General features: G+C 66.5%; 52 protein-coding genes and 1 pseudogene (1 of these 53 only partly in view). 24 read left to right on the forward strand and 29 right to left on the reverse strand.

What is annotated here, in order from left to right; genetic code table 11:
* Positions 1-257: pseudogene (locus RIT73_RS03210) on the forward strand (xanthine dehydrogenase family protein molybdopterin-binding subunit); the annotation flags it as partial.
* On the forward strand, positions 254-877 hold the full coding sequence (locus RIT73_RS03215; RefSeq protein WP_309130611.1) for a nucleotidyltransferase family protein: 624 nt from the start codon (positions 254-256) through the stop codon (positions 875-877). The pseudogene RIT73_RS03210 and the gene RIT73_RS03215, both read left to right, overlap by 4 nt.
* A gap of 25 nt (positions 878-902) precedes the next feature.
* Here RIT73_RS03215 and RIT73_RS03220 read toward each other — a convergent pair whose 3' ends face one another.
* On the reverse strand, positions 903-2,102 hold the full coding sequence (locus RIT73_RS03220) for an XdhC family protein (protein ID WP_309130612.1): 1,200 nt from the start codon (positions 2,100-2,102) through the stop codon (positions 903-905).
* Between the two features lie 138 nt (positions 2,103-2,240).
* Between RIT73_RS03220 and RIT73_RS03225 the strand changes: the two genes are divergently transcribed.
* The 3 genes from RIT73_RS03225 (at position 2,241) to RIT73_RS03235 (ending at position 4,566) form a co-directional block, all read left to right on the forward strand.
* Positions 2,241-3,614 (forward strand): OFA family MFS transporter, encoded by a 1,374-nt coding sequence (locus tag RIT73_RS03225; protein WP_309130613.1) that lies wholly within the window; start codon positions 2,241-2,243, stop codon positions 3,612-3,614.
* Between the two features lie 13 nt (positions 3,615-3,627).
* Entirely contained in the window at positions 3,628-3,801 is a 174-nt protein-coding gene (locus RIT73_RS03230; protein ID WP_309130614.1) for a hypothetical protein, read from the forward strand.
* Positions 3,802-3,891: 90 nt separating this feature from the next.
* A complete protein-coding gene (locus RIT73_RS03235; protein WP_309130615.1) occupies positions 3,892-4,566 on the forward strand; it encodes a TVP38/TMEM64 family protein in 675 nt (224 codons plus the stop codon).
* A 107-nt stretch (positions 4,567-4,673) separates the two neighbouring features.
* Here RIT73_RS03235 and RIT73_RS03240 read toward each other — a convergent pair whose 3' ends face one another.
* The gene (locus tag RIT73_RS03240; RefSeq protein ID WP_309130616.1) at positions 4,674-6,209 is read right to left on the reverse strand and encodes an altronate dehydratase family protein; all 1,536 of its coding nucleotides are present in this window, start codon (positions 6,207-6,209) and stop codon (positions 4,674-4,676) included.
* A 142-nt stretch (positions 6,210-6,351) separates the two neighbouring features.
* On the opposite strand from RIT73_RS03240, the gene RIT73_RS03245 reads away from it, so the two are divergent.
* From RIT73_RS03245 to RIT73_RS03255, 3 genes are all read left to right on the forward strand, one after another.
* Positions 6,352-7,110, forward strand: a complete 759-nt coding sequence (locus tag RIT73_RS03245; protein ID WP_309130617.1) for an IclR family transcriptional regulator — start codon at positions 6,352-6,354, stop codon at positions 7,108-7,110.
* 322 nt (positions 7,111-7,432) lie between these two features.
* Positions 7,433-8,404: a dihydrodipicolinate synthase family protein gene (locus RIT73_RS03250; protein ID WP_309130618.1), complete on the forward strand. Its 972-nt coding sequence runs from the start codon at positions 7,433-7,435 to the stop codon at positions 8,402-8,404.
* Positions 8,405-8,472: 68 nt separating this feature from the next.
* The gene (locus tag RIT73_RS03255) at positions 8,473-9,894 is read left to right on the forward strand and encodes an Nramp family divalent metal transporter (protein WP_309130619.1); all 1,422 of its coding nucleotides are present in this window, start codon (positions 8,473-8,475) and stop codon (positions 9,892-9,894) included.
* Between the two features lie 18 nt (positions 9,895-9,912).
* Here the strand turns inward: RIT73_RS03255 and RIT73_RS03260 are convergent, their stop codons facing one another.
* From RIT73_RS03260 to RIT73_RS03300, 9 genes are all read right to left on the reverse strand, one after another.
* Entirely contained in the window at positions 9,913-10,722 is an 810-nt protein-coding gene (locus tag RIT73_RS03260; protein ID WP_309130620.1) for an enoyl-CoA hydratase-related protein, read from the reverse strand.
* Positions 10,723-10,731: 9 nt separating this feature from the next.
* Positions 10,732-11,586 (reverse strand): 3-hydroxyacyl-CoA dehydrogenase family protein, encoded by an 855-nt coding sequence (locus RIT73_RS03265; RefSeq protein ID WP_309130621.1) that lies wholly within the window; start codon positions 11,584-11,586, stop codon positions 10,732-10,734.
* Positions 11,586-12,488, reverse strand: coding sequence for an enoyl-CoA hydratase/isomerase family protein (locus RIT73_RS03270; protein WP_309130622.1), 903 nt, complete (start codon positions 12,486-12,488; stop codon positions 11,586-11,588). The genes RIT73_RS03265 and RIT73_RS03270 overlap by 1 nt, the downstream gene beginning before the upstream one ends.
* A gap of 112 nt (positions 12,489-12,600) precedes the next feature.
* Positions 12,601-13,722: a 1,2-phenylacetyl-CoA epoxidase subunit PaaE gene (paaE, locus tag RIT73_RS03275; protein ID WP_309130623.1), complete on the reverse strand. Its 1,122-nt coding sequence runs from the start codon at positions 13,720-13,722 to the stop codon at positions 12,601-12,603.
* A 1-nt stretch (position 13,723) separates the two neighbouring features.
* Positions 13,724-14,266, reverse strand: a complete 543-nt coding sequence (gene paaD, locus RIT73_RS03280; RefSeq protein WP_309130624.1) for a 1,2-phenylacetyl-CoA epoxidase subunit PaaD — start codon at positions 14,264-14,266, stop codon at positions 13,724-13,726.
* Positions 14,260-15,306 (reverse strand): 1,2-phenylacetyl-CoA epoxidase subunit PaaC, encoded by a 1,047-nt coding sequence (paaC, locus tag RIT73_RS03285; protein WP_309130625.1) that lies wholly within the window; start codon positions 15,304-15,306, stop codon positions 14,260-14,262. Before paaC ends, paaD begins: the two co-directional genes overlap by 7 nt.
* A 10-nt stretch (positions 15,307-15,316) precedes the next feature.
* Positions 15,317-15,673, reverse strand: a complete 357-nt coding sequence (paaB, locus tag RIT73_RS03290) for a 1,2-phenylacetyl-CoA epoxidase subunit PaaB (protein ID WP_309130626.1) — start codon at positions 15,671-15,673, stop codon at positions 15,317-15,319.
* Positions 15,670-16,641 (reverse strand): 1,2-phenylacetyl-CoA epoxidase subunit PaaA, encoded by a 972-nt coding sequence (gene paaA / locus RIT73_RS03295; protein WP_309130627.1) that lies wholly within the window; start codon positions 16,639-16,641, stop codon positions 15,670-15,672. Before paaA ends, paaB begins: the two co-directional genes overlap by 4 nt.
* A 347-nt stretch (positions 16,642-16,988) precedes the next feature.
* Complete coding sequence (locus tag RIT73_RS03300; RefSeq protein WP_309130628.1) at positions 16,989-17,441, reverse strand: hypothetical protein; 453 nt, start codon at positions 17,439-17,441, stop codon at positions 16,989-16,991.
* Between the two features lie 139 nt (positions 17,442-17,580).
* Here RIT73_RS03300 and paaI point away from each other — a divergent pair, with 139 nt between their 5' ends.
* Genes paaI through RIT73_RS03315 form a run of 3 tightly spaced genes read left to right on the forward strand, consistent with a single transcriptional unit; the run spans position 17,581 to position 20,064 of the window.
* Positions 17,581-18,012: a hydroxyphenylacetyl-CoA thioesterase PaaI gene (paaI, locus tag RIT73_RS03305; RefSeq protein ID WP_309130629.1), complete on the forward strand. Its 432-nt coding sequence runs from the start codon at positions 17,581-17,583 to the stop codon at positions 18,010-18,012.
* 9 nt (positions 18,013-18,021) lie between these two features.
* A complete protein-coding gene (gene paaK / locus RIT73_RS03310) occupies positions 18,022-19,341 on the forward strand; it encodes a phenylacetate--CoA ligase PaaK (protein WP_309130630.1) in 1,320 nt (439 codons plus the stop codon).
* A 33-nt stretch (positions 19,342-19,374) separates the two neighbouring features.
* Positions 19,375-20,064, forward strand: a complete 690-nt coding sequence (locus tag RIT73_RS03315; protein ID WP_309130631.1) for a TetR/AcrR family transcriptional regulator — start codon at positions 19,375-19,377, stop codon at positions 20,062-20,064.
* A gap of 32 nt (positions 20,065-20,096) precedes the next feature.
* On the opposite strand, the gene paaZ is transcribed toward RIT73_RS03315, so the two are convergent.
* Positions 20,097-22,166 carry a phenylacetic acid degradation bifunctional protein PaaZ gene (gene paaZ / locus RIT73_RS03320; RefSeq protein WP_309130632.1) on the reverse strand — a complete coding sequence of 690 codons (2,070 nt, stop codon included), beginning with the start codon at positions 22,164-22,166 and terminating at the stop codon, positions 20,097-20,099.
* A gap of 242 nt (positions 22,167-22,408) precedes the next feature.
* Between paaZ and RIT73_RS03325 the strand changes: the two genes are divergently transcribed.
* Positions 22,409-23,746, forward strand: a complete 1,338-nt coding sequence (locus tag RIT73_RS03325) for an MFS transporter (RefSeq protein WP_309130633.1) — start codon at positions 22,409-22,411, stop codon at positions 23,744-23,746.
* A gap of 243 nt (positions 23,747-23,989) precedes the next feature.
* On the opposite strand, the gene RIT73_RS03330 is transcribed toward RIT73_RS03325, so the two are convergent.
* A complete protein-coding gene (locus tag RIT73_RS03330; protein ID WP_309130634.1) occupies positions 23,990-25,108 on the reverse strand; it encodes a Gfo/Idh/MocA family oxidoreductase in 1,119 nt (372 codons plus the stop codon).
* An 82-nt stretch (positions 25,109-25,190) separates the two neighbouring features.
* Positions 25,191-26,627, reverse strand: a complete 1,437-nt coding sequence (locus RIT73_RS03335; protein WP_309130635.1) for an MFS transporter — start codon at positions 26,625-26,627, stop codon at positions 25,191-25,193.
* Positions 26,628-26,811: 184 nt separating this feature from the next.
* Between RIT73_RS03335 and RIT73_RS03340 the strand changes: the two genes are divergently transcribed.
* The 3 genes from RIT73_RS03340 (at position 26,812) to RIT73_RS03350 (ending at position 29,433) form a co-directional block, all read left to right on the forward strand.
* Positions 26,812-27,744, forward strand: a complete 933-nt coding sequence (locus tag RIT73_RS03340) for a serine/threonine dehydratase (RefSeq protein ID WP_309130636.1) — start codon at positions 26,812-26,814, stop codon at positions 27,742-27,744.
* Positions 27,745-27,959: 215 nt separating this feature from the next.
* Positions 27,960-28,418, forward strand: coding sequence for a carboxymuconolactone decarboxylase family protein (locus RIT73_RS03345; RefSeq protein ID WP_309130637.1), 459 nt, complete (start codon positions 27,960-27,962; stop codon positions 28,416-28,418).
* A 31-nt stretch (positions 28,419-28,449) separates the two neighbouring features.
* Positions 28,450-29,433 carry a sigma-70 family RNA polymerase sigma factor gene (locus RIT73_RS03350; protein WP_309130638.1) on the forward strand — a complete coding sequence of 328 codons (984 nt, stop codon included), beginning with the start codon at positions 28,450-28,452 and terminating at the stop codon, positions 29,431-29,433.
* A 100-nt stretch (positions 29,434-29,533) separates the two neighbouring features.
* Here RIT73_RS03350 and RIT73_RS03355 read toward each other — a convergent pair whose 3' ends face one another.
* The 8 genes from RIT73_RS03355 to RIT73_RS03390 form a co-directional block, all read right to left on the reverse strand.
* Positions 29,534-30,661: a class I SAM-dependent methyltransferase gene (locus tag RIT73_RS03355; protein ID WP_309130639.1), complete on the reverse strand. Its 1,128-nt coding sequence runs from the start codon at positions 30,659-30,661 to the stop codon at positions 29,534-29,536.
* Positions 30,662-30,781: 120 nt separating this feature from the next.
* Positions 30,782-31,504 (reverse strand): Fic family protein, encoded by a 723-nt coding sequence (locus RIT73_RS03360; protein WP_309130640.1) that lies wholly within the window; start codon positions 31,502-31,504, stop codon positions 30,782-30,784.
* Positions 31,505-31,537: 33 nt separating this feature from the next.
* The gene (locus tag RIT73_RS03365) at positions 31,538-31,741 is read right to left on the reverse strand and encodes a hypothetical protein (RefSeq protein WP_309130641.1); all 204 of its coding nucleotides are present in this window, start codon (positions 31,739-31,741) and stop codon (positions 31,538-31,540) included.
* 168 nt (positions 31,742-31,909) lie between these two features.
* Positions 31,910-33,043, reverse strand: coding sequence for an FAD-binding oxidoreductase (locus RIT73_RS03370; RefSeq protein WP_309130642.1), 1,134 nt, complete (start codon positions 33,041-33,043; stop codon positions 31,910-31,912).
* Positions 33,044-33,080: 37 nt separating this feature from the next.
* Positions 33,081-34,217: a Gfo/Idh/MocA family oxidoreductase gene (locus RIT73_RS03375; protein WP_309130643.1), complete on the reverse strand. Its 1,137-nt coding sequence runs from the start codon at positions 34,215-34,217 to the stop codon at positions 33,081-33,083.
* Positions 34,218-34,994 carry an amino acid ABC transporter ATP-binding protein gene (locus RIT73_RS03380; RefSeq protein ID WP_309130644.1) on the reverse strand — a complete coding sequence of 259 codons (777 nt, stop codon included), beginning with the start codon at positions 34,992-34,994 and terminating at the stop codon, positions 34,218-34,220. It abuts the gene before it with no gap.
* 13 nt (positions 34,995-35,007) lie between these two features.
* Positions 35,008-35,811 (reverse strand): amino acid ABC transporter permease, encoded by an 804-nt coding sequence (locus tag RIT73_RS03385; RefSeq protein ID WP_309130645.1) that lies wholly within the window; start codon positions 35,809-35,811, stop codon positions 35,008-35,010.
* Positions 35,812-35,839: 28 nt separating this feature from the next.
* Complete coding sequence (locus RIT73_RS03390; protein WP_309130646.1) at positions 35,840-36,733, reverse strand: ABC transporter substrate-binding protein; 894 nt, start codon at positions 36,731-36,733, stop codon at positions 35,840-35,842.
* 146 nt (positions 36,734-36,879) lie between these two features.
* Between RIT73_RS03390 and RIT73_RS03395 the strand changes: the two genes are divergently transcribed.
* The gene (locus RIT73_RS03395) at positions 36,880-37,953 is read left to right on the forward strand and encodes a LacI family DNA-binding transcriptional regulator (protein ID WP_309130647.1); all 1,074 of its coding nucleotides are present in this window, start codon (positions 36,880-36,882) and stop codon (positions 37,951-37,953) included.
* Positions 37,954-38,067: 114 nt separating this feature from the next.
* Complete coding sequence (locus RIT73_RS03400; protein ID WP_309130648.1) at positions 38,068-38,961, forward strand: IclR family transcriptional regulator; 894 nt, start codon at positions 38,068-38,070, stop codon at positions 38,959-38,961.
* Between the two features lie 101 nt (positions 38,962-39,062).
* Here RIT73_RS03400 and RIT73_RS03405 read toward each other — a convergent pair whose 3' ends face one another.
* Together RIT73_RS03405 and RIT73_RS03410 are read right to left on the reverse strand one after the other, a co-directional pair.
* A complete protein-coding gene (locus tag RIT73_RS03405) occupies positions 39,063-39,956 on the reverse strand; it encodes a glutamate ABC transporter substrate-binding protein (protein ID WP_309130649.1) in 894 nt (297 codons plus the stop codon).
* Between the two features lie 235 nt (positions 39,957-40,191).
* The gene (locus RIT73_RS03410; RefSeq protein WP_309130650.1) at positions 40,192-41,055 is read right to left on the reverse strand and encodes an SDR family oxidoreductase; all 864 of its coding nucleotides are present in this window, start codon (positions 41,053-41,055) and stop codon (positions 40,192-40,194) included.
* Between the two features lie 397 nt (positions 41,056-41,452).
* Here RIT73_RS03410 and RIT73_RS03415 point away from each other — a divergent pair, with 397 nt between their 5' ends.
* The 6 genes from RIT73_RS03415 (at position 41,453) to RIT73_RS03440 (ending at position 48,697) form a co-directional block, all read left to right on the forward strand.
* A complete protein-coding gene (locus RIT73_RS03415; RefSeq protein ID WP_309130651.1) occupies positions 41,453-42,577 on the forward strand; it encodes a hypothetical protein in 1,125 nt (374 codons plus the stop codon).
* 172 nt (positions 42,578-42,749) lie between these two features.
* The gene (locus tag RIT73_RS03420) at positions 42,750-44,393 is read left to right on the forward strand and encodes a glycosyltransferase family 2 protein (protein ID WP_309130652.1); all 1,644 of its coding nucleotides are present in this window, start codon (positions 42,750-42,752) and stop codon (positions 44,391-44,393) included.
* A gap of 55 nt (positions 44,394-44,448) precedes the next feature.
* On the forward strand, positions 44,449-44,940 hold the full coding sequence (locus RIT73_RS03425) for an Lrp/AsnC family transcriptional regulator (protein ID WP_309130653.1): 492 nt from the start codon (positions 44,449-44,451) through the stop codon (positions 44,938-44,940).
* A gap of 171 nt (positions 44,941-45,111) precedes the next feature.
* Positions 45,112-46,218 carry a pyruvate dehydrogenase (acetyl-transferring) E1 component subunit alpha gene (gene pdhA / locus RIT73_RS03430; RefSeq protein WP_309130654.1) on the forward strand — a complete coding sequence of 369 codons (1,107 nt, stop codon included), beginning with the start codon at positions 45,112-45,114 and terminating at the stop codon, positions 46,216-46,218.
* Positions 46,215-47,234 carry an alpha-ketoacid dehydrogenase subunit beta gene (locus RIT73_RS03435; protein ID WP_309130655.1) on the forward strand — a complete coding sequence of 340 codons (1,020 nt, stop codon included), beginning with the start codon at positions 46,215-46,217 and terminating at the stop codon, positions 47,232-47,234. The genes pdhA and RIT73_RS03435 overlap by 4 nt, the downstream gene beginning before the upstream one ends.
* The gene (locus RIT73_RS03440) at positions 47,234-48,697 is read left to right on the forward strand and encodes a dihydrolipoamide acetyltransferase family protein (protein WP_309130656.1); all 1,464 of its coding nucleotides are present in this window, start codon (positions 47,234-47,236) and stop codon (positions 48,695-48,697) included. Before RIT73_RS03435 ends, RIT73_RS03440 begins: the two co-directional genes overlap by 1 nt.
* A gap of 74 nt (positions 48,698-48,771) precedes the next feature.
* On the opposite strand, the gene RIT73_RS03445 is transcribed toward RIT73_RS03440, so the two are convergent.
* The 3 genes from RIT73_RS03445 to RIT73_RS03455 form a co-directional block, all read right to left on the reverse strand.
* Positions 48,772-49,989 (reverse strand): acyl-CoA dehydrogenase family protein, encoded by a 1,218-nt coding sequence (locus tag RIT73_RS03445; RefSeq protein WP_309130657.1) that lies wholly within the window; start codon positions 49,987-49,989, stop codon positions 48,772-48,774.
* A gap of 90 nt (positions 49,990-50,079) precedes the next feature.
* A complete protein-coding gene (locus RIT73_RS03450) occupies positions 50,080-51,429 on the reverse strand; it encodes a beta-ketoacyl-[acyl-carrier-protein] synthase family protein (RefSeq protein ID WP_309130826.1) in 1,350 nt (449 codons plus the stop codon).
* 26 nt (positions 51,430-51,455) lie between these two features.
* Positions 51,456-52,967 (reverse strand): fatty acid--CoA ligase family protein, encoded by a 1,512-nt coding sequence (locus tag RIT73_RS03455; RefSeq protein WP_309130658.1) that lies wholly within the window; start codon positions 52,965-52,967, stop codon positions 51,456-51,458.
* A gap of 409 nt (positions 52,968-53,376) precedes the next feature.
* Between RIT73_RS03455 and RIT73_RS03460 the strand changes: the two genes are divergently transcribed.
* Entirely contained in the window at positions 53,377-54,813 is a 1,437-nt protein-coding gene (locus tag RIT73_RS03460) for an MFS transporter (protein ID WP_309130659.1), read from the forward strand.
* Between the two features lie 274 nt (positions 54,814-55,087).
* Here the strand turns inward: RIT73_RS03460 and RIT73_RS03465 are convergent, their stop codons facing one another.
* Entirely contained in the window at positions 55,088-55,645 is a 558-nt protein-coding gene (locus tag RIT73_RS03465; protein WP_309130660.1) for a dihydrofolate reductase family protein, read from the reverse strand.
* A 444-nt stretch (positions 55,646-56,089) separates the two neighbouring features.
* A protein-coding gene (locus RIT73_RS03470; protein WP_309130661.1) for an NAD-dependent succinate-semialdehyde dehydrogenase crosses the window boundary here: on the reverse strand, positions 56,090-56,544 show its final stretch. Its footprint extends 943 nt past the window's final position; 455 of the gene's 1,398 nt are visible here — the last part of the coding sequence; its start codon lies beyond the right edge, outside the window — the gene reads right to left on this strand; it ends in the stop codon at positions 56,090-56,092.

Here is a 56,544-nt window from a genome sequence, read left to right on the forward strand (position 1 = left end):
TCGATCCGCGCTTCGGCCACGTCGTCAACCACGACCTCGCCGAGTACCACGTGCCCACCAATGCCGATGTTCCCGAGATCGAGGCCATGTGGCTCGACGAGGACGACCCCCTGGCCGGGCCGCTCGGTGCGCGAGGGATCGGGGAGATCGGCATCGTCGGGGCCGCTGCCGCGATCGCCAATGCGGCCCATCACGCGGCCGGCGTGCGCTGCCGCGATCTGCCGCTGCTCTGCGACGCGTTCCTGCCGAACGCGTGAGCCCTGTCGGTCTCGTCCTCGCCGCCGGGGCCGGTCGCCGCCTCGGCCTCGGGCCCAAGGCACTGCTGCGCCGAGGCTCGGCGACGCTGGTCGAGACCGCTGTGGAGACCCTGCTGGCCGGTGGCTGCTCGCGGGTCATCGTCGTCACCGGTGCAGGAGCGGCAGCGGTGACCGATCTCCTCAACGACCATCCACGGGTGGCACTCGCCCACAATCCCGACTGGGAGACGGGGATGGGCTCGTCCCTGCGGTGCGGGCTGCTCGCGGCCGAGCCGGACCGGGGTGTCCTCGTGGTTCCGGTCGACCGTCCGGGCTTGACGGTTGCCGAAGTCGCACGGGTCATCGCCGCTAACCGCCCCGGAGCGATCACGGCCGCCGCCCACCGGGACCGGTCAGGACGATTGCGGCGCGGGCACCCGGTCCTCTTCGACTCGCGGTGGGTGGGACCCGCCGCTGCTTCGGCCCACGACGACGTCGGGGCCCGGGACCTGCTCGCGACCGTTCCGGACATCGTCGCGCTCATCGACTGCTCGGATCTCGATGACGGTCGGGACATCGACGTGCCCGCGGACTGGGAAGGCGTCGGGGCAGCCGAGCAGGACGCGACATCTCCGGAGTGAGAGTCGGACAGTCTGGAGCGGGAGGCTACCGGGAGTCGTCTGCTGCCGGAGGATGGAGCGGACCGGAACCGTGACTGAGCGGCTCGACCTGAGCTCGCCCGTGACGGGAGGCGAGGATCTCGGCGAGAATCGAGATCGCGACCTCGGCGGGGGTGAGCGCACCGATGTCGAGACCGATCGGTGAGTGCAGACGGTTCAGCGCCTCGGCGCTCATCCCGGCGTTCCTCAAAGCATCGCGGCGCTGCCGATCGCTGCGCCGCGATCCCATCGCACCGACGTAGGCGACGTCGAGGTCGAGCGCCTCGATCAGTGCCGGGGTGTCGACCTTCGGATCGTGGGTGAGGACGCAGACGGCGCTGCGCGAGTCGAGGTCACCGGAGGCGGCGAGGTCCGCGAGGAAGCGATGCGGCCAGGCGCGCACCACCTCGGCGCCGGGAAAGGCCCCGGGGTCGGTGAAGGCCGGACGCGGATCGCACACCGTGATCCGCCGGCCCAGGGGACGTGCCACGTGCACGAGGGCCTGGCTGAAGACATTGGCGCCGAGGATGACCAGGTGCGCCGGGGATGTCCGGGTCTCGACGAACAGTTCGATCGGTTCGCGGTCGCCGTCGCATGCGGCGATCCGGACCCGGCCGGTGCGTCCTTCCCCGATCATCGCCGCCACCGATTCGGCAGCCGCCGGCGCCACCGCTGCCGGGACCACACATTCGAGGGCATCGACCGACGGGCTGTCCGGGACCGCTGTCGCCCATCGAGACGGGGGCCCACCGGCTCCGTCGGCACCGCGGGCGTCGGTAAGTTCGGCACGGTCAGCAGCCTCGGCGCGATCAGCTACTTCGGCAGGCGGGATGCGCAGGACGAGCGCAGAGGGGTCGCTCGAGTCCGGCGCGAGTGCCGGGTCACCGGCTCGGATCGGGAGGACGAGGACGTCGATGCTGCCGCCGCACATCAGTCCGACGGCGAAGGCGTCCTCGGCGCTGTAGCCGAACCGCTCCACCCTCGCGTCCGACGACTCGAGCACCTGGGTGCAGGCTGCGACGACTGCGGCCTCGACGCAGCCGCCGGTCAGTGAACCGTGAATGGCTCCGGTCGAATCGACCATCATCGAGGTGCCGACCGGCCGCGGCACCGACCCCTCGGCGGCGATGATCGTGGCGATCGCGACGTCCTGCGGCGCCTGCGGATCGAACAGGAGCTCTCGCGCGACGGTCAGGATGTCCAACACGGTTCGAGCCTAACCGATCGCTCGACCGGTCCTCGCCAAATTCGCGGACGCACTCTACCCTGTACAAGGACATGCGTTTCCGCCCGAACTGGCCGCCACCGCGATCAGGGGGCGATCCACACCAGAAGAAGGGCTGACATGGCTTCCGTTCTCTCCCGATCCGCGATCGTCGCGCCGAAGAGCTTCAATCGGTGGCTGATCCCTCCGGCCGCCCTGGCCATCCATCTGTGCATCGGACAGGTCTACGCCTTCAGCGTCTTCAAGATCCCCTTCATGTCGCAGTTCGATGCGGGTGAAGTCGAGATCGGGTGGATCTTCTCCATCGCAATCCTCATGCTCGGCATCTCCTCGGCCGTCTTCGGGACCTGGGTCGAGAAGGCCGGACCGCGCGCCTCGATGGTCGCCGCCGGCACCTGCTGGGTCGTCGGATTCCTCGTCGCCGCCCTCGGCATCACCACCGGGCAGTTGTGGCTCGTCTACCTCGGCTATGGCGTCATCGGCGGAATCGGCTTGGGCATCGGGTACATCTCCCCCGTCTCGACGCTGATGAAGTGGTTCCCCGACCGGCCCGGTCTGGCCACGGGATTGGCGATCATGGGCTTCGGCGGTGGAGCGCTCATCGCGAGCCCGATGTCGAATCAGCTCATGGCCCTCTACGGAGGTGGATCCGATCCCGAGCACCTCGTCGCGGGTCTGACCCCGACGTTCCTCACCCTGGGAATCGTCTACGCGATCGTGATCGCCGCGGGCGCCTTCGTCATCCGGGTCCCGCACCCCGACTGGACCCCGAAGGGCTTCGACCCGGCCACGGCGAAGGCGAAGCCGATGCAGACCGAAGGCAACGTCTCGGCCAACAACGCGATCCGCACCCCGCAGTTCTGGCTGCTGTGGGTCGTCCTGTTCCTCAACGTGACCGCAGGCATCGGCATCCTCGAGAACGCCGCCCCCATGATCCAGAGCTACTTCGGGCTGACCGCGGCCGCCGCTGCCGGATACGTCGGGCTGCTGTCGCTGGCCAACATGGCCGGTCGGTTCGTCTGGTCGACCACCTCGGATTACCTCGGCCGCAAGAACAACTACATGCTCTACCTCGGCGGCGGAGTCCTCATGTACCTGGCCGTCGCGCTCCTCGGCGGCAATTCGCTGGCCATCTTCATCCTCGCCACGCTGGTCATCATCTCCTTCTACGGCGGCGGATTCTCCACCGTGCCCGCCTACCTCAAGGACCTGTTCGGCGTCTTCCAGGTCGGCGCCATCCACGGCCGACTGCTCACCGCGTGGGCCGCCGCCGGTGTCGCGGGACCGTTCATCGTCAACTCCGTCGTCGAAGCCGGCCAGGCCGCCGGGAAGGCCGGACCGGCCCTCTACACCCCGGGCATGTTCATCATGGTCGGCGCCCTGGCCATCGGCTTCGTCGCCAACCTCCTGATCAGGCCGGTCAAGGAGAAGTTCTTCGAAGACGAGGAAGCGGTCGAGGCCGCAACCACACCCTCGGGCACCCACAACGACTGAAGGAGGACCCACCATGAACACCGCTGCATCCCATCACCATGACATCCCCGACGCCGGTTCGCCCCAGAGTCCGATCGGAGGCGCCTACAAGACCGTCGGTACCCTGCTCTCCGTCGTTGTGGTCGGCGGACTGCTGTGGGGGCTGACCCTGACCGCCATCCGGGCCGTCGCGATCTTCACCAGCTGAAGCACCAGCTGAAGCACGATCCAGCCGAAGCACGATGTAAATGAAGGAGTTCCTCTGAACTCTCACAGCGGGGCCGGCGTTCCCTGGTCGGTGATCCTGCGCAACATCGCTCTCGGGCTCGTGGTGCTGGCGGCACTGTGGATGGTCTTCAATGTCCGCCTGCCCTCTCTCGATGCGCTGGAGAGAGACATCGAGGGTCTCGGCGGATGGGGAATCGGCGCGTTCATCCTGCTCTACGCCCTCGTCGCCGCCACCCCGATCCCGATCACCATCATGGCCGTCGCCGGCGGACTGATCTACGGCCTGCCCTTCGGCACCCTGTTGTCGATGATCGGAGTCGTGATCGGCTGCTGGGGCGGCTATTGGATCTCCCGGGGCCTGGGCCGCGACACCGTGATGAAGCTGCTCGGCAGTCACGCCGAGTCGGTCGAGAGCCAGCTCAGCGACGGCGGCTTCTACGCGGTGTGCACCGCCCGCCTGATGCCTGGACTCCCCTATTGGCCGGTCAACTACGGCAGCGGGGCGCTGGGCGTCGACAGCCGCACCTTCCTGCTCTCCACCATCCTCTCGGCGCTGCCCGGACAGATGTCCCTGGTCGCGATCGGCGCGTTCATCGGCGACCAGACCGTCCTCAACGGAGTCGCCGTCGGCGTCTCGTGGGCCCTCGTCATCGCGCTGACGATCGTCACGTTCCGCCGCTGGCGGAGAACGAGGAAGCCCGGCGCCGAGGCGGACCCCGAATCCGATTCCGAGTCCGGGCCCTGAGTCCGAGTCCGGGCCTGGTTCTCAACCCGAACCCGATTCCGATCCTGAGCCTGAAGCCGATCCGGACCTGCGACCGTGAGCGACGCTTGGCGCCGGTCTACCGGAAGCTACATCACAGTCCCGACCTGCCAGGGAACGAATTCCTTGTCGCCGTAGCCGAAGTCCTCACTCTTGGTGTGAGTTCCGGATGCGACGTCGAGGACCTTCTGCAGAATCTCCTCGCCGAGTTCCTCGATCGTCGTCGTGCCGTCGGCGACCCCGCCGCAGTTGATGTCCATGTCTTCCGACATGTGGTCATAGAGCTCGGTGTTCGTGGCCAATTTGATGCTCGGCACCGGCGCGCAGCCGAAGGCGGAGCCTCGTCCGGTGGTGAAGCAGACGATGTTGGCTCCTCCTGCAACGATCCCGGTGACGGAGACGGGATCATATCCCGGCGTGTCCATGAAGACGAAGCCCTTTGACGTGACCGGCGAGGCGTATTCGACGACATCTGCGAGCGTCGTCGTTCCTCCCTTGGCGACAGCTCCGAGAGACTTCTCGAGGATTGTGGTGAGCCCACCCTCCTTGTTTCCGGGAGAGGGGTTGTTGTCCATGGTGCCCGAGTGCTTCGTGGTGTAGCCGCGCCACCAGTCGATGCGCTCGAGCAGCTTGCGCGCGACGTCTTCGGTGGCGGCACGGCGGACGAGCATGTGCTCGGTGCCGTAGATCTCGGGAGTTTCGCCGACGATGCCAGTTCCCCCTTGTCGGACCAACCGGTCGACCGCGTTTCCCAGAGCAGGATTGGCGGTGATGCCGGAGTACGCGTCGGAACCGCCGCAGTTGGTGCCGAGGATGAGTTCCGAGGCGGGAACCGTGGTGCGTTCGGTTTGGTTGACCTGAGCGAGCATGTCGGTGAGGTAGTCGACCCCGGCCGCGATGGTCTTCCCGGTACCACCCAGCTCCTGGATGGTGGCGAAGACGATCGGCAGGTTGGACCGCAGCTCCACCTCCTGCGTGAGCTTGTTGATCTGGTTGTCCTCACAGCCCAGACCGAGAACGAGGAATCCCCCGAAATTGGGATGGCTGAGATAGCCGCGCAGAGTCCGTCGAAGGATGTCCATACCTTCGCTGACCTGAGCCATGCCACATCCGGTGCCATGGGTCAGACCCACAACTCCGTCGACGTTCTCGTAGTCGTCGAGAATGCCTGAGAAGCGGATGCGTTGGACGATCTGGTTCGCCGCGGTGGCGGAGCAGTTGACCGAGCTGAGCACTCCGATGTAATTGCGGGTTCCGACCTTGCCGTCCGAGCGGACATAGCCATTGAACGTCGCTCTTTCATGCAGAGGGAGGACCTCTTCCTCCTTCGCGTCCACGCAGAACTCGTACTCGCGGTCGAATTCCTTGTAGTCGAGGTTGTGCAGATGCACGTGGTCTCCGGTCCGGATGTCGCTGTGGGCGAAGCCGATGATCTGTCCGTACCGGTAGACCGCCTCTCCTGCAGGGATGTCCCGCACTGCCACCTTATGGCTGCGTGGAATCTGCGTGGTCGGCGTGAGGACGCGGCCACCCGCGCTGACCTGCATCCCCGCGGGTGTGTCTTGGGGTGCGAGAGCGACGTTGTCTTCGGCGTAAAGGTGGATCAGTGGCAGAGGCGCAGTCATGAGAACCACCTTGTGTTCGAAATTTCGGTACGATGTTGATATACCGAACACGCTAGCGGCTGGTCATGTGTGCTGTCAATCACATTCCAGCCCGGCCGGTACGATACGAACTGCAGACGCAAACCGATGGGAAGTATGCCGCGTGCCACGACTGACTCCGGCCCTGATGAGGGCCTTCGACATCCTGGAGCTCTTCGGCGACGCCGATCGCGACCTAGCGTCGGCTGAGATCGTGGAGAGGACGAATCTTCCGCGCACTTCGGTGCACGAACTGCTGATGACCCTCGTTGAGCGCAAGTACCTCCAGCGCGACGACACGACCGGCCGATATCGACTGGGCCTGAGTGTCTTTCGGCTCGGCAATGCCTTCGCAGACCAGCTCGACCTTCACGAAGTGGGGCAGCGTGTCGCCCGACAAGTCGCCGCCGAGTGCGATGAGACCGTCAATGTCGGCATCCTCGACGGGTTCAATGTGGTCTATCTGTGCAAGATCGACAGCACTCAGGCCGTGCGGATGATCTCGCGCACGGGAGGCCAAGCCCCAGCCAGTTGCACAGGGGTGGGAAAGGCACTGCTGGCGTATCTGCCGGACCACCGACTGGAAGAGTTGGCCAAGCCCGGCGCTCTCGCCGCATTGACCCCCCGCAGCATCACGGACCCGCGAGAGCTTCTCGCCCAGATGCAGAGGATCCGCGAAACGGGAGTCGCCTTCGAAGCCGGAGAGTCGACACCCGACGTCTCCTGCGCCGCCGCACCGGTCCGCAATCACCGAGGCGAGGTGGTCGCCTCGTTGAGCGTCTCCGTCCCGGACATGCGCTGGCGTCAGCGCTCCGAGGACGAGTGGGCCGAGCTCGTGCGCCACGGTGCGCGCCGCCTGAGCGAAGAGCTCGGAGCCTGTTAGTCCCCGACTCCCCAGATGAGTCAGAATCCGCCGCAGCGAATGGCCCTGCGGCGCATCTCCTGTGCCCCCGTATCCCCAGGCGGGCTCAGGTCAGAGCGTGCGATGACTGACCGCTTGCCCGCGATCGAGGCTGCACGCGGACGGTTGGCGCCGGAAGTCTTCGATGGTGGGAATTTAACGTCACCCCATTGACTCCTCAACCAGGGCGGAAATACAGTTGTCGAAATTGCGACAAGCTGTCGATATTTCGAACACGGGCACAGGTGCTCGGGCTTCTCGCGATCGATGACGATCACAATCCACACTGAGGAGCAGAATCTCCATGACCACCATCGAAGGAATTGTTCCTGTTGCCCCTACAGCCTTCACCGATGGTGAAGAGCTGGATCTGGAGGGCCAGCAGCGCATCGTGGACTTCCTCGTCGACGCCGAAGTCGACGGCATCTGCATCCTGGCCAACTATTCCGAGCAGTTCTCGCTGACGGACGAGGAACGCCACCAAGTTCTGACCGCGACGTTGGAACGAGCGGCAGATCGACTGCCGATCTGCGTGACCACCAGCCACTACAGCACGAAGATCGCTGCTCGACGGTGTCGGCAGGCGCAGGAGCTGGGGGCGTCCCTGGTTATGCTCATGCCCCCGTTCTTCGGAGCATCGATGAAGGTCGACGAGCAAGGCGTGGTCGAGTACTTCAAACGAGTCGCCGATGGGCTGGAGATTCCGGTCATGATCCAGGACGCTCCGATGAGCACGACTCCGATGACCGTAGACCTCATGGCTCGCATAGCCCGGGAAGTCCCACAGGTGCAGTACGCGAAGATCGAGGTTCCGAGAACTGCCGACAAACTCCGCGGACTCGCCGAGATCGCAGGTCAAGACCTGCCCGGACTGTTCGACGGAGAAGAAGCAGTGACCCTGATCCCGGATTTCGACGCCGGTGCGAGAGGAACGATGACGAGCAGCATGATCCCGGATGTGTTGGGCACTGCGGCACGTGCCCATCTGCGCGGTGACAGGGCCCATGCCGTGGAGATCTGGGAGGAAATGCTGCCTCTCATCCAGTTCGAGAATCGCCAGTGCGGCCTGCTCGCCACCAAGGTCCTCATGAAGGAAGGCGGCATCCTCTCGAGCGAGCGAACAAGAGCGCCATTCCCAGCGATCCACCCGACGACCCGCAGGCAGCTCGTCGAACTGGCTCAACGAAAGGACGCTTTCATCCTCAGATGGGCCGGGGAAAGAACCGGACGGACGCACATCCCGAACACCACCGCTGCGGCCGGCGGTTCTGCCTGAGCCGTCCCCGCCCTCGAATTCGCCACCACGTCCACGAGAAACAACGGAATTCACAAAGGAGTGCTTCCATGTCCTACTCGCCTGGAGCGACAGACAAGCAGTCAACGGCCCCGAACGACCCCTACACTCTGCGCGCGGAGGACATCAAGGAACCGCCCAAAGGCTGGGTGGGGAGCCTGAAGTATCTCGGCCCGGGAATCATCACGAGCGCATCGATCGTCGGTTCCGGCGAACTGATCGCCACCACGGCCCTCGGCGCTCAGGCCGGATTCGTCCTGCTGTGGATGGTCGTCCTGTCGACGACCGTCAAAGTCGCCGTTCAGGTCGAATTGGCCCGATGGACGATCACGACAGGAGAACCGGGTCTGACCGGCTTCAACCGCGTGCCGCCCCGGTTCGGTCGGACGGGATGGATCTCATTCCTGTGGCTGCTGATGGCCCTGAGCAAGATCGTCCAAATGGGCGGCATCGTCGGCGGCACTGCGGCCGCGATGAGCATCATGATCCCGATCGGCTCGGATCCCCTCAGCCCACTCTCCCTCGGGGTCTGGACCGCGATCATCGTCATCGGGTCCATCGCCATGTTGTGGTCGAACAGATATGGTCTCATCGAGCGCATCGCAACCGTTCTCATCGTCACCTTCTCGATTGCGACGATCGGACTGGCCCTCTCCCTCCCCTTCACTCCGTTCCCCTACGGCCTCAGCGATGTCGCCGGTGGGCTCACTTTCCACCTGCCCCTGGGAATGATCGGCATCGCCGTGGCGATGTTCGGCCTGACGGGAGTGGGTGCCGATGAGATCGCCTTCTACACCTATTGGTGTGTGGAGAAGGGCTACGCGCGCTACACCGGACCGAACGACGGTTCTCAGGAGTGGGTCGATCGGGCGAACGGTTGGATCGGGGTCATGCAGAAGGACGCATTCATTTCGTGGATCATCTACACCCTCGGGACGATCGCCTTCTACATCATGGGCGCCGCGGTGCTCCACCCCCAGGGTCTGATCCCCGAGGGCAATGAGATGATCACCACTCTGTCTCAGATGTACACCGACGCGATCGGCAGCTGGGCCGGGGTCATCTTCCTCATCTGCGCGGTCGCCGTGCTCGGCTCGACGCTGTGGGCGGCCATTCCGTCGCATGCCCGGATGTGGACGAACTTCCTGGCGAACACGGGCGTCCTCGACTGGAAGGATCCGAGTGCCCGGAACAGGTGGCTGCGATTCTTCACTGTCCTCCTGCCTGTCCTCTGGGGAATCCTCTTCCTCGTTGTGAGTTCACCGGTAGTGATGATCACGATCGGCGGCATCGCCACCGGTATCTTCCTTCTGGCTGTCGTCATCGGCACCTGGTACCTGCGGAGGACGGAGACCGACGACCGAGTCAAGGGCGGCAGAGGGTTCGCGGTCTTCCTCGTCATCTCGTCCGTGGCGATCGGACTCGTCGGCGTCTACACCGCGCTCAACGCTCTGGGGGTCGAACTCGGCTGAGCGACGCTCGGCGCCGGCCTACCGGAACTTCGGGGGACGGCGTTCCTGAAAGGCTCTGAAGCCTTCCGCATAGTCGGGGGTGTGACGCGCGGCTTCCTGCAGCTGTGCCTCCTCGGCGAGGACCTGCGCAAGCGGAGGCCGCTCGTCGGCGAGGGTCCGGACGAACCCCTTCTCCATCGCGTATGCCTGCGCCGGTCCGGACACGATCCGCTCCAGCTTCTCGTCCACGAACTCCCGCAGGTTCGCTGCGGGAACTGCGCGGGAGACGATGCCGGCGGCGGCCGCCTCGGCGCCGGTGATGAAATCACCCGTGACGATGAGGTCCATCGTCCGGTGATAGCCCAACCTGTCGAGGAAGATGTGATGGGCGCCGGAGTCGAGCATCGCACCGATCGCGGCGAACGGGGAGCCGAATTTCGCGGTCTCGGCCGCGTAGACGATGTCCGCGGCGGCGGCGAGTCCGTACCCCAGTCCGAGCGCCGCACCCTGGACTTCGGCGATGACGGGGATCGGCAGCGCCCGGATGGACGCGAACACCGGGGAGAACACCTCGGCGAGGAACTCCCGGGCGTCATCGGTCTCGACGTCGATACCTGCGATGTCGCGGCCGGAGCAGAAGACTGTGCCCTCGCCACGAATGAGCAGGGCGCGGACCCCGGTGCCCGGCTGGGCGGCTTCGCTGGTGAACTGAACGACTTCCCCGGCGATCTGAGCGACCGCATCGCCGATGCTGCGCAGGTTCGCAGCATTCAGCGCGTTGCGCGACTCCGGGCCGTCGAGGATGATCGTCGCCACCTGCCCCGCCCGTTCGAATTTGATCTCGGTCATCGTCTCACCTCACCACTCGTAGAACCCCTGGCCGGTCTTGCGCCCCAATTGACCTGCGGCGACCTTGTCCCGCAGGAGCTGCGGGGGCGCGAAGCGGGGCCCGAGCTCGCGTTCGAGGTGCTCGGCGATGCCCAGCCGCACGTCGAGACCGACGATGTCCGTGGTCTTCAGCGGGCCCATGGGATGCCGGTAGCCCAGCGTCATCGCGGTGTCGATGTCCGCAGCACTCGCGACCCCCTCCTCGACCATCCGGATCGCTTCGAGCGCCAGGGCCACGCCGAGGCGGGAGGAGGCGAATCCGGGTGAGTCCTGGACGGTGATGGCGGTCTTGCCGAGTGCCTCGACCCAGGTCTTCGCCGCCGAGGCGAGCTCCGGCCGGGTCTGCGAGCCGACGACCACCTCGACGAGATCGCTGACGGGCACGGGGTTGAAGAAGTGGAGGCCGATGAGGGCATCCGGGCGGGGCAGCGCCTGGGCGAGTTCGTCGATCGAGAGGGAGCTCGTGTTCGTGCCGATGCTCGCCGCGGGTGCGTACTTGGCGATCGCGGCCAGGACCTGCTTCTTGAGTTCGACGTCCTCGGGGACAGCCTCGATGACGAGGAGCGCCTGGTCGAGCAGGGTCGGATCGCGCACGACCTCGACCGTTCCGGGAACCTCGATGCCCTTCGAGACGGACTTCTCGATCGAGGAGTCGATCCTCTCCCGCGCCGCGGTCACCGACTCCTCGGCGTTCTCGATGACGATCACGCGGGCGCCGGCGGCGGCGAAGGCGTGCGCGATTCCGCCGCCCATCCGTCCTCCGCCGTAGACTCCCACCGTCTCGGGAACCCGCGACGTCGCCTCGACGCCGGGTGTTTCGCTCATCACTGCTCCTTCATCGGTGTATCTGCCGCGGACTCTGCGGAAGGGTCGGTGGCGGGTTCTGCCGCGGACTCCGCGGAAGGGTCGGTGGCGCGGGTCGCTCGCTTCGCTTCCCGCTTGGCGAGGAACCGGCCCATCCGCTCGAACTTCTCCTCCGTTTCGAACAGCACGGCCTGGGCCACGTTGTCGATGAGCGGGTGGGCCTCCCGGGGTGCGTGGAACGCTGACTTCGTCAGTCTCACGGCCAGGGGAGCGAAGCTCGCGATCCTCTTCGCGAGCGCCTGGCCTGCGGCTTCGAGGTCCTCTGGGTCGACGACGTCGTTGAGCAGCCCGATCGTCCGGGCTTCCTCCGCATTCAGCGTCCGGCCGGCCAGGAGAATCTCCTTGGCACGCGGCTCGCCGACCAGCTCCCGCAGCCTCCAGGCCGCCCCGGCCGCGGCGAGGATTCCCAGGCCCGCCTCGGGGTTGCCGATCTTCGTCGACGGCGTTCCGATCCGGAAGTCGCAGGCGAAGGCGAGTTCTGCCCCACCGCCGAGGGCGTAGCCCTCGACCAGGGCGATGACCGGCATCGGCAGCTCCTGGATCCGGTTGAAGATCTTGGAATTGATCCCGGCCAGCGCGTCCTCGCGTCGCCGCTCGCGCAGCTGCGCGATGTCGGCGCCGGCGGCGAAGGTCCCACCGGTTCCGGTCAGGATCGCCACCCGCGGATCGGCCTCGAGGTTCCTGCACACCTCGTGGAGGGCGTCGACCATGGTCAGGTCGATCGCGTTGCGGACCTCCGGGCGGTTGAGGCGGATGACGACCCGATCGCCGTGGTCCTCGACGAGGAGTGGCGAACCGTCGTGTGGATCGCTGTCCCCGCCGAGGTGCGCGTTCCCGTTGGTGCCCTGTTCGCTCCCGCTCATGCCCTGCTCTTTCTCTCTCGTCTCACCAGCGCTCGTGGTCTCCGCGTGTTCATGCTCTCACCTGTGCTCGTGCTCTCTCCAGCAGCAGCGCCGGACCGCCGGCGAACCGGTGTCAGGAGTCGAAGTCGACGATGACCTCGTCGCTGACCGGGAAGGTCTGGCAGGTGAGCACGAAGTTCGCGGCCACCTCGGCGTCCTCGAGGGCGTAGTTGCGGACCATCTCGACTTCGCCGGCGCACACCTTGGCCCGGCACGTTCCGCACACGCCGCCCTTGCAGGCGAAGGGCAGGTCCGAGCGGCTCTGCTGCGCGGAGTCGAGGATCGTCGTCCCCCGTGACATCGCCGAGGTGGTCCGGCGTCCGTCGAGCACGATCGTGACCTCACTGGTGGCGCCCTCGACAACCGCGTCCGCGTGGATGAGCTCGGGCGGGGGCTCGTCGACGTAGAAGAGTTCGAAGTGGATCTTCTCGGGCGGGACGCCGAGTTCGGCGAGCACTTCGCGAGCGTCGCCGAGCATTCTGAAGGGACCACACAGCCACACATGGTCCATGTCGTGGATGGGCACGAGAACGGTGAGCAGCTGGCGCAGCTTCTCGGCGTCGAGGCGACCGGAGAAGAGTTCGACCTCACGGGGCTCGCGGGAGAGCACATGGATGAGGTCGAGCTGCTGGTGGCGGGAGTCCTTGAGGTCGGAGAGCTCCTCGGCGAACATCACCGAGTTCGTGGTCCGGTTGCCGTAGAGCAGGGTCACGCTCGCGGCCTCGTTGCTCAGCACCGTCGACGCGATCGAGAGCATCGGGGTGATCCCGGAGCCGGCGGCGATGCACAGGTGCCTGCCGCCGATGCTCGCGTCCGCGCGGAAGCTGCCACTGGGCGGTTGGACCTCGATGGTCTCCCCCGGGCGGACGTCGCGGACCAGCCAGGTGGAGAACAGTCCGTCCGGGATCTCCCGGACCCCGATGCGCGGATTCGCTCCCGCCGGGGCGCAGATCGAGTAGGAGCGGCGGTGCTCGACCCCGTCGACGGTTCGCCGCAGGGTCAGTGACTGCCCGGCGGCGAAGTCGAAGAGCTCGGAGTACTCCTCGGGCACATCGAAGGTGACCGCCGCCGAATCCTCGGTGAGATGCTCGACGGACTTCACGGTGAGCGGGTAGAAGCTCGAGCGCGAACGCAGGTCGCCGATCCTCTCCTCCATCGAATTCGGGACCTGATCGAGCGTGTTCGTCTCGGTCATCTCAGATCTCCTTCACGTGTTCGAACGGCTCGAGGCAGCCCCGGCACTGGTACATCGCCTTGCAGGCGGTCGGGCCGAACTCGGAGGTCAGTCTGACGTTCGCGGAACCGCACAAGGTGCAGTGGACGTCCCTCTGCGTGGGCAGCAGGGTCAGCGCGACGGGACCGGTCCGCCGAGGTGCCGCCCCGGGAGGAGAGATTCCGGCGACGGCGAGCGCCTGGCGCCCCTTCTCGGTGATCCAGTCGCTCGTCCACGCCGGTGTCAGGGACACTTGCACCTCGGCGTCGGGAAAGCCCGCGTCCTGAAGCTCGCGCTGGAGGTCGTCGCGCATCGTCGCCATGGCGGGGCAGCCGCTGTAGGTCGGGGTGATGGTGGTGACGACGCGTCCGTCCTCGAGGCTGACGTCCCGCAGGACGCCGATGTCGACGAGGGTGAGCATCGGCATCTCCGGGTCCGTGACTCGAGCCGCGGCGGCCCGGGCGCGCGCGAGCGTGTCGGTCTCGAGTGTCACAGCGCGGTCGGTTTCGAGTGTCACGGTCACCACTGCCCCCTCGGATGGGCGCGGGCGACGACCTGCATCTCGGCGAGCATTCTGCTCAGCGCCTCGGTGTGGAGGCCATCGCGGCCCTTCTTCCCGCGAACTCCGGCCAGGGCGCCGCGTTCGGGGCGGTCGAGTCCGCCGGCGGCGAAGACCTGTTCGATGATGACGTCGACCTCGCCCTCGATCTCGGCGGGGTTGACCCCGATGCCGGCAGCGGCGACGGCGGATTCGACCGGGTGGGTCTCGAAGAGCTCGGCCCACAGCGGCCAGAGTCCGTTCAGGGCGGCGATCACGCGACGCCGCGACTCCTCTGTGCCCTGAGCCAGGGTGAGCACCCACCGGGCGGCGAAGTCCCGGTGGTAGGACATCTCCTTGACGCCCTTGACCGCGATCGCCGACAGCACGGAGTCCTTGCTGGCCTGAAGCTTCTCGAAGATCGCCAGTCGCCAGGTGGAGAAGATGAGGATCTTGGCGACCGCCTCGGCGAAGTCACCGTTCGGGACCTCGGCGAGGCGGACGTTGCGGAAGTCCAGGTCCTCGCGGAAGAACGCGAGCCGGTCCTCGTCGGGCACGGGTGAATCCTCGGGCAGCTGCGGGACGAGACCGGGGTCGGCTGCGGCAGCCCGCGCGAGCAGCAGCCTGGCCTGGCCGAGCAGGTCCAGCGCGATGTTCGCCAGCGCAATGTCCTCTTCGAGGTCGGGCGCGTTCGAGCACCATTCCGAGATCCGCTGGGAGAAGACGAGTGCGTCGTCGCCGAGCATCAGGCAGTAGGCGGCGAGCTCATCGGCGTCGACTCCCTCGGGAACGGTGGTTTCGACGCCGGCGAGGGGGTCCTCGAAATCGGTGCCGAAGGCCCAGTGGGCGTCGTTGACGAGCAGTCCCGAGTAGGCATTGTCGTGATCGTCGTGGTCGACGTGGATCTCCGGCTCGGGGCCGGAGGAGGCATGGCTCGGGGCAGAGGCGTCAGGTGCTGAGGCGTCGGGCGCTGAAGCGCGATCGGGTGTGGAGGCGTCGGGCGCTGAGGCGGGATCGGGTGAGGTCATCATCGTCTCCTCACATGTGCGGGACATCGGCGGGGATGTCGTAGAAGGTGGGATGCCGGTAGACCTTGTCGCCGCTGGGGGCGAACATGGGGTCCTTCTCGTCCGGGCTCGAGGCGGTGATCTCGGAGGAGCGGACGACCCAGATGCTCACGCCTTCGTTCCGGCGGGTGTAGACATCGCGGGCGTGCCGGATGGCCAGCTGGTCGTCGGGGGCGTGGAGGGAGCCGACGTGGACGTGGTTGAGTCCGCGCTTTCCGCGGACGAAGACCTCGTAGAGCGGCCATTCGCCGCGCGGCGTGCTCGTCTCGCTCCCCGTCGTGTCCGTCTCGCCCTTCGGCGCCGAGGCGGGGGTCGGGTTCTCGCTCATCGTGCGACCTCCTCGGCGGACTTCTCCGCGAAGGCCATGGCTGCCTCACGCACCCATGCTCCCTCGTCCCAGGCCCGCTTCCGGTGGGCCAGGCGCTGTTCGTTGCAAGGGCCATTGCCCTTGACGACGGACCAGAACTCGTCCCAGTCCGGGGTCGAGAAGTCATAGTGTCCGCGTTCCTCGTTCCACTTCAGACCCTCGTCGGGGAAGGTCACTCCGAGCGCCTCGGCCTGAGGCACGGACATGTCGACGAACTTCTGGCGCAGCTCGTCATTGGTGTGGGTTTTGATGCCCCATTCCATCGACTGGGCCGTGTTCGGCGAATCGTCGTCGGGGGGTCCGAACATCATCAGCGCCGGCCACCAGAAGCGGTTGACGGACTCCTGCACCGACGCGCGCTGCTCCTCGGTGCCGCGCATCATCGTCATCAGCAGTTCGTAACCCTGCCGCTGGTGGAACGACTCCTCCTTGCAGATGCGGATCATCGCCCGGCCGTAGGGCCCGAAGGAAGTCCGGCACAAGGGCACTTGATTGCAGATCGCGGCGCCGTCGACGAGCCACCCGATCGTCCCCACGTCCGTATACGACAGGGCCGGATAGTTGAAGATCGACGAGTACTTCTGCTTGCCGGCTATGAGCTTCTCGGTGAGCTCGTTGCGGCTGGCACCCAAGGTCTCGGCGGCCGAATAGAGGTAGAGCCCGTGGCCGGCCTCGTCCTGGACCTTGGCGAGCAGGATCGCCTTGCGGCGCAGGGACGGCGCGCGGGAGATCCAGTTGCCCTCCGGCTGCATGCCGATGATCTCGGAGTGGGCGTGCTGGGCGACCTGGCGGATGAGGGTCTTGCGGTACGCCTCGGGCATCCAGTCGCGGGGTTCGATGCGATCCTTGTTCGTGATCGTCTCGGCGAACTGTGCCTCGAGAGTCGGATCCGGGCCCGGATTCACAGTCGACGACTCTGTGACTGTCATGACAACTCCACCTCTCAATGGTTCCCTGCCAATGGCTCACTGCCACCCATGTGCCAGGACTGCCGAGACGACGATGGGCGGGTGCGCGAGCCTGCATCCGGGCGCTCGACAATTACTGACCATTTGTTCTGTATTAGTGTGACACACGCCTCGCCGAGGCGCAACGGTTCGGCCGTGACCCGGCCGGCGAGCGCCAGCCATCGAGCGATCCAGCCATCGAGAAACGAACTCATCGAGCGGACCACTTCCCGCCCACAGCCGGACCCCTCGAGGGAAACCCGCACTTTCGGCGAGAACACATCCCCTCGCCGGCGAGCGAGCTCGGACTCCGGCGCCCCGGACCAGGCTCAGGCGCCCTGGACCCGTCGGCCGAGGACGAGGACGAACTCGTCGGCGACGTTCTCCACCCTCGAGATCGACCAGGCCTTGGCCGGGATGGCCGCACCGGCGCCGGTCCGGAACTCGGGAACCTCGAGGACGAATTCGGCGTCTGCGCCCGCTGCCCGCGCCGTCACGCCCCCGACCTCGGGGGCTTCCTCCTCGGCGCGTGCGCGCCCTGCGCTCGGGTCATCGATCTGCAGCAGCTCCGCCTCCACCTCGACGCCGTCAATGAAGGCCAGGTGCACCGAGGCGGGCCGCAGCACCCGTCGACCCCAATTCCCGCCGGGACCCCGGCTTCCGTTCCCCACAAGCCCCTGGCTTCCACCATCGGCAGCCTCCTCCACCTCCTCGACGGTCAGTCGGGCACCCGGGAAGAGGTGCGTGCGGTCGGTCCTCAGGTGCAGTCGCACAGCGTCCATGCCCGCATTCTGCCACCCCACGGCCCCTCAGCATCCGAGAACAGGATTGCGAATGAGACCCGGATCACTCTATATTTAACGACCAGATGGTCATTTATTCCCATCGTCTGCGGACGCCCCGCCTCGAAGAGGAGTTCCCTTGAGCACATCCGGGCCCATCGGCCACGTCGACAACACCGGCGCCGCAGCCATGTACGCCAACGACCGGGCCTCCCAGCACCTGGGCATCACTCTCGACGACCACGGGCCCGGCTGGGCCACGTGCTCGATGACCGTCACGGACGTCATGGCCAACGGCCACGAGATCACCCACGGCGGATACATCTTCCTCTTCGCCGACACCACCTTCGCGATGGCCTGCAACTATCCCGGCTCGGTCACGGTCGCCTCGGGCGGGGACATCACCTTCCTCGCACCCACGCACGTCGGCGATCACCTCGTCGCCCACGCCGCCGAGGTCGTCAGGCAGGGGCGGTCCGGGATCTATGACGTCAGCGTCACCCGCGGCGACGACCTCATCGCCGTCTATCGCGGCCGATCCCGCACCCTGCCCGCCCCGAAGAACACCTGAGGAGACACCATGACCGCCAACAGCCTCGGCGAAAGCGCTGACACCCACCTCGACTCAGGTGAAACGATGAGTCTGGACGAGCTGCGCGCGCAGCAGCTCGAGAACCTCAAGACCACGGTGTCGACCGTCTATGAGAAGGTCCCGTTCTACCGGAAGGCCTTCGATGAGCTCGGCGTGACCCCGGCGGACATCACGAGCCTCGACGACATCGCCCGTCTCCCCTTCACGAACAAGCAGGACCTGCGCGACAACTACCCCTTCGGCCTCTTCGCGGTCCCCCGTGAACAGGTCGCGCGGATCCACGCCTCCTCGGGGACGACGGGCCTGCCCACGGTCGTCGGTTATACGCAGAGCGACCTCGATGTCTGGAGCAGCCTCATCGCGCGCTCGATCCGCATCGCCGGCGGTCGGCCGGGGCAGATGCTCCACAACGCCTACGGGTACGGGCTGTTCACGGGCGGGCTGGGCGTGCACGGGGCGGAGCGGCACGGCTTCACCGTCGTTCCGATCTCCGGCGGGCAGACTCCGCGCCAGGTCCAACTGATCCAGGACTTCAAACCCGACATCATCACGGCCACCCCCACCTACCTGCTCACAATCCTCGATGAGTTCCACAAGCAGGGAATCGACCCGACCTCGACAAGCCTCAAGATCGCGATCTGCGGAGCAGAGCCATGGACGGACGCGATGCGCAAGGAGATCGAGAAGTCGTTCGACATCGACGCCGTCGACATCTACGGACTCTCCGAGGTGATGGGTCCGGGAGTCGCCAGCGAGTCCGCCGAGACCAAGGACGGCCCGACGATCTGGGAGGACCACTTCTATCCGGAGATCGTCGACCCCTTCACCGGTGAGGTGCTGCCCGACGGCGAGGAGGGCGAACTCGTGTTCACCTCGCTGACGAAGGAAGCGCTGCCGATCATCCGCTATCGCACTCATGACCTGGCGAGCCTGCTGCCCGGCACTGCTCGACCCTCTTTCCGCCGGATCTCGCGCATCACCGGCCGCTCGGACGACCTCATCATCATCCGCGGAGTCAATGTCTACCCGGCCAACGTCGAGACCGTGCTGTTCGAGTTCGAACACCTCAGCCCGCACTTCCAACTCGTGCTCACCCGCCCCAACCGAATGGATGAGGTCACCGTCGAGGTCGAGCACCGGGAGGGCGTCGGCGCGATGGAGCTCGAGGGCCTCGATGAGCAGGTCGCCGAGCGGATCAAGGAGCGCCTCGGCGTGAGCGCCACCGTGGTCGTGCGCACCCCGAGCGAGCTGCCGCGGTCGGTCGGCAAGCTCAAACGCATCATCGACCGCCGCGAGAACATCCGCTGAGCAGCATCCGACCGGCTGGATAGACTGATGGGCATGCCTCGATCGACACCTTCAGCACCCGCCGCTGCTCGCGGAACCGGCGCGACGCCCGACTCGCCCGGTGAGGTGCCGACGACCCCCGCTGCGGCAGCGCCCAAGCGCAACCGCCGGGGTCGCCCCGGCTACGACCGGGAGACGCTGATCAACAAGGCCACCGAGGTGTTCGTGACCCGCGGCTACGACGGAACGTCGATGGACACGGTCGCCCGGGAGCTGGGGATCACGAAGTCGGCGATCTACCACCATGTGAAGTCGAAGGAGGAGCTGCTCCGCCTGGCGATCAACCGCGGCACCGATGCCCTCGACTCCGCCGTCGAGGCAGAAAGCCACCGGACGGATCTCACCGCTCTCGAACAGCTCCGCCATGCTGTCCACGCCAGCGTGCTCATCCTCATCGAATACCACCACTCCGTCACTCTGCTGCTGCGGGTGCGCGGCAACTCGGCGGTCGAGCGGGATGCGCTCGAGAAGCGGCGGAAGATCGACGAGAAGATCCGTGGCCTCGTCGCCGCCGCGATCGCGGAGGGCGGCGTGCGCGCCGACTTCCCGCCCGGACTCATCACCCGCCTGCTCTTCGGCATGGTCAACTCGATCACCGAGTGGTATCGCCCCGGCTACCCCGTCAGCCCCGAGACCATCGCCGACGCGGTCACCGCGATGGCATTCTCCGGCCTCGAGGCCTGAGCCTCCCTGGCGCTCGGAGCCCCGCGCCTCCTTTACTCCTTCGCCACCAGGGTGAGGACGTCGTAGTTGGCGACGGGTTCGCTGTCCTGGTTGACCACCTCGGCGTCCCAGCGCACCTCGCCGTATTCGTCGGTCTCTCGCGGCGTGATGCGCTTGGCCGTGAGCGTGACCTTGAGCTTGTCGCCCGGTGAGACAGGGGTGACGAAGCGCAGACCCTCGAGGCCGTAGTTCGCGAGCACCGGCCCCGGGTCGGGCTGGACGAAGAGACCCGCGGCGAAGGACACGATGAGATACCCGTGGGCGACACGGCCCGGGAAGAACGGATTGGCCGCGGCCGCCTCCTCGTCGGTGTGGGCATAGAACGTGTCGCCGGTGAACTCCGCGAAGTGCTCGATGTCCTCGAGAGTGACCGTGCGCCATTCCGATTCCAGCGCGTCCCCGATCCGCAGATCCGCCAGGGACTTCGTGAACGGATGCTCGCCGAGGTGACGCTCAGCTCCCTGCACCCACTCACCTGAGATCGCGGTGAGCATGTCCGGCGAGGCCTGGATCGCGGTGCGCTGCATGAAGTGCTCGACTCCCCGCAGACCGCCGAGCTCCTCGCCGCCTCCGGCCCGACCCGGACCGCCATGGACCAGAGTGGGCAGGGGCGAGCCGTGGCCGGTCGACTCCTTCGCGTCGTCGCGGTCGAGGACGAGGATGCGGCCGTGCCAGGGGGCGACCTTCCGCACGAATTCCGTGGCGAACGCCGGGTCGTGAGTGACGACGGAGCCGACGAGGGATCCGCGGCCACGGGCGGCGAGCCGGACCGCCTCGTCGAGGGACGAGTAGGTGATGAGCGAGGTCACGGGTCCGAACGCCTCGACATCGTGAACCGCATCGATCCAGGGATCTTCGGCCCGGAGCACGGTGGGGGCGACGAAGGCGCCGCCGGGGAAGCGGTCGGCGAGCGCGTCCGAGGCCTCCCGGCCGCCGGTGATCACGCGGGCGCCGGCGGCGACGATCTCGTCGACGGCGTCGAGCACGTCGCCGCGCTGATCGGTCGAGATCACCGGCCCCAACCGGGTCGACTTCTCACGCGGATCCCCGGCGGTTGCCTCGGCGAGCTTCGCGGTCAGCGCCTCCGCCACAGCCTCGGCGTGCTGCTCCGGGACGATCGTCCGTCGGATGGCGGTGCACTTCTGCCCGGCCTTGACCGTCATCTCGGCGACGACGCCGGAGACGAAGAGGTCGAACTCCTCCGTTCCGGGGGCGGCATCGGATCCGAGCAGGGAGAAGTTGAGGGAGTCCGCCTCGGCGAAGAACCGGGTTCCGCGTTCCTTGACGCAGTCGAGGTCCGCGAGACGCCGCGCCGTGGCGGCCGATCCGGTGAAGGCGATGGCGTCCTGCTCGGCCAGGTGGTCGAAGAGCCCCGTGACGTCACCGCAGATGAGCTGGAGGCAACCGTCGGGGAGCAGCCCGGAGTCGATCATGTCGGCGACGACCGCGCGAGTCAGGTGCGCGGAGGCGGTGGCGGGCTTGACCACGACGGGAACGCCTGCGACGAACATCGGCGCGAACTTCTCGAGCATTCCCCAGACGGGGAAGTTGAAGGCGTTGATCTGCAGCGCCAGGCCCTGCCGGGAGGTGAGGATGTGACGGCCGACGAAGCTGCCGCCCTTCGACAGCCGCTCGACTCCCCCGTCGAGGTGGATCGTCGAGTTCGGCATCTGCCGGCGGGCGACCCCCGAGTAGGTGAAGAGGGTGCCGATCCCGCCTTCGATGTCGACGAAGGCGTCACGCTTCGTGGTCCCGGTGCTGAACGAGATCTCGTGGTAATTCGCGGCCCATTCCATCAGGTGGGCGCCGAGCTGCTTGAGGATCACGCCGCGCTGGTGGAACGTCAGCTCCTGCAGCGCGGGGACGCCGACCGAACGGGCATGGTCGGCGACGGCGCCGAAGTCCAACCCCTCCGAGCTCACGTGGTGGAGCAGCTCTCCCGTGACGGAGTCGCGGACCGCTCGGGCCGACCCGCCTGCGGTTGCGCCCGCTGCTTCGCCGCGGCCCTCCGGCGTCGGGGTGTGCCAGGATCCGGCCACAAAAGAACCGAGGATCTCCGTCATGCCTGCTCTCCTTCGAAGAATGGGGGTACGCCGAAATACGGCATTCGCTCCTCAGACAGATACTAACCAATCGGTCGGTAATTGTCACTGAAACGAGTGACAGGGCTCACTTTCTCACCTATGATCGACACAATTACTGACCGAGCAGTCAGGCGGCGGCAACGGAGCAGTCCGCACTTCGGACGCAACGAGGCTTGTCCGCAGACCACATCCGCACGATCCGATTGGCAGGGAAGCCGCTCATGCCCACAGCCCCCGTCCCGTCCTACACCGCCGAGGAGCGCAAGGTCCTGGCCGGCACTCTCGTCGGCACCACGATCGAGTGGTACGACTTCTTCATCTACGCCCAGGCCGCCGGCCTCGTCCTCGCGTCCCAGTTCTTCGCCCCGCTCGCCTCCGACAGTCCCGGGCTGGGACAGATCATGGCGTGGGCGTCCCTGGGGATCTCATTCCTGTTCCGGCCCCTGGGCGCGATCATCGCCGGTCACCTCGGCGACAAGATCGGGCGCAAAGCCATGCTGGTGATGACCCTGATGCTCATGGGGCTGGCGACCTCCCTCATCGGCCTGCTGCCGACCTACGCGCAGATCGGGGTCGCGGCCCCGATCCTGCTGATGTTCCTGCGGATCCTGCAGGGCTTCTCCGCCGGCGGAGAGTGGGGCGGCGCAGCACTCCTGTCCGTCGAGCACGCGCCCGTTGGCAAGCGCGGCCTGTTCGGGGCATTCCCCCAGATCGGAGTGCCTATCGGCATGATCCTCGCGACCGGCGTGATCTGGATCCTCACCACAGTCCTCACCCCGGAGCAGTTCTTGAGCTTCGGGTGGAGGATCCCGTTCCTGTTCTCGATCGTCCTCGTTCTCGTCGGCTATTACATCCGCCGCCGGGTCGAGGAGAGCCCCGTGTTCGCCGAACTCGCCGAGCGGCGCGCCGAATCCTCGGCTCCGCTGTCGACTCTGTTCAAGACGAACACGCGGGAGGTCATCCTCACCGCGCTCATCTTCATCGGCAACAACGCGGTCGGATACATGATCATCGCGTTCTTCGCCGCCTACGCCTCCCGTCCGGTCGAGGAGGGCGGAGCGGTCGGGCTCGACCGCGCGCCCGTGCTTCTGGCGACGACGGTGGCGAGCTTCGGCTGGCTCGTGTTCACGATGTGGGGTGGGACGCTCTCGGACAAGCTGGGCCGTATTCGCACGTTCCAGATCGGCTACGGCCTGCTCATCCTCTGGATGGTGCCGACGTTCCTCATGATCGATGCGGCCAACATCTGGCTGTACGGCATCGGCATCCTCGTCCTCACCGTCGGCATGGGCCTGAGCTACGGACCGATGTCGGCTCTCTATGCGGAGATGTTCCCCGCCCAGATCCGGTACTCGGGCGTCTCGATCGGGTATGCGCTCGGTGCGATCCTCGGCGGTGCCTTCGCCCCGACCATCGCCGAGGCGCTGCTGCGGTCCACCGGCACGTCCCTGTCGATCGCGGTCTACATGATCGTCGTCTGCGTCATCTCCCTCATCGCCGTCAGCATGGTCAAGGAGACCAAGGGAGTTCCGCTCGGCGTGGAGAAGCATCACGCCTGAGGTGGCTCAGGCGCGGGGGTGGGTTCGCTGCGGCGGGTGCGCGCTGCGGCGGGTGGGTCCGCTGCACGACGACGGGCACCGTGTCCTCAGGCCGCGCTTCAGCACGCAGCCGCCCAAATTGAGCGGACTTCGGTTCGATTTTCTCGCTCAGATCGAAGCGAAGTGCACACAAGTTGGCGCAGATCGAAGCGAAGTGCACACAAGTTGCCGCCGAGACGCGCGAGGCGACTCCGCCGAGGCGGCTCAGCCGCGGGTGCGCACCGGGAACTCGGCGTGGATCTTCTCGATCAGGGCGAGCACCTGCGCCGACTCGTAGGGATCGACCGGAACGTCGCCCTCACCACGGATCGCGGCCGCCATCTGCCGGTAGAAGCCGGGGTAGTCTCCCCGCACGATGTCAGGCGTCTTCGTGCTCGCCGGAGCCCCGGGACCGCCGGTGGGCGGCTGCGGAGGGGTGTGGATCTGCATCGACTCGGGGGCTTCGGGCGTCCCGTACTCGTCCTCCGAGGGCAGCACTCCCGTACCCAGCTGCGCCTCCTGCGGGTCCTTGCCGATGCTGACGAAAGCCGCTTGGTCACCGGTGACGCTGAAGCGGGCGCCGGGGGCGGGGCTGCGGCGGTTCATCCACAGCCGGGAGCGTACCCCGTTCTCGTGCAGGAGCGACACGAACGCGTCCTCGTCGGCCTGAGCGTCGGGATTGTAGGCGGCGAGTTCGGCGTACACATCGCTGATCGGGCCGAACAGGACCACCGCCTGGTCGAGCAGGTGTGTGCCGAGGTCGAAGAGGACGCCGCCGCCCTCAGCGGCCGGGGTGCTGTCCTTCCAGCTGCCCGGTGGTCGCATGCTCCACGACTCGACGCGGGACTCGAAGGTCCGCACCTGACCCAGCGCTCCTTCGTCGAGCACTGCGCTGAGGGTGAGGAAGTCCGTGTCCCAGCGTCGGTTCTGGTAGACGCTCAGCTTCCCCGCCGAGGCGTCCGCCGCCTCCAAGATCGCGCGGGCATCCTCGGCAGTGGCGGCGAAGGGTTTGTCGACGACGACGCTGAGGTCGCGCTCGAGGGCCGCGATCGCCTGCTCCCGGTGGAGCGCGGGCGGGGTTCCGATGACGACGAGATCGATGTCGCCGTCGGCGTCGATGCGCTCGAGCAGGTCCTCGAACGTGTCATGGATGGTCGCATCGGGGTGGGTCGACTGCGCATCGCTGCGACGATTCTCGTCGGACGTCACGATCGCTGAGATCACGTAGTCCGGACTGTCGGCGAGAAGCGGCGCGTGGAAGGTCCGCCCGGACGTGCCGAAGCCGACTACGGCGGCTCGGATCGGGGCAGGAGTGGTTGCTCCGTCTGTGGTCGCAGCAGTCATTTCAGCACCTCCGAGAGAAAACAGGACGTCGTCGCCACTCTACGGCTCAGCCAGGCCTCAGCGGTGGCGACTCGCCCCGCGCTCAGGAGACGGGTTCCCGGTCAGTCCCGGCCGGAACCGGTGCCCGCAGAGCGAGGATCGCGACGATCCCGGCGACGAGGACGACGATGGATCCTGCCATCAGCGCGAACTGGTACCCCTCGAGCAGCGCCTCAGGCGTCACCTCGGCGCCGGTCGCCTCCGGTCCCATGCGGGTCGCGGTGACCGTGGCGGCGATCCCGGCCAGCAGGGCCAGGCCGATCGCCACTCCGATCTGCTGCGCGGAATTCAGCAGCGCCGAGGCGATGCCCGCCCGGGCTGGTTCCACGTCGTAGATCGCGGCCTGGGTCAGCGCCATGATTCCCATCCCGTAGCCGATGGCGAGGAACAGCATGGCCGGGGCAAGGTGCCACCAGTAGGCGGTGTCGAAGGAAATGCGCGAGAACCAGAAGGTCGCTCCCGCCGCGAAGACCACGCTGAGCGCGGCGACGAACCGTGGCGAGAACCGGAGGATGAGCTTCGGTCCGGCTCCCGCGCCGATGAAGATGCCCAGGGCGAAGGGGAGCCAGGACAGGCCCGTCTGCAGCGGACCGTAGCCCTCGAGGTTCTGCAGATGGAGGGTGATGATGAAGAAGGTTCCCATCGGCCCGATGGCCAGCAGCAGCATCGAGACGTAGGCGCCGGACCGATTCCGGCTGCGGAACAGGCTCAGCGGCACCAGCGGGTTCGCACTGCGGGCCTGCACGACCACGAAGAGGACCAGCAGCACGGCGGCTGTGGCGACGAGGGCGAGCGCGATGGGATCCCCCATTCCGGTTTCGCCGAAGCGGGTGATGGAGTACACGAGCGCGACCATTCCGCCGGTTCCGAGCACCGCGTCGAGGGTCCCGATCCGCCCGGTGTGCGGCTCACCCGCGGTCAGGGTGCGAGTGCCGAGCAGTGCCAGCAGCCCGATCGGGACATTGATGAAGAAGACCCAGCGCCATCCCAGGGTGCCGGTGAGGACTCCGCCGAGGATGAGCCCGAGGATGATTCCGAGGCCGCTCATCGCGCCGTAGAGCGAGAGGGCCTTGTCCCGCATCGACCGGTCGTCGAAGGTCGTGGTGATCAGCGCGAGCGCGTTGGGCGAGGCCAGTGCCGCGCCGATGCCCTGGACGGCGCGGGCGGCGATGAGTGTTTCGACGTTGGGTCCCAGGCCACCGACGAACGAGGCGAGAACGAAGACGAGGAGGCCCAGCTGCAGTGTCCGCTTCCTCCCCCAGACGTCGCCGATGCGTCCACCGAGGAGGAGCAGTGCCCCGAAGGCGAGGATGTAGCCGTTGACGACCCATGGAAGGTGGACGGGGTCGACGGTGAGTTCGTGCTGGATGCTCGGCAACGCGATGTTGACGATCGAATCGTCGAGCACCAGCATCAGCTGGGCCGTGGCGATCACCAGCAGAGCGAGCGCCCCACCTGTGGCCGCTCGTTTCTCGCTCATGGCAGTCCTTCTCATCGTGGTCCTCTCGATTCGGACGGTCACCGGGGTCTTCGCATACCCCCTGGGTGTATCTATGTCGTGCCCAATCTATACCCTCCCTGGGTATACGGTGCAAGTCGGCGCGAGGAGATCCACGCCACTCATCGGCTACTGTGCAGATGAACCCCCGAGAGAGGATGTGCCGATGAACGAACTCAGCTACGCCGAGGTGGCGTCGGCATCGACGAGGATCGCCGGTCGGGTCCGACCCGTCACGGTCACGGCACCCTCCCCGGAGTCACCGCTTGTCTTCGCCCTCGAGTTCATGCAGCACACCGGCACATTCAAGGCCAGGGGTGCGCAGAACTTCATTCGCGCACACATGGAGGCCGGCACGCTGCCCGCCGCCGGAGTCACGATCGCCTCCGGCGGCAACGCGGGTCTTGCCTGCGCGTGGGCGGCCGGTGCGGAGGGTGTGCCCGCGACGGTGTTCCTGCCGGCCAACGCTCCTGCGGTGAAGGTCGATCGGCTGCGCGGCTACGGCGCTGATGTTCGGCTCATCGGATCGGAGTACGCCGAGGCGGCTGCCGCGTGCGAGGAGTTCGTGGCGACCTCCGGTGCCCTTGCCTCCCACGCCTACGATCACCCGCTCATCGCCGCCGGCGCCGGAACGCTGATGACCGAGATCCTCTCCCAGATCCCCGACCTCGACACCGTCGTCGTCGCGGTCGGGGGTGGCGGACTGTTCGCCGGGGTGGCAACAGCCGCGCAGCACCATGGTGTGCACACGGTCGCGGTCGAACCAGAGAAGTGCCGTGCCCTCAATGCCGCGCTGCGGGCCGGCGAAGTCGTCGACGTCACGGTCGACTCGGTCGCCGCTGATTCGCTCGGGGCACGCCGGGTGACAGAGCTCGCGCTCCATGCGGCGCAGAACGACCTGGTCACCTCGGTGCTCGTCAGCGATGAGCAGATCAAGGACGCCCGGCAGCTGCTGTGGGACGAGCATCGGGTGGCAGTCGAGCACGCGGCCGCCACGGCATTGGCGGGGATCCTCGCGCCCGGTGGGTACCGGCCGCAGGCTGGGGAGAAGATCTGCGTCGTCCTCTGCGGAGCCAACACCAGCCTCGGTGATCTCTGAGGCGAGACCTCGCGGATTCTCGGCGATGACAGAAGCGAAACCACGCTGACGAGCTCCGAACCGAGGCCCGCTGTCACACTTCGCGGCCCGGCTTCGACACACAGGTGAGCGGTCTTCCGCCGCCCGGGCCGGTGTCTTCGCCGCCGGGTGAGCCCCACCGCTCGGGCGAGCGGAGCCACCGCCGCCGACAGTCGAACCGGCACAAGGAGAATGACATGGCACGACTCAACCTCGAGAAGGCGAGCCCGAAGGGGTTCGCGGCCGTCCGCAGGATGGAAGCGCATATCAGGAGCACCGTCGATCCCGAACTCCTGGAATTCGTCAAGATCCGCGCCTCGATCCTCAATGGCTGCGGTTTCTGCATCGACATGCACACCACGGAAGCACGGTCGAAGGGGATGGCCGCCAGGCGACTGCACGCCGTCGCCGGCTGGCAGCATGCGGGCGAGCTCTTCGAGGAGCGGGAGCGAGCCGTGCTCGCCCTCACGGACGCCGTCACCCAGATCTCCGCCGACTCGGTCAGCGACGAGGTGTGGGGCCGGGTGAAGCAACATTTCAGCGACGAGGAGATCGGTGATCTGCTCGTCGCCATCGGTACCATCAACGTATGGAACCGCATCTCCATCGCCGCCGAGGTGACCCCACCGGTCGATGCGCAGCACCCCGTCGAATGACGCCGCCGCCGAGCGGGCGGACGGGGGCAGAATGACCGTTCCGTCCGCCCGCCCGGCAGACCGTTCAGGAGACGCGGTCGAGACGACGACTACCTCGGCGACGGAGGCCTGGCGCGCCGAGCGGGGGCGCCTGCTCGGGATCGCCTATCGCATGCTCGGCGATTTCGGGGAGGCCGAGGACGTGGTCTCCGAAGTGGCGATCGAGGCGATCCGGTGCGAACAGGGCGATGCCGATTCCGTGCGGTCGTGGCCGAAGTGGCTGACCACCGTCTGCGTCCGCCGTTCCATCGACCGCGTTCGCCGCCTGGCCGCCTCCCGGGAGGACTACCCCGGCCCGTGGATGCCCGAACCGATCTCTGCCGAGGTGCTGCCCGACGATGCGGTGGCCAACGGGGAGCTGCTCAGCCTCGCACTGCTGCACGTGTCCGAGCAGCTGCGGCCTGAGGCGCGCGCCGCCCTCATCCTCCACCGCGCCTTCGAGCTCACCGCCCCGGAGATCGGCGTCATCCTCGATCGCTCGGCCGCCGCAGTGCGCCAGCTCATCTCCCGTGCTGAACGGCGGTTGCGGGAGACCGGTCACCTCGCCGAGACGGGGGTAGGCCCGCAGGACAGTGTGCCAGTGCAGAGCAGCGCGCGACTGCAAGACAATGCGCGGCTGCAGGCGATTTCGCGGCTCGGGGCGGCGATCGCCGATGGTGACCTCGAACGCGTCGTCGATCTGCTCGCACCCGGGGCCGTGCTGTGGACCGATGGCGGAGGCAAGGTGCGCAGCGCCCTCAACCCGGTCTTCGGCGCCGAGCGGGTCGGCCGGTTCTTCACAGGGATCCGTCGGAAGTCGCATCGGCTGCACCCCGAGGTGCCCTTCCGCCTCTCCGAGGCACAGCTCGTGGCCGAGACCGGCCTGCGCCTGCACCACTATGGGCGCTCGGACCTCATCGCCGTCGAGTTCCGAGCCGATGGACGCATCGCTGAGATCCGCCTGATCTCCAACCCGGACAAGCTCGCCCGGCTCTGATCTCACGAACGTGCGCCAATGCTGCGGGGCACCAACGCTGGCTGCTCGCATCTGCCGCAGAGCACCAGCGATTCGGGATCGCGCTTCAGGCGGCCACGCTTCAGTCGGTCGCGATCTCCAACCGCCACAGCGAGGTGACTTCGCGGCTGCGCGCCGCGTGCAGGGGGTCCGACTCGTCGGTGGCACGGCCGTGGGTCGGCGTGGTGTCGAGCCGATCGATCACCCGCAGCCCGGCGGTGGCGATCCGGTCGAGCAGGTCCGAGCGGGTCCGCAGACCCAGATGCTCGGCGAGGTCGGAGATGATCAGCCACGCCTCGCCTCCCGGTTTCAGGTGCTCGGCCGTGCCGTCGAGGAAGCGGTGGAGAACCGACGAATCCTCGTCGTAGATGCCGAGTTCGAGCGCCGAGGTGGGCTGGGCCGGCAGCCATGGCGGATTGCAGACGATGAGGTCGGCTTCCCCGTCCGGGAACAGGTCGGCTTCGACCGCGTAGGCTCGGTCCGACCACCCGAGGCGGGCGAAGTTCTCGTTCGCACACTCGACGGCACGTTCGTTGATGTCCGTGGCGACGATGCCCTCCATCCCGCGCCGGGCGAGCAGGGCGGCCAGCACCCCGGTGCCCGTGCCGAGATCGAAGGCGGTGATCGCCTCGGCGGGGATGGGCGCACGTGCGACGAGGTGGACGTATTCGCCTCTGACCGGGGAGAACACACCGTAGCGGGGATGAATCCGAGCGTCCAGGGCCGGGATCGGCACCCCCTTCTCGTACCAGCCGCGGGCGCTGAGCACGCCCTGCAGCTCCGTCAAGGACACGCACATCGCCGAGTCGGGTTCGCCGTAGGCGTCTCGACAGGCGTCGCGCACGTCGGGTGCACGGCGCAGGTTGAGGGAATGGTCGGCGTCGAGCTCGACGATGAGCCGGCCGAGGACTGCGGCCCGCTCTGCCCGCGCCTCACGCTGAGCGAAGAAGGCTTCTCGCGCAGTCTTCCGGTCACCTCGGCGAGAGAGGTCGCGGTCGACCCGCCGGGCCATCGCACTCAGCAGCTGCCGGGCGTTGTGGAAGTCGCCGCGCCACAGCAGCGCCGTGCCCTTGCGCGCGAGTCGGTAGGCCGTGTTCGCGTTGGTCTCGTCGCCGATGACGAGAACGCGGTCAGGGGCGGGAGCGTTGCTTTCCGAGTGCCAGGTCGCCGAGTGTGCGTGGCCGTCCTCGGTCCAGTCGATTACGGGCACGGGACTCCCTTGGTGTCGGAGGTTCGGGATCGGCAGTTAGGGGTCGGTGCACCTCGGAAGTGAGGCGCGAAGGGCTTCCCCATTGTCACACGGCGGGCCTGCGTCGCGGACAGGCCTTACTCAGTTACGATCGCCGATTCGCCGCTCCAGCGCGGCAAGCAATTCCTGTTCGAGCAGTTCAGGTTCTCGCGCTGCTCGCGGCCGGGTGAATTCGTCAGCGGACGGGAGCATTCGGGACCCGCCATCCGGCTCTTCATGTGCGTCGAACGGGATCAGCGCCGGGCACAGCAAAGCATCGATCCCGTCCTCGCTGACCGCGATGGCTCGGATGCGGGCGTGAGCGAACACGTGCGGGTCGATCCGATTCCAATCGATCAGCCATCCCGCCGAGGCGGCAAGCTGATTGAAGAACACGAACTGCGATCTCGTGTTGATGTCGCGGAACGGATGGATCGCTGTGATTTCTCCCCAGGTCCACGCCAGACCGCGCGAGAACTCATCGCGATCCAGGGCCTGCAGATGGTTCATCCCGGCGAGCGCACCGAAGTCCGGCGCGGATTCGGCGGGAATGTACTCCGGCAGACAGTGCGCCATCCCTGTACCTTCCGGGCCGGTGTTCGTGTCCCGCAGCTCCCCGCCCCAGGTGTAGAAGCCCTCGACCAACCGGGCGTGGATCGCCTGCAGATGGGGCAGGTCGAAGTCGCCGGGGATCGGGTGCAGCGCGAGTTCACGGGCGCGCAAGCCGATGATGGCTGTCTCAGCCTCTTTCCACGCCTCCGAGTCTGTGTAGCCGGGAATGTTTATCAGCACCTCGGTGCCGGGATACGTGTAGTGGTCCGGCATCAAGGCCTGCCCCCGGTCATCGTGCGCCTTCGACTACCGAGTGGGCCCGTACTTCTCATCGATCTGCGCAAGTCGCTGTTCGATCGCCTCGTCTGCGCTCAGTTCTCCAGCCAGTACTCGGCGACCCAATGTCCGGTCAGCATCGGTCTCCTCTTCGCCGGCCATCCGCTGACCCGCTGCGACTTGTGCTTCCAATCGGTCGATCTCGGCCTTCGACAACGTCCTTGTGGTCGCCATGACGCCCCCTTCATGCTCAGAAGATGTCAGCCATTCTACCGCCAGGGCCTGGCATGGCCTGAGGTCAGTCAGTCGTCGATTCAACGTCGCTGCTGCAGGGCCGCCGGCGCAGTCAGACGCCGCCGCATCTCGGGTCGAGAGATCCGAGATGCGGCGTCGTCCTTGGTGTCAGGATGCTGCGGCGACCTGTGACTGCCCGAATCGTTCCGGCCGGAACGTCGCCAGCATCTCCTCCTTGACGCCGTCGACGAGTTCGTTGGCGACGAGCTCTCCGCCGATGAGGGCAAGGGTCGCACCCGAATGGGTGAAGATGGCGTAGCAGCCCGGAACCGAGTCCAGCTCGCCGAACACGGGTTCCCCGTCACCGGGGATCGGCTTGAGCCCGATCTTCCATCCAGCGGCCCTGATGCCGGGCTCACCGGCATAGAGGCGCGCGGCCTCCGCAACGAGCTCGTCGACAGTCTCCTGCGGAATGTCGTAGGTCCCGTCCTCGTTCGTGACGATCTGGTCTTCGTACCAATCGTGGTCGATCGCGATCGTCGATCCCGGGTTCGGCCGCACGGCCGCACGAGGGGTGTTGAGGACGACTCGTTCGGGGACCTCGAACGGTTCGGAGATGACCAGCATGGACAGCGGGGAGGCATCCTCGAGGCGGACGCCGAGTTCGGCGACGACCGCGGGCGTCTGCGGTCCGCAGGCCACGACGACGGCATCGCCTCGGTGCTCCTCGCCCGATGCGGTGCGCACGCCGAGGGCTCGGCCGCCCTCGGTGAGCACCGAGCTCCTACCGGCACCGGTGACGATGAGTCCACCGCCCTCGGTGATCTGCGCGGAGAGGTGATCGATGAGGTGGGGCAGGCTGACCCAGCCTTCCTCCGGGTTGAACACCGCCGCCGAGTCCACGGCTACGGCGTTGAGCCCCGGAACCACCTCGGACAGCGACTGCGGGTCGAGGAGCTGGGAGGCGTAGTCCTTCGCCACCTCGGCATCGTGCCGATCCCGGGCCGCCTCAGCACCGGTTCCCCAGAAGACTCCGCCGCCGAATTCGAGCCAGTCGGAATCGGGGTGCGCAGCCTTGAGCTCGCGGTAGCGGTCGATTCCAGCCAGACGGAAGTCGTGGTATTCCTGGGACCGCTCTCCGGCCGAGTTCAGCCACGACAGGGAGCGGCCGGAGGCGCCGGAGGCAAGTTCCGCTTCGGTGACGACAGTGACGTCGACGCCTTTGCGGATGAGATGAGCGGCGGTCGAGATGCCGAGTGCTCCGCCGCCGAGGACGACGATGTGGCGGGTGTCAGTGGACAATTCCTGTTCTCCTTCAGGTTCAAATGGGTATCAGCGTTCAAGGATGTGCGGAGCCGACGGCCGCAGCTTCCCCAAGGCGGCCGGTCGCCACCGGAAAGCGAGTGTGGATTTCGTCGAGCAGTGCGAGCACATGGGCGGAATCCTGCGGATCGACCGGTAGTTCACCGTCTCCGCGGATCGCCGAACTCAGGAGCCGGTAGAACTCCGGATAGCATCCACGTTCCTGCTCGACCTCGACGGTCTCACCCGGGCGGTGCAGGAGCATGCCTCCCGCCGCTGAACCATAATCCGCCGAGGTGGGTGTGAGTCCTGCGGCGAGCTGAGCTTCCTGTGGGTCCTTGCCCCGGCTGCTCAGCCCCGCTTCGGAGCCGACGAGGTGGAACCGTTCGCCGTCCACCGGGGTCATCCGGTTCATCCACAATCGGGATCGCACGCCGTTGTCATGAACGAGCGTGACGAAGGAATCCTCGTCCGCGCCTTCGCCCGGAGAGTGACGGACCAAGTCGGCGCTCACCTCGGCGACGGGACCGAACAGTCCGATGGCCTGATCGACGAGGTGGGGGCCGAGGTCGAGGAGGATCCCCCCGCCTTCGGCGACCGGGGTGACATCCTTCCACCCGGGAGCGCCGTTCCGACTGCTCCACCATTCGAAGCGGGACTCGAAGCTGCGGACATCGCCGAGCGCGCCGGAATCGATGAGTTTCTTCACGCTCAGATAGTCGCCGTCCCACCGCCGGTTCTGGAACACGGTGAGGACGCCCTCGGAACGGGCAGCGGCGTCGATGATCGCCTGCGCGTCGGCCGCGCTCGGGGCGAACGGTTTGTCGACGACGACGCTGATGTTTCGTTCGAGCAGCGTGATCGCCTGTTCCCGGTGGAGGCCGGGAGGGGTGGCGAGGATGACGAGATCGATGTCCCCGGCCTCATCGATACGGTCAATGAGATCGTCGAAGGAGCCAAGCAGCGCGGCGTGCGGATGGGTCTGCTGCGCCTGAGACCTGCGATCCTCATTCGCCGTGACGATCGCCTCGAGTTCGTAGTCGTCATCGGCGGCGATGAGCGGCGCGTGGAAGACGCGCCCGGCGACGCCGAAGCCGACGATCGCAGTGGGGATCGGGTCTCGAGAGCCGTGGATCGGGCCGTCAAAGCCGTGGAGCGAGTTGCTGAGGGTCATTCAGAGCACCTCCGAGAGGAATCGGGAGAGTCGGTCGGTCTTCGGCGTCTCGAACAGGACTTCGGGCGGTCCCACTTCGACGACTTCGCCTTCGTCCATGAACACGACCTGGTCGGCGACCTTGCGTGCGAAACCCATTTCATGAGTGACGACGACCATGGTCATTCCTCCCTTGGCAAGACCGGCCATGAGTTCGAGGACCCCGTTGACGAGTTCCGGGTCGAGAGCGGAGGTCGCTTCATCGAAGAGCATCACCTCGGGGTCCATGGCCAACGCCCGGGCGATGGCGACCCGCTGCTGCTGACCGCCCGAAAGATCCCGGGGCCGGTGATCGGATCGGGAGTCGAGGCCGACTTCGCACAGACGGGCTCGGGCGATCTCTCTGGCACGCGCCTTCGGCATTCTCTTCACATGCTGCGGGGCGAGCGCCACGTTCTCCAGGGCGGTGTGGTCGGGGAACAGATTGAACTGCTGGAACACCATGCCGATGCGCAACCGCAGCGATTCCGGCTTGTCCCGCAGGACACTGCGACCGTCGAGGAGGATGTCCCCTCTGCGCGGTTCGTGGAGTCGGTTGATGCCCCGCAGGAGCGTCGACTTGCCCGAGCCGGAGGGGCCGATGACGCAGGTCGTGGTCCCGGCGGCCACCTTCAGGCTCATGTTCTTCACGACGTCGATGTCGCCGTGGGCGAGGAAGATGTCACGCAGCTCCAGTGCTCCGCCCTTGTACTCCGCGCCGTGGTCGGACTTCTTCTCCGCCTGTTCCGCGATTGTCATTGTCTCCTGCATGTCACTGTGCTCCTGTCGAAGTGCGGATGGGTGGCGTGGCGGCGCGGGAGCTCGAGAGCTCGCTGACTTCATCCAATCCGCTGCGAGGTGCGGCCGGCTTCCGCCGTCCGGTCCGGTATCTGTTGTCGATGTAGTTGACGACGTGGGTGAGGGGAATGGTGATGATGAGGTAGAAGATTCCTGCCATCACCAACGGCGAGAGGTTGCCTGTATTCACCGCAGCGTCCTGACCGACCCGGAAGAGCTCCCGTTCCGCCGTGAGCAGTCCGAGGAAGTACACCAGGGACGAGTCCTTGATGATCGAAATGAATTGGTTGACCAGGGCCGGCAGGACCCGGCGGATGCCCTGCGGAACGACGACGAGCGCCATCGCTCTCGGATAGCTCATTCCCAGCGCCTTGCACGCTTCCAGCTGACCCTTGTCGACGCTCTGGATTCCCGAGCGGAAGATCTCTCCGATGTAGGCGGCTGCGATGAGGCTGAGCGCGAAGATCCCCAGGGGGTACGGGCTCGCGCCGAAGAGGTCCCTCGACACCCGGGCCAGTCCCTGGCCGACGAGCAGGATCGTGACGATCGCCGGCAGGCCGCGGAAGATGTCGGTGTAGATTCTGGCGAGACTGCGGATGAACCACGAGCGGGAGATGCCCGCGATCGCAAGGATCATTCCGAAAACGGTGCCGATGACCGTCGCCCAGATCGAGATGACAAGTGTGTTCTTCAGCCCGGTCCCCAACAGCTGGGGCAGTACGTCGAGCATTGCCTGGCCGTCCAGGAACGTCTGGCGCAGCAGTTCCAAATTGTCCATTGTGTCTCCTCAGGGTCGAGCCTGCGGCTCAGCCCTCGTCTTCGGTCCGGGCTGCTTCGCTCGGTTCCGGTGTGGATGTCTGTCGGGTGGAGGGCTCATCGCCGGCCTCCGGCGGAAGGTACTGCTGGGGCATCGGGGAATCCGGGAACCACTTCTGGTAGAGCCGTTTCCACGTGCCGTCCGCGATCGCCTCGGCGATTCCCTTGTTCAGGGCCTCGCGGAGCTTGTCGTTTCCGTGTGCGATGGCGAATCCGGCTGGGGCGTCGAACGAGGGGACGTCGAAAGCGTTGATGAGGTCGAATCGCTTCGTGTAGTCTTTCGCCGCTTCGAAGTCGAGGAAGTGACCGACCACGCTGCCGGAGTTGAGGGCCGAGACAGCTGTGTTGTTGTCGGGGAAGCGGACGAGCTCGGCGCCGGGGAAGTTCTTCTTCGCGTACGCCTCCTGCAGCGAGCCCTGCACCACTCCGACCCGGTGCCCATCGGTGTCCTCGGGCTTCTCGACCCCGGCATCGGGAGCGGTCATCAGGGTGAGGTAGCCGGCGAGGTAGTCGTCGGTGAAGTCGACGGTCTCCTTCCGCTCGGGGGTGATGCCGATAGCGGCCACTCCGACGTCGAACTGGCCGTTCGCGACACCGGAGAGGATGGCAGCGAAGTCCTGACCCGCGAACTCGACGTGCTCGATGCCGATTTCGTGAGCCACAGCCGTGAAGAATTCGACGTCGAAGCCGGTGAACTGCCCGTCCTTGTTCGTGAAGGTGTAGGGCTTCGCATCGCCGATGCTGGCGACCCGGATGGTTCCGGGAGTGATGAGGCCGTAGGGGTCGTCCTTCGCTGCTGCTCCACCGCATGCCCCCAGAACGGCGGTCAATGCCAGTGCGCTCAGCACTGCGATCGTTGCTCTGATCCGGCGGGATATTCTCATGTCGGGTTCCGTTCTCGCGCCTTTGCGTGGTCTGCTGTCCGTCTGCTGTCATCCTGAGAGCGGTCTCTGAGACCGGTCTCAGTCGGAAGTACAATCGACTGTAGAGTCATGACACACGTCACGTCAACCCCTTGGAGGGCAATCCCATGACCCGAGAAGCTCGTCGCAGATCGGCCACTGTCGCCGATGTCGCGGCTGCCGCTGGAGTGTCGAAGGCCCAGGCGGCACGAGCGCTGGGATCATACGGCCAGGTCAGCCAGGCTGTGCGCGACAAAGTCCAGAAAGCTGCCAAAGACCTCGGATTCCGCCGCAACCGCCTGGCGGCGACAATGACGACGGGCCGGTCGAACATCCTCGGCGTCGTCGTCAGCGAGATCGAGAATCCGCATTTCGGCCTGGCCGTGCGCGGGATGAGCGACACGGCACGCGCCGCCGGCTACGATCTGATGCTGCTCAACACGGATGAGAACGTCGAGGCGGAGGTCGACGCCGTCCGCGTCCTCACAGAGAAGCAGGTCGATGGTCTCATTGTCACCCCTAGCTTCCCCGGGCGCACGGAGCATCTCCAAGAGGTCATCGACCTCGGCATCCCGCTCGTCCAGTTCGATCGTCAGATCAAGGACCTCGACGCCGAGGCGGTCACCGTCGACTTCTCCGCAGCGACGTCGGCGGCGATCGAGGAGCTCATCCGGACCGGCCATCGGCGAGTCGCATACCTCTCCAGCCTGGACTGGGACGAGCCGTTCGACTGGGACGCCGATCTCGATGGTGCGCCCGTCCGGCAGCGCATCCACGGTCTGCATCAGGCTTTCGTCATCCACGGTCTCGAGGCGGATCCCGCCCTCATCCGGTTCAACGCCCGCTCCTCCGCAGCCGTCTCCGCCATCGTCGACGATCTCCTCTCTGGCGATCCGCCGACGGCTTTCGTCGCCTCAGACAGCCTCATCGCCCAACGACTGCTCGGTGAGCTCGCTCGCCGAGCCGTCCGGATTCCCGATGACGTCTCATTCCTCATGTACGACGACTTCGAATGGACGACGCTCATCTCTCCGCGGCTGACCGTCATCGCCCAGCCGGTCTATGCTGCCGGCGCGCGAGCGGCCGCGAAACTGATCGCGCAGATCAGCGGAACCCCGGGCACCACTGAAGAGCCTCTCGAGGCGACGCTGATCAGACGCGACTCCATCGGGCCGGTCGCAGTGGCGGCACACTCCGGCTGAACACGACTGGCCCCTGCAGTCACGCCCCGCATCTCGGGCCGGCAGAGCTCGCACCACCGTTCCACATCATGGATTTCGCGCCACCGCCCTCTGCGGTCGGGCAATAATCGTGAGATGGACAACGGCCTCGGACCCGAGGATCTGGGTCGAATGAAGATGCGAGGGAAGATCCTCCGCCGCTCGGCCTCGTTCAACGTCGCCCACGCCGTCGACGATCTCGAACCCGGCACCGGCGCCCAGAGCATCCAACGCGCACTGACGCTGCTCAACCTCGTCGGCCTCATCGCCAGCGAGCGCCGCGGCGGAGCCAGCCTGTCGGAAGTCGCCTCGATCAGCGGCCGACCCAAGGCGAGCGTGCACCGGATGCTGCAGGCGCTCATCGCGATGGGCTACGTCGAACGGCTCGACGAAGGCGGCTACCGCCTCGGCGTGCAGTCGCAGATCCTCGGTCAGCTCGCGCAGAAGTCGGTCGATCCGCTGGTCACCGAGTCGGAGTCGAGTCTCCTCCGGCTCGCCGAGCTCAGCCAGGACACCGTCTTCCTCACCCTGCGCACCGGCAGCTACTCGATCTGCGCCCGCCGCGAAGAGGGCTTCGGCGAGATCTTCAACAACGCCCTGGCCGTGGGCGACCGCCATCCCTTGGGGATCGGCGCGGGCAGTCTCGCGATTCTCGCGGAGCTCCCCAGCGCCGAGGTGGACGCCCAGTTCGAGGCGAATGCGCAGATCCTCGCCGAGAAGTACCCGAAGGTCTCGATCGACCAGCTGCGCGACATCATCGACCAAGCGCGGCTGGACGGCTTCGTCCACAACCCGGGCCTCTTCGCCCAGGGCTCATGGGCGGTGGCGGTACCCCTGAGGATCCGCGGCAGCCGGCCCCGCGCCGCCCTGTCGATCGCGAGCATCGCCGATCGCATCACCGGCCCCCGGGTCGAACGCCTCGTCGCCCTCCTCCGCCACGAGGCGCGTGCCATCGCCGAGGCGCTCACCGCCGGCAGCGCCCCCTCGTGACGCCGCCATGCCTCATCACTTTTGGAACTATGCATCTGTTCCGGAACAGATGCATAGTTCTAGAAGTGATGGACTGCCGCGGACAGTCGCAGCAGTCACCATCAATACCGATCGATCTCGGGAGCTTCGGCACCGTCCGTACTTCCGAAGGCGTGCTCGAACGCCTGCTGCCAGGCCCCTGACTCCTTGGCGTCCTCAAGTGCGTCGTTGACGGCGTCGCGGAGCACCTCGTCGCCCTTCTTCACTCCGATCCCGAGCGGCTCCTCCGAGAAGGGCTCGCCCACCAACCGCAGTCCGCTGCCCTCACCCGCGAACCCTCTGAGGATAAGGTCATCGTTCGTCACCGCATCAACGGCACCGGACTGCAGGTCCGTCAGACATTTCGACACCGAGTCATACGTGACGAGTTCGGTCTCGGGAAAGTCCTTCTCGATCCTCTGGGCGGGCACGGAACCGATGGTCGCGCACGCCTTCTTCCCCTTGAGATCGCTCGTTCCCCGGATGTCGGAATCCTCCTGCACAAGAAGGTCCTGCCCGGCGATGTAGTAGGGGCCCGCGAAGTCGACGACCTTCTTCCTCTCGTCATTGATCGTGTAGGAAGCCGCGATGAGATCGACGGTCCCCTGCTGCAGGAAAGCCTCTCGGTTTGTCGCAGCAGCTTCGACCCATTCGATTTCCTCGGGTGCGAATCCCAAATGTGCGCTCACCATCTTCGCCAGTTCGATCTCGAAGCCCACTGGTGCATCGGAGCCTGGTTCGAGATTTCCGATGCCCGGCTGATCCAGCTTCACCCCGAACTTCAGGGTGCCGGAGTCCTTCGCCTCCTTCCACACAGATGATTCTGCGAAGTCTGCCGATTCGTTGACCTCGTATTCCGGTGCTGCTTGAGCAGCGTCCTCACCGGGAGCATTCGGCGTCCCCGACTGCCCGCAAGCGCTGAGCATCACCAGTCCCAAACCGATCGCGATCGCGGACCGCCAGAAAGTCTTTCGCATTGCATCTCTCCTTTGAGCATCACGGGAAAAGGGCAGCTGAACCGCCCAACCTCCCTTGCACCTTACCGAGAAACGCCTGCTCGTGGTCTTGGTGCCATCCTTCTGCAGCCAAGCTTGACAATGACGACGACGCAGAAGACGAGATCGGCCGCCACCAGCACCATCGCTCACCGATCAATGAGTCTCTCAGCCCGCACCTCGTTCTCGGACTCCTGCTCAGGTGCTCCTCCGGGGATCACCCCTTCACCACCGGTCGCGCGGCCTGCTGGATGAGCCCACCGTCGACCGGGATGACCGTGGCGTTGATGTACGCGGAGACGTCGGAGGCGAGGAAGACCGCGAGCTCGGCGATGTCCTCGGGTCGTCCCATCCGTCCCGTCGGTGAGAGCGCGTGCCGAGCGGCCAGCATCTCCTCGACCGACCCGTAGTGACCGGAGATCGACCCGTGAATGAGAGGCGTTTCGATGAGCCCGGGGGCGATGGAATTCGCGCGGATCCCCTCGTGGGCGTGCTGGAGTGCGGTGGCCTTGGTCAGTTCCATCAGCCCCGCCTTCGACGCCGCGTACGCGGGATAGTCGTAGCCCATGTGCCGCATCCCGCCGACCGAGGAGACCGTGATGATCGACCCGCCGCCGGCTTCGCGCATGTGCCTCAGCGCCAGCTTCATCGCACGGAACGCCCCGACGAGGTTGATGTCGAGAGCAGTCGTGAAAGCCGCCGCGTCAAGGGTATCGAGCCCGCCGTTGACGACGATGCCGACGTTGTAGTGGAGAACGGTGGGAGCAGCGAGGACGTCCGCGCAGTGCGCGAAAGCGGCAGCCAGCGAATTCTCGTCGCTGACGTCGGCGGCGATCGTCGTGAAATCCGGGCCATTCTCGCCGAGGTGGCCGTCGGCCTCCAGCGAAGCCTGCGCGCCGAGGTGGCCCTCGGTTTGCAGCGCGGACCGCGCGTGATCGAGGGCGGCCGGATCGCGGTCGACGATGCACACCCTGGCGCCGGCTGCGAGGAAGGCGCGAGCCGCAGCGAAGCCGTTGTTGACCTGCCCGTCCGGGGTGCCGCAACCGATCGCCATGACGATCTTGCCGGTCAGATCACTCATCGCGCGTTTCCCCATCCCTGTGTTCTCGATATCGTGCCGTTGTTCTCACTCACCGGCCAACGATAGTCCACGGCCTGGACCCGGGCTCGATCGCCGATGCCCCAGGACGGATTCCAGTTCTGATTGCGGACCTGGGAGCGTTCTGCCGCTACCCGGGGACACTGACGAGCCTGAACTCCTCAGGCCACCACCACCGCGGGATCCAAGCGTCGACCGCGTTGACAACGTGTCGCATCTTTTCCTGTAATCTGATATATCAGTTGTTGATTCACCGGTGCCGGTGGACTTTCATCGCCGCGGATGGACATTCCGCCGGCGACCCGAGCAGTCCAGAGAGCGCGTCGACTCGACAACACACGAACCAGCGAAACGTTCCCCTCAATGAAGAAGGACATCCATGACTGACAGCGTCGTCTCCACCACCGAAGTGCCCAAGGGAGAGAAGACCAGCTTCCTCCGCGTGTTCACCTATGCCGGGGCGATCATCGCATTCCTCATCGGCTCGGGTTTTGCGACCGGCCAGGAGATCCTCCAGTACTACGCCTCCTACGGATACTGGGGAGTCTTCGGCACCGGACTGCTCGTCCTCGTCCTCATCTCCTACGTGGCTGTCGAGTTCTTCCTCGTCGGCCGGGCGCAGCAGTTCGCCAAGCCCTCTGATGTGTTCTACCACTACTGTGGCAAGCATCTCGGTGTCTTCTTCGACTACTTCTCGATCCTCTTCGTCTTCCTCAGCTTCACCGTGATGATCGCGGGAGCCGGGGCGGTGTTCGAAGAGCACTATGGACTGTCGAAGTACATCGGTGGTGTCGCCCTGGCAGCCGCCGTCTGCCTCACCGTGTGGTTCGGTCTGAACAGCTTGGTCGACGTCATCGGCAAGATCGGACCGATCATCGTCGTCGTCGCCATCGCGCTCGGCCTCTTCGGCGTGCTCCGCGACCCCTCCGGGATTGCCGTCGGCAACGCCATCCTCCCCGACCTCGATGTCACTCGCGCGTCCTCCAACTGGTTCCTCTCGGGTCTGTCGTATGTCGGATTCTGCATGCTCTGGCTCGCGGCGTTCCTCGCCGCCCTCGGCAAGACGGTGAAGAGCCGGCGCGAGGCGACGGCCGGCGGGCTGACCGGTGGCGTGCTCTTCTCTCTGGCCTGCATCGTCGTCGGCCTGGGACTGCTGGCCAACATGGAACGTGTCTTCGACGCGGAGATTCCGATGCTCGTGCTCGCCGGCGACCTGGGCCCCTGGGTGGCGACAGCGATCTCGGTGATGATCCTCGCGGGCATCTACACCACGGCGATCCCGCTGCTGTGGACCGTGTCGTCACGGTTCTTCGAGGACAAGTCATCGAAGTTCAAGTACCTGACGATCGCACTGGCCGTTGTCGGCACGATCGTGGGCCTGCTGATTCCGTTCTCGCAGATGGTCAACATCGTCTATGTGATCAACGGGTACGTGGGAATCCTGCTGCTGGTGCTCATGATCGTCAAGACTGTCACCCGCATTGCCCGCCGCGAGAAGGTCTGAACGCTCCGCATCCCTTGCCAGTGAGGGCCGAGTCCGGCGACTCGGCCCTCACACTGCCTCCCCCGCCGACGGGCCCGCGGATCGGTGAACTCGAGTCGAAGAGTTGCCGAACAAGTCCCGATTCCCACCGATTTCGCACCCTTCGGTCCTCAAGTCAGGTCACAGTGAGCATGTGGATATCGAGATTCCTCTGGGTCGGCGCGACCGTCTGTATCGAGCCTGCGAGCTCGTCCCCGGAATCGTCAGCGGCCTCGCTCTCACGCTGCTGTTCATTCTGCCGTTCTTCAGCCCACTGCTCGCCGTGGGATTCGTGCTCGGGATCGCCGGACTCGTCTTCGTCCGCAGCGTGCGCGGCGCCGTCGACCTGACTCGGGGGTACCTGCGCTACCGGGCCGCGATCAGGGTCGACTACGCGGCCCGTCTCGTGGATCTGTCCCTGGCGAGGCGAGGACTGTCGGTTCCCGCCTCCCCGCATCAGTCGTACCGTGTCTCCCGGCACCGCGCGATGGTCGAGGAGGTGCAAGCCGATCCCTCCTCGATCCCCGATCCGCATTCGATCCGGCACGCAGTCATCATCGCCGCGTACAACGAACCGTTCGAGGTCGTGCAGGCGAGCCTGAGGTCTCTCGTCCAGTCCGCCCTGCCCGCCGAGCACCTGGCCGTGTTCTTCGCCTACGAGGAACGCGGCGGTCGCCCGATCGCGGAGACCGTCAGGCGGGTGAAGGAGGTCTTCGGAGAGTCCTTCGGTCACTTCGAGGTCGTCGAGCATCCCGCAGACCTGCCCGACGAGGTCGCCGGAAAGGGCGCGAACATCACCTACGCGGGACACCGGGTCTCCGCCTGGGCGGCCGCGCAAGGCCTCGACCCCTCGCTGGTCATCGTCACCACACTCGACTGCGACAACCGCGTCCATGAGAGCTACTTCGACGCCGTGAGCTACGAGTTCGCGCTCACCGCGAACCGGGGGCGGGCGAGCTATCAGCCCGTGAGCCTCTACACCAACAACATCTGGCAGGCGCCGGCGCCGACCCGGGTGATCGCCTCGGCGAACAGCTTCTGGAACCTTGTCAGCTCGGTCCGTCCCTTCGCCCTGCGGAACTTCGCCTCGCACTCCCAGCCCCTGGATGCGCTCGAGTCGATGGGCTACTGGTCGAAGCGCACCATCGTCGAGGACGGTCACCAGTACTGGCGCTCCTATCTGCACTTCGGCGGGGACTACACGGTCGTCCCGATCCACGTTCCCGTGCTGCAGGACGCGGTCGTCGCCGGAACCCTGGCGCAGACCCTGCGGGCGCAGTTCGCCCAATTGAGCCGGTGGTCGTACGGCGCCTCCGACGTCCCCTATGTCGCCGCCAACCTCATCCGGCACCGGCGCAGACTGCCGGTCCTCGACGGCTGGTTGCGTCTGCTCGTCCTGCTCGAGGGCCACGTGTCGCTCGCCGTGGTCTCGCTCATCATCGCGGTGGGCGGCTGGATTCCATTCCTCATCCTCTCGGGGACCGCCTCGGCGGAATTCGGATCCGCGCCCGTTCCCACGATCGTCGATCAGCTGCCCTTCATCGTGGGCGGTCTGCAGCAGATCGGCACGGTCTGCCTGCTCGTCGCGGTGGTCGTCCACGTCAAACTGCTCCCGCCGAGGCCGTTCAACTGCCCGAGGTCACGCACCCTCGGGATGTACCTGCAGTGGTTCCTCTACCCGGTCTCGATGCTCGTGTTCAATTCGTCCACGGCCCTGCACTCCCAGTCGCGGCTGCTCCTGGGACGGTATCGGGAGACCTTCGCCGTCACCGAGAAGGCTCGCGCGGAGTTCCGCTGACTCAGCACAAGGGCAAGGCACTGTGCCCCCGCGGCCTCGGACCCGCTAGTCTGGGATGACCGCGCAATCACGTCAGGAGCTTCCCTTGGCCTTCGACCTCGACGACATCGATCGCAGCATCATCGCCGCGCTCGTCGAGGACTCGCGCCTGAGCGTGCGGCAGCTGGCCGACCGCGTCCACATCTCCCGCTCTGCCGCGCACAAGCGCTTCACCGCCCTCGTCGAGTCGGGAGCGATCAGGAAGTTCACCGCCGAGGTGGACCGCTCCGCCCTCGGCATGTCCGTCATGGCCGTGGTCGTCGTCAAGATCGGCGAGCGCCCCTGGCCCGAGGTCCGGGACGACCTCGCGGAACTTCCGTTCGTCGAGAAGGTGCAGGCCGTCAGCGGCGACATCGATGCGCTCGTCACCGTCAATGCCCCGGACAACACGGCATTGTCCGAGGTGATCCTCCGCCGCATCCATGAGGTGCCCGGGGTCGTCTCGAGCCGTTCGCTGCTCATCCTCGACGAGGCGGAAGGCAGCCGGCCCGGCTCCTACAGCCACTGAGGCGGTTCAGTGTCGCTCGGCGGTGATGGTGGGGCCTCCGGCTCGGCCAAATGTCCGCCGCTCAGCGCGTGATCGGGTCCGTACGTCCACTCTTCGCGACACAGCCGGCCGCCCGTCCGGGAGCCCTGAAAAGGCCTGGAAACGTGACCTGAACCACTCCATCATGGGGGCATGAGCATCGACGTCCCCACGACTGGTCGCGCACTGCCCGAGTTGCAGCCGGTGAGATTCATCGGCGCGAACGGGCAGCCTGCGGACACCGACACCGCCGGCCTCACACCACCGAGTCTGAGCACGCTGCTCGGCCTCTATCGGCAGATGGTCCACGTCCGGCGCTTCGAAGCGCAGGTGACCGCGCTGACGAAGCAGGGTCGCTTGGCGACCTATCCCTCGGCTGCTGGACAGGAGGCGACCGAAGTCGGAGCGACGACCGCCCTCGGACCGACCGACTGGCTGTTCCCGACGTACCGCGACTCCGCCGCGCTGCTCACTCGCGGCGTTCCGGTGGCCGAGATTCTCGCGGCCTTCCGGGGAGACTGGCACTGCGGTTTCAATCCTTACGAATACCACATCTCACCTGCGGCGACGCCCCTGGCGACGCAGACCCTGCACGCTACCGGCTACGCGATGGCGTCGAAGCTGAAGAGGCGCGGCGAATGCACCCTGACCTTCTTCGGCGACGGCGCCAGCAGCGAGGGCGACGCCCATGAGGCGCTCAACTTCGCCTCGGTCTGGCAGACCCCCACGGTCTTCGTCCTCCAGAACAACCAGTACGCGATCTCCACTCCCCTGCGCGCCCAGTCGAACGCGACGATGTTCGCGGACCGCGCCGCCGGCTATGGCATCCCCGGCATCCGTGTCGACGGCAACGACGTCGCGGCCGTCTTCGCCGCAGTCAGCGCCGCCCTCGAGCGCGCCCGGGACGGTGAGGGACCGACCCTCATCGAATGCCTCACCTACCGGATCGAGTCCCACACGAACTCCGACGACCCGACCCGCTACCGGGATTCCGCGGAGGTCGACCACTGGAAGCAACTCGACCCCATCGACCGGGTGGAGAAGTACCTCCGCTCCCACGGCGCCCTCGACGACGTGGGCAATGAGGAGATCCTCGCCTCCGCCGAGGTGCTCGCCGCCTCCGTCCGTGACGCGATGAACACCGACTCCGAACTCGACCCGACCGAGATCTTCGCCCACGTCTACGCGAACCCGCGTACCCACCTGCGCGAACAGCAGGCGATCCTCGAAGCCGAACTCGCCGAGGCAGGCCGGCGATGACTGTCACCGCTCTCACCTCGACCGAGGAGGACCCTGCTCCCACCTCGGTGACCATGGCGAAGGCGCTCAACCGGGCGCTGCACGACAGCCTGGCCGAGGACGAGAACGTCGTCGTCTACGGCGAGGACGTCGGTCGCCTCGGAGGAGTCTTCCGTGTCACCGACGGTCTGCAGGCGGAGTTCGGGACCGAGCGGGTCTGGGACTCTCCGCTCGCGGAGTCGGGAATCGTCGGCACCGCCGTGGGCATGGCGATGGCGGGCATGCGGCCGGTCGTCGAGATGCAGTTCGACGCCTACGCGTACCCTGCGTTCGAGCAGATCGTGTCCCAGGTCGCGAAGATGCGCAATCGCACGAAGGGCCGGGTGAGCCTGCCGATCACCATCCGGATCCCATGCGCCGGCGACATCGGCGGCGTCGAGCACCACTCGGACTCCTCGGAGGCCTACTGGTGCGCGACCCCGGGCCTCACCGTCGTCACCCCCTCGAACCCGGCCGATGCGTACTCGATGCTGCGGGAGTCGATCGCCTCCGACGACCCCGTCATCTTCATGGAGCCGAAGTCCCGGTATTGGATGAAGGACCAGCTCAGCCTGCCCGTGACAACTGCCCCGATGGGCCGGGCGCAGGTCGTTCGCGCAGGCAACGACGTGAGTCTGCTGGCCTACGGATCGACTGTGCGCACAGCTCTCGCCGCCGCCGAGGTGGGTGCTGAGCACGGCCTGTCCGTCGAGGTCGTCGATCTGCGATCGCTCTCGCCCTTCGACGACGCAACCGTGTCCGCATCGGTGCGCAAGACCTCGCGCGCGGCCGTCATCCATGAGGCCGCGCAGTTCGGCGGATTCGGCGCCGAGGTGGCCGCCCGGGTCACCGAACGCAACTTCGTCCACCTCGCCGCCCCGATCCTGCGGATCACCGGCTTCGACACCCCGTATCCGCCCCCGAAGCTCGAGGAGCACTACTTGCCGACGCCCGAACGCGTGCTCGACGCCATCGAAACCTGGGACTGGGAGCTGTGATGAGCGCCGCCAGCCATGACGGCGACCGGGCACCGACCCGAGATTTCATCCTCCCGGACCTCGGTGAGGGGCTGACCGAGGCCGAACTCATCGCCTGGAAGGTCGGCGAGGGCGACGAAGTGCACGTCGATCAGTTGGTCGTCGAGGTCGAATCCGCCAAGAGCGTGGTCGAGCTGCCGTGTCCGTTCGCCGGCAAGATCGCGACTCTGCATGCTCGTCCCGGTGACACCGTCACCGCAGGCCAGGCCCTATTGACCGTCGCCGAGGTGGAGAGCGCTGATGCTGTTTCCGCTGACAGGTCTGTCCCCGCCGACGGTTCTGTGTCCGACGGCAGTTCTGTGTCCGGTGGCAGCGATGCACCTGTCGAGGAGTCTCAGGGACGCAGCGCGAACCTCATCGGATACGGCACGAGGGAGCGTCAGTCGCGGCCGACCAAAAGGCGGTCCTTCGGTTCGAGGACTGCGGGCCTGACGCCAGTCCCGGACCTCCCCGCCGAGGACGGCCTCGCGCACGCACCGGCCGCCTCGGCGCCCACCCCCGCGACCGCCTCGGCGAAGGCGGCTCCAGCCGGAAGCGACTCGTCTGCCGTGTCCCCGGTCGTCTCCCCCATCGTGCGCCGGCTCGCGAAGGAGCACGGTCTCGCCGCGAAGCACCTGCAGGGGTCCGGTCCCGGAGGAGTCGTCACCCGCGCGGACATCGCCGCCGCAATCGAAGAGAAGGCGGCCCCAGAAGAAGCGGCCCCGTCGGTTGAAGCCGGTGCTGATAACGTCACCCGCGATACCCGTACCCCGATCACCGGCCTGCGCAAGATCGTCGCCGAGCGCCTGACCAAATCCCGGCAGGAGATCCCCGAGGCAACGATCTGGCTCGACGTCGACGCCACCGAACTGCTCGCCACGAAGCGCGCCCTCGAAGCACGGACCGGTGAGAGGTACTCGCTGCTGTCCCTCGTCGCACGCTTCGTCGTCGCGGGCCTGAAGAAGCATCCGATCCTCAACTCGTCCATCGACACGGACGCCGGTGAGATCGTCACCCACTCGGACATCAATCTCGGTCTAGCCGCCCAGACTCCGCGCGGGCTCATGGTTCCCGTCGTCCATCAGGCGGGCGAGATGAGTCTGCGCCAGCTGCGCGACGCGATCTCGGACACCGTCGGCAAGTCGGCAACCGGCAAGTTCAGCACCCAGGAGCTCTCCGGCGGCACGTTCACACTCAACAACTACGGGGTGTTCGGCGTCGACGGCTCCGCCCCGATCATCAACCTCCCCGAGGTCGCGATGCTCGGCATGGGCCGGATCAAGGACCGGCCCTGGGTCGTCGACGGTCAGCTCACGGTGCGCAAGGTCATGTACCTGTCGTTCGTCTTCGACCATCGAGCCTGTGACGGCGCGGAGCCGAGCGAGTTCCTCACCTTCGTCGCCGACTGCATCGAGAATCCGATCGCCCTGCTGCCCGAGGTGTGAGGCCTGTACTCGCACGGGTCACTGGGCTCTGCAGCCGTCGATGTCGATCGCGACGTCCCGTCTATAGGCCTGCCCTAGTCGTCGAGCAGCATTGCCGCGTACATCGGGCGTGCGGCGTCGGCGCTCGGTGGGTGGAACAGGCTCGCGGTCGCGTCGCGATAGAGGCGGCTGAGCTCATGCGAGTTGTCGAATCCGCTGCCACCGGTGCACATGAGCGCAGTCTCCGCCGCCCGCCTGGCGGCGCCCGAGGCCTTGATCCTCGCCCCGACGAGGCGCAGCGGCCACCCAGCCCCATGATCGACGAGCTCGTCGAAGTCCCGGGTATAGGCGTCGAGCATCGCGGGCACGCTGAGGTAGTCGAGGTGCGCATCGGCCAGGCGCGTCCGCGCTTCGGGCACCTCGGCGAAGGTGGTCCCGGACTTCGCCGATTTCCGCTTGTGCAGACCAGCTGCTCCGAGCTCCAGGGCCCGCCGCGCCACACCGGCGTAGACCGAGGCGATGAGCAGCTGGAAGTTGCTGGTGATCGCGAAGGTCAGCAGGTCGGGGTGTTTGCCCGTGGGGATGCGCCGCGACACGTGCTCGGGGCGCATCTTGACCTTGTCGAGGATCGTCGCGCGCGACTGTGAGGCCCGCATCCCGAGCACATCCCACTGGTCGGAGATGGTGATGCCCTCCGCCGAGCGCTCGATGAAGCCGTAGACCAGTTCGTCCGCAGCCGTGTTCCCATCGTCTGCCCCGGCAAGGCCGCCGCTATCGCTGCCATCCCCGCCCGAGACGAGTCCGTGCACGATCAGCCGGGTCCACACCGGCGAGAGTGAGGTGAAGATCTTCACCCCCGAGAGCAGATAGCCGCCGCCGTCCATCGGTTCGGCGGTCGTGGTCGACCCCTGCAGCACCCAGTCGTTCGAGGGCTCCGAGATCCCGAACGCGAAGATCTCCCCCGCCATCACCTCGTCGAAGACCCAGTTGAGCGAGTCGTCGCCGCGATCGTTCATCGCCTTGACCACTCCGGTGCACATGAGGTGCATGTTGATCGCGAGCGCCGTCGCGGGTGCCGCCGAGGCCAGGCGCTGCTGCAGCCGCGAGACCTCGTGCAGGCTCAGCCCCGGCCCGCCATGCGAGGCCGGAACGAACAGTGTCAGGTACCGCAGGTCTTTGAGATCCTCGAGGTCTTCGTCGAAGAAGCGGTTCTCCCGGTCGTAGTCTCCGGCACGCTCACGGAACCGTTCGAGCACCTCGGCGGGCAGGTACTGCTCCGCCAACTCGGCATGGCGGACTTCACGGTCGGTCACTGGATCTCCTTGCTCGTGGCGGTCGTGGTCTGTCGGTGGCAGGCTCTGCGGCGCGGACGTCGTGGTCCTTGTCATCGACCGGCACTCCGGTCATCGATCGGCACCCGCACGGCGGAGCACGATCGCCCCATTGTGGCCGCCGAAACCGAACGACGTCGACAGCACGGTCTCGACACTGCTCCCGCGTCCGGGTCCGCGCGCCTCGGTGACGAAGTCCCATCCCTCGAACTCAGGATCGCCGAGGTTGATCGTCGGCGGCAGCGACTGCTCCCGCAGCGTCTGGGTGGCGATGATCGCCTCGACCACGCCCGAGGCGCCCAGAAGATGCCCGGTGCTCGACTTGGTGGCGGTGATGGAGATCGTGCGTGCCCGCTCCCCGAATGCGCTGTCGAAAGCGGCGAGTTCGGCGGCGTCTCCGGCGGGGGTTCCCGTCGCGTGCGCGTTGATGTGGTCGATGCCGCTCGCGTCCAGCCCTGCGTCGCGCAGGCATTCGCGGACGGCGGCTGCGGCACCGCGTCCCTCGGGGTGCGGGGTGGTCGGGTGGTGGGCGTCGCTGGCCGCACCGAATCCCGCGAGCTCGGCCAGCACCTCGGCGTCGCGGGCCCGGGCGGACTCGGCCGACTCGAGCAGGACCGCCGCCGCGCCCTGGCTCATCACGAACCCTGAGCGAGTCCGGTCGAACGGCCGGCAGGCGGTGTGCGGTTCGTCCTCGAACCCGGCGGCGAGCGCACGCATGTTCGCATTCGACGACAGGTTGACCGGATTGAGGCAGTCCTCCATCCCGACCACCAGCACGGCGTCGGCGTAGCCATGGCGGATGCGGCGCAGTCCTTCGCCCAAGGCGATCGCACCGCTCGCGCAGGTCGCGGACACTCCCTGAGCCGGACCCTGGATGCCGTAGCGCTGGCTGAGCAGGGCCGCGGCGGAGTCCGGGGCGCCATGGATGGCGAGCGTCAGCGGCACCGCGCGCGGTCCTCCCTCGAGGAGCGCGCGGGTCGCCTGCTGCATCGCGTCGACCGGACCGGATCCGGTGGCGGCGATGACCCCGATGCGACTGCTCTCCCAGGGCAGCTCAGTGGCCGCCGGGCCGCGGCCCCCGACGACACCGGAGCCCCCGCCGACGCCGGAGCCGCTCGGCCCCAGCCCTTGGGCCAACGCCTGGTCCGCGGCGGCGATCGCCCAGTGCTGGACGGGGCTGAGTCTGCGGGCGAGCGCCCGCGGAAGGACCGCCCCGGCGTCGAAGTCCCTGACCTGGCCGCCGATGCGCACCGCGAGGTCGGCGAACTCCTCACCGTCGAGACGCTCGATCGCGCTTCGGCCCGCGCTGACCGAGGCCCACAGTGCTGCGACGTCGTGCCCGCTCGGGGTGATCGCTCCCAGTCCTGTGATCACGACCGCCCGGTGCCGCTCGTCCTGGCGATACCCGGCATCGGCCGGCATCGCCGCGTCCTCCGCGCTTGCCGCGCTCATAGGCGCTCTCCTCGTCCCTGCATGATCAGGTCAACCGTTTCGGTCCGTCGGATCTTCCCGCCCACCGTGCGCGGCAGCCGCTCAAGGCGGTAGATGCGACGCGGGACGAACTGGGGCGCCAGATGCTCGCGGGCATGGGCGAGGAGTTCGTCCTTGACGACGTCCTGCTCGACGACGAGGGCGATGACGCTGCCGAGCCCGGCGTCCTCCAGTGCCACTGCGCAGACCTCGCCGAGGCTCTCGCAGCTGTCGAAGGCCCGCTCGACCTCCGGCAGCGAGACTTTGTGCCCGCCGGTGACGACGACGTCACCGGCCCGGCCGGCCAGCTGCAGCATGCCGCCCGCGATCCGCCCCTGATCGTGGACGGTCGCCCAACCGTCGGGTCCCTTGAGCTTCGCATCGGTGGTGCCGCTGACGTATCCGTCGGAACACGCGGCCGCCCGCACCCACAGAGTGCCGAGTTCGCTCTCCGCCGCAGGCGTTCCATCCTCCGCCCGGATCTCCACCTCGATGGTGTCGTAGACACTGATCCAGGTGCCGTCTCCCGCGCGGCTGTCACCGATGAATCCGATCTCTGCCGCGCCGTAGTAGCTGATGAGGCGGGTGTGCGGAAGAACCTCGCCGAGGCGGTCGCGGATGCTCGCGGGCAGGTTCGCCCCTCCGGTGACGACGAGTGCGAGGCCGGCGAATCTTTCCGGGCTGCGACGGGCGGCATCGGCGAGGGCGCGGACCACAGCGGGGACGGCCACGACCCGGGTGATCGACTCGTCCTCGATCCGTCGGCTCATCTCGAGCGGGGCGAAGGTGTCGGCGACGTGGACGCTGCCCCCGGTCGCCAGACATTCGATGACGGCGTAGAGGGTGAGGCTGTAGGAGATCGGGCCGGGGGCCAGGGTCGCGACGCCGGGCAGCGGCTCGAGATGCGCGGCGGAGACGCTGACGTTGGCGCGGTACTGGTCCCGGGACTTGAGGAACGCCTTCGGATTGCTCGTGGTGCCGGAGGAGAAGAGCATGAGGAAGGGTTCGGCTCCGTTCCGGACGCTCGGGCTCGGCGCCTGCGCCGGATCGATCGCGGTCTCCCTTTCACGGAACCGGGCGACGGAGATGACGGTGCCGGTCCACCCCTGGGCGGCGAGCGCCTCGGCGAGGGCATCCGAATCACTGATCACCACTCCGATTCCAGTGCTGATGGCGACCCCGACCTGATGGTCCAGCGGCCACCGCGGATCGATCGTCGCCGAGACCGCGCGGAAGCCCGCGAGGCCAGCAACGATCCGGGCTGTGTCGAAGGCCGAATCGAGGCTGATGGCGGTGATGGGGATGCCCTGGGTCTCAGACGCGGGTGTCGGGGGCTGTGCCTGATCGCCGTGCAGGGCAGTGACGACGGCGAACATCCTCGCGGAATCGGAGACCAGATCACGGTAGCTGAGCCGGTCATGCGACCCGACGATGGCGAGCTGATCGGGTCTGCGCTCGGCGACCTCGAGGATGCTCCGTGTGATCGGCAAACCAGACCTCCATACTCTCAATCCGCCCTCATCACATTCATGGATGACGACAATTGCATTTTCCGATGAGCCGGACAAAACTCGAGTCTTCATTGTAATCGTTCAATTCAAGACGCTCGCGAGGCGGCCCCGACGGAGAAATTCCCAAAACAATTCTGGATGCAGTGAAGAATGTCGACTTCGAGCAAAGAACGTCGCATCGCTCCAGACCAGGCGGCATGCTCGAAACCAAGGAAGCTCCAGGAGAATTGTTACCGAGCGGTTTTCCCCTACGTTGCATCCGACAATTCAAAAATGACGATTGACTTTCAGTCGTACACCGCTATAAATTTATCTCCTGCTTTACGGAATTGGGTTTCCGTATCGTGAAAGACTTAGCGAGAACCGGACACCTTCGAGAGGACTCAACGTGGAGACCCAGGCACAGCCAGACGACCCCGACATCACCAAAGCGGAGACGCTCACGGGCACCGACAAACTCAAGTTCACCCCCGTGGAGGTCCCGGAGCCGGGAGTGAAGCCCAACAGAAAGGGCATCGGCAAACTGCGCTGGGGAATCGCGACGCTGCTGTTCTTCGGCGTGCTCATCAACTATATCGACCGCAGTTCGATCGCCGTGGCCGAGGGCCACATCCGTGATGACTTCGGTCTCTCCGCAGCCGAGATGGGCGTCGTCCTCTCGAGCTTCGGCTGGTCGTACGTGCTCATGCAGATTCCCGCCGGCCTGCTGCTCGACAAGATCGGCATCAAGTGGGTCTTCCGCGTCGCCACCATCATGTGGAGCCTGTCCTGCTTCCTCACGGCGATCATCAGCGGCACAGGCCTGCTGATCCTCGCCCGCATCGTCCTCGGGATCGCCGAGGCTCCGATCTTCCCCGGCGCCATGAAGATGACCGGTTACTGGTTCCCGCGCTCGGAACGCGGGACGGCCACCGCCGTCTTCGACTCCGGTCAGCGATTGTCGAACGTCATCGGATTCCCGCTGGTCGCCGTCGCCGTCGTCTCCTTCGGCTGGCGCGGCGCCTTCGTCGCCATGGGCCTGCTCAGCCTCGCCTATGTCATCGTCTTCTTCTGGAAGTACCGGGACCCGAAGGAGTCCTACCGCAAGGGCCTGATGAAGCAGACAGAGCTCACCTACATCCGAGAGGGCGGCGCCCAGGACGAGGACGCCCCGCGCCCGAACCCGCTGTCCAACCTCGGCTACATCCTCAAGCAGCGCAAGGTCTGGGGGATGTCGATCGGCCTCGGCTGCGCCGGCTACACCCAGTGGATGCTGCTCACCTGGCTGCCCGGCTACCTCCAGTCCGAGATGGGCATGAACATCATGTCCTCGGGCATCTTCACCGCTCTGCCTTGGCTCATCGCCGTGGCCGTGGAGTTCATCTTCCCGGGCTGGCTGCTCGACCACCTCATGCGCATCGGAAAGTCCGGCACCTTCGTCCGCAAGACGTTCATCATCGTCGGCATGCTCATCGCGATGACGGTCATGGGTGCGGCGTTCACCGATAACGTCGCCTGGGCTCTGTTCTGGATCACCCTGGGCACCTGCGGGATCACAATCTCCTTCTGCGTGACGAACTCGCTGCCCGCCCTCATCGCTCCTGAGGGCGGAGTCGGTGCCACCGGCTCGGTGATGAACACGGTCAACAACCTCATCGGCACCTCGGCGCCGATCGTCACCGGATTCGTCGTCGACATCACCGGGGGATTCAACGGTGCGTTCATCATCTGCGGCATCCTCCTCGGCATCGGCATCTTCTTCTACACCGTGGTGCTCGGACCCATCGTCCAGATCCCCACCGCAGAAGAGCGGAAGGCCGCCGAGCTGGCAGCTGCCTCAGAGTGACCCTGTTGGAGGTGAGCCGCCCTCTCTGAGGTGGAGAGCGCGACTTCGCCGACGCGAGGTGAGCCACCCTCTCCGAGGTGACGGAGAGTCGCCCTGAACCGCTAAGTTCATACGGAAGAGGACCGCGATCGACCTGTTACGAGTCGACCGCGGTCCTCTACTATGTCTGCTCGGTTCGCCTTCTGCGTCTGTTCGGCCTTCCACGATCACTCAGAACGCTGGCCCTCTTCAGTCTGCCGGGGTTCACCGCGCTCCCTCAGGGCACCGGCATCCATCAGTCTGCAGGCACGGCGTACCTGAGCAGGACGCCGCCGGTGTCGATCGGTCGCGCCTCGACCAGATCGAGCGGTCGGGGCGTGGACGCCGGCTTGAACAGGGGCGTGCCCTCGCCGAGGATTACTGGCGCGACTCCGATGAGCAACTCGTCGACGAGGTCTGCCTGGAGCAGCGCATCGGTGAGCACAGCGCTGCCGAAGACGTAGATCGGCCGCTCATCGACCTCCTTGCGGCGCTGCAGCTCTCCGACGATATCGGCCGTCACCTCGGTGTTCTGCCAGCTCGCCTCTTTCAGCGAGCGCGAAGCGACGAGCTTCGGCGCGCTGTTCATATAAGCGGTGATCTCCGAGTCCTCGTCGGCTGTCGGCCAATAGGCGGCCATTCCCTCGTACGTGACCCGGCCGAAAACGAGCAGACCGAGCTCTTCGCCGAAGCGAATGCTCAGACGCCTGAGGTCTTCACCCCAGATATGTTCGTGGAGCGCGAGGTCCCATTTCTCAGCCCCCTCGAAGTACCCGTCGAGGGAGACGACATTCCATACGATCAGTTTTCCCATGACCACACCTTTCTGATTGCAATCTGCAACTGGATAATCAGCAGACTACTCCCAGCAGTTGCAAATTGCAATCAGTTTTCGAGAGAACCTCAAGTTGTCGGCACTTCGCTTTGATTTCACGTGCAGAATCGAAACGAACTGCAGACACTTTGGCCAGGCTCGCAGCGAAGTCCACACAACTCGCCGACCGCCGCGGGCGCGGGCCGTCCAACGTCGCCCACGCTGCCCACGCCGCCGGTCACTGCCTACCACCGTGGGCGCAGCTGACCGCCCGCACGCGCCACGGCCGCCCCGCACGCCGTGCCACCTCGGCGGAAGACACGAAACGCGGGTGCCGGGTCGAGAAGAATGGAGCTGCTTCTCGACGCGACACCCGCGCCCGGTTCGATCGACGTCAGTCGGCGACAGTCAGACTCTCAGCCCGCCACACCGACACCGGAAACGTCAGTCGGCGACGTAGTACATGCGCTTGTTGACGAACTCGTCCATGCCGTACGGGCCGAGTTCGCGGCCGAAGCCCGAGCGCTTGGTGCCGCCGAACGGGATCTCCGCGCCTTCGCCGGCAGGCGTGTTGACGTTCGACATGCCGACGTCGAGGTGACGGGCGATCTTCTCCGCGCGCTCCTTGTCCTTCGAGAACACGGCGCCGCCGAGCCCGAAGGGCGTGTCGTTGGCGAGCTTGACCGCTTCGTCGTCGCTGCTCACCTTGTAGACGGTGGCGACGGGACCGAACAGCTCTTCGCGGTAGGCGTCCATCTCCGGAGTCACTCCGGTCAGGACCGCCGGTGAGAGGTAGGCGGAGCCATCGTCGGCGAGTTCGCCGCCGACGAGGTCTGCCCCCTGCTCGACGGCCCGCTCGAGCTGCTTGCGCAGGTTCTCGGCGGCGCCGCGGGAGGACA

It is taken from the genome of Brevibacterium sp. (assembly GCF_031179145.1).
GTDB lineage: Bacteria > Actinomycetota > Actinomycetes > Actinomycetales > Brevibacteriaceae > Brevibacterium.

Excerpts from the sequence above, each read along its gene's own strand:
- RIT73_RS03225 (WP_309130613.1), top strand. The coding sequence starts at position 2,241 with ATGGCTTCCGTTCTCTCCCGATCCGCGATCGTCGCGCCGAAGAGCTTC.
- RIT73_RS03230 (WP_309130614.1), top strand. The coding sequence starts at position 3,628 with ATGAACACCGCTGCATCCCATCACCATGACATCCCCGACGCCGGTTCG.
- RIT73_RS03240 (WP_309130616.1), bottom strand. The coding sequence starts at position 6,209 with ATGACTGCGCCTCTGCCACTGATCCACCTTTACGCCGAAGACAACGTC.
- RIT73_RS03250 (WP_309130618.1), top strand. The coding sequence starts at position 7,433 with ATGACCACCATCGAAGGAATTGTTCCTGTTGCCCCTACAGCCTTCACC.
- RIT73_RS03255 (WP_309130619.1), top strand. The coding sequence starts at position 8,473 with ATGTCCTACTCGCCTGGAGCGACAGACAAGCAGTCAACGGCCCCGAAC.
- RIT73_RS03260 (WP_309130620.1), bottom strand. The coding sequence starts at position 10,722 with ATGACCGAGATCAAATTCGAACGGGCGGGGCAGGTGGCGACGATCATC.
- RIT73_RS03265 (WP_309130621.1), bottom strand. The coding sequence starts at position 11,586 with ATGAGCGAAACACCCGGCGTCGAGGCGACGTCGCGGGTTCCCGAGACG.
- RIT73_RS03270 (WP_309130622.1), bottom strand. The coding sequence starts at position 12,488 with ATGAGCGGGAGCGAACAGGGCACCAACGGGAACGCGCACCTCGGCGGG.
- paaE (WP_309130623.1), bottom strand. The coding sequence starts at position 13,722 with ATGACCGAGACGAACACGCTCGATCAGGTCCCGAATTCGATGGAGGAG.
- paaC (WP_309130625.1), bottom strand. The coding sequence starts at position 15,306 with ATGACCTCACCCGATCCCGCCTCAGCGCCCGACGCCTCCACACCCGAT.
- paaB (WP_309130626.1), bottom strand. The coding sequence starts at position 15,673 with ATGAGCGAGAACCCGACCCCCGCCTCGGCGCCGAAGGGCGAGACGGAC.
- paaA (WP_309130627.1), bottom strand. The coding sequence starts at position 16,641 with ATGACAGTCACAGAGTCGTCGACTGTGAATCCGGGCCCGGATCCGACT.
- RIT73_RS03300 (WP_309130628.1), bottom strand. The coding sequence starts at position 17,441 with ATGGACGCTGTGCGACTGCACCTGAGGACCGACCGCACGCACCTCTTC.
- paaK (WP_309130630.1), top strand. The coding sequence starts at position 18,022 with ATGACCGCCAACAGCCTCGGCGAAAGCGCTGACACCCACCTCGACTCA.
- RIT73_RS03315 (WP_309130631.1), top strand. The coding sequence starts at position 19,375 with ATGCCTCGATCGACACCTTCAGCACCCGCCGCTGCTCGCGGAACCGGC.
- paaZ (WP_309130632.1), bottom strand. The coding sequence starts at position 22,166 with ATGACGGAGATCCTCGGTTCTTTTGTGGCCGGATCCTGGCACACCCCG.
- RIT73_RS03325 (WP_309130633.1), top strand. The coding sequence starts at position 22,409 with ATGCCCACAGCCCCCGTCCCGTCCTACACCGCCGAGGAGCGCAAGGTC.
- RIT73_RS03330 (WP_309130634.1), bottom strand. The coding sequence starts at position 25,108 with ATGACTGCTGCGACCACAGACGGAGCAACCACTCCTGCCCCGATCCGA.
- RIT73_RS03335 (WP_309130635.1), bottom strand. The coding sequence starts at position 26,627 with ATGAGCGAGAAACGAGCGGCCACAGGTGGGGCGCTCGCTCTGCTGGTG.
- RIT73_RS03340 (WP_309130636.1), top strand. The coding sequence starts at position 26,812 with ATGAACGAACTCAGCTACGCCGAGGTGGCGTCGGCATCGACGAGGATC.
- RIT73_RS03345 (WP_309130637.1), top strand. The coding sequence starts at position 27,960 with ATGGCACGACTCAACCTCGAGAAGGCGAGCCCGAAGGGGTTCGCGGCC.
- RIT73_RS03350 (WP_309130638.1), top strand. The coding sequence starts at position 28,450 with ATGACCGTTCCGTCCGCCCGCCCGGCAGACCGTTCAGGAGACGCGGTC.
- RIT73_RS03360 (WP_309130640.1), bottom strand. The coding sequence starts at position 31,504 with ATGCCGGACCACTACACGTATCCCGGCACCGAGGTGCTGATAAACATT.
- RIT73_RS03365 (WP_309130641.1), bottom strand. The coding sequence starts at position 31,741 with ATGGCGACCACAAGGACGTTGTCGAAGGCCGAGATCGACCGATTGGAA.
- RIT73_RS03375 (WP_309130643.1), bottom strand. The coding sequence starts at position 34,217 with ATGACCCTCAGCAACTCGCTCCACGGCTTTGACGGCCCGATCCACGGC.
- RIT73_RS03380 (WP_309130644.1), bottom strand. The coding sequence starts at position 34,994 with ATGACAATCGCGGAACAGGCGGAGAAGAAGTCCGACCACGGCGCGGAG.
- RIT73_RS03385 (WP_309130645.1), bottom strand. The coding sequence starts at position 35,811 with ATGGACAATTTGGAACTGCTGCGCCAGACGTTCCTGGACGGCCAGGCA.
- RIT73_RS03390 (WP_309130646.1), bottom strand. The coding sequence starts at position 36,733 with ATGAGAATATCCCGCCGGATCAGAGCAACGATCGCAGTGCTGAGCGCA.
- RIT73_RS03395 (WP_309130647.1), top strand. The coding sequence starts at position 36,880 with ATGACCCGAGAAGCTCGTCGCAGATCGGCCACTGTCGCCGATGTCGCG.
- RIT73_RS03400 (WP_309130648.1), top strand. The coding sequence starts at position 38,068 with ATGGACAACGGCCTCGGACCCGAGGATCTGGGTCGAATGAAGATGCGA.
- RIT73_RS03405 (WP_309130649.1), bottom strand. The coding sequence starts at position 39,956 with ATGCGAAAGACTTTCTGGCGGTCCGCGATCGCGATCGGTTTGGGACTG.
- RIT73_RS03410 (WP_309130650.1), bottom strand. The coding sequence starts at position 41,055 with ATGAGTGATCTGACCGGCAAGATCGTCATGGCGATCGGTTGCGGCACC.
- RIT73_RS03415 (WP_309130651.1), top strand. The coding sequence starts at position 41,453 with ATGACTGACAGCGTCGTCTCCACCACCGAAGTGCCCAAGGGAGAGAAG.
- RIT73_RS03425 (WP_309130653.1), top strand. The coding sequence starts at position 44,449 with ATGACCGCGCAATCACGTCAGGAGCTTCCCTTGGCCTTCGACCTCGAC.
- pdhA (WP_309130654.1), top strand. The coding sequence starts at position 45,112 with ATGAGCATCGACGTCCCCACGACTGGTCGCGCACTGCCCGAGTTGCAG.
- RIT73_RS03435 (WP_309130655.1), top strand. The coding sequence starts at position 46,215 with ATGACTGTCACCGCTCTCACCTCGACCGAGGAGGACCCTGCTCCCACC.
- RIT73_RS03440 (WP_309130656.1), top strand. The coding sequence starts at position 47,234 with ATGAGCGCCGCCAGCCATGACGGCGACCGGGCACCGACCCGAGATTTC.
- RIT73_RS03450 (WP_309130826.1), bottom strand. The coding sequence starts at position 51,429 with ATGCCGGCCGATGCCGGGTATCGCCAGGACGAGCGGCACCGGGCGGTC.
- RIT73_RS03465 (WP_309130660.1), bottom strand. The coding sequence starts at position 55,645 with ATGGGAAAACTGATCGTATGGAATGTCGTCTCCCTCGACGGGTACTTC.